Source organism: Bacillus sp. ZY-1-1 (genome assembly GCF_003047165.1).
GTDB lineage: Bacteria > Bacillota > Bacilli > Bacillales > Bacillaceae > Bacillus > Bacillus velezensis.
This window is the reverse complement of the sequence record NZ_CP027061.1, coordinates 3,368,580-3,425,805: the sequence shown is the minus strand read 5'-3', so window position 1 is coordinate 3,425,805 and position 57,226 is coordinate 3,368,580. Positions and strand designations below refer to the sequence as shown.

Below are 57,226 nucleotides of genomic sequence, written 5' to 3'. Positions count from 1 at the left end.
ACACTGCCTGAAGGGGCAGTGTCTTTTCCCGTAACAGACAACATTTTCAGAAAGCGAGGTGCCACCTTTGATAAAGCGAACTGTAAAACGAATCGCCGACATGGTCAAAGGCACACTGACAAACCCTGTATTTGAACAAACAATGATTGAGGGCGCCGCAACCGATACGCGGACTTTGGAAAAAAATCAGCTGTTCATTCCTTTAAAAGGCGAGCATTTTAACGGCCATACCTTTGTGCCGCAAGCATTCGAAAAAGGCGTTTCCGCGGTATTGTGGGACCGCTCTGAACCGAATCCGCCGGAAGAGCGTGCCGTCATCCTTGTCGATGACACGCTGGAGGCGCTGCAGACATTGGCGAAAGCTTATTTGAAAGAACTCGGCACACGGGTCATCGGGGTGACCGGGAGCAACGGAAAAACGACAACGAAAGACATGCTTCACGCCGTTCTCAGCACTCAGTACCGTGTTCACAAAACCGCCGGCAATTTCAACAACCATATCGGCCTGCCGCTGACCGTGCTTGCCATGCCTGAAGATACAGAAATCGCCGTTTTAGAAATGGGAATGAGCGCGAGAGGCGAAATTGATTTTCTGAGCCGTCTTGCTGAACCGGAAGCTGCCGTCATTACCAATATCGGCGAATCCCACATGCAGGATTTAGGCTCAAGAGAAGGAATTGCGGAGGCGAAACTTGAAATTATAAACGGACTTCGGGAAGACGGCGTTCTGTTTTATTTCGGGGATGAGCCGCTGCTCCGCGAAAAGGCGTACACTTGCCGGACAACGACATACGGCGCAGGCGCTGACAATGATCTCCGCCTGAAAGAAATAAAACAGGCGGAAGAAGGCACGTACTTCAATATCGACGGGATCGAACGTTCTTTCTTTATTCCGGTTCTCGGCAGACATAATGTGATGAATGCCATGGCCGCATACGCCGCCGGCATCTATTTCGGCATTACGCCGGAAAATGCCGCTCTGGGACTGAGCCGCCTGAAGGTGACGGGGATGAGATTGGAACTGGTTAAAACGGAAAACGGCATCTCGATCGTAAACGACGCGTATAATGCGAGCCCGACGTCAATGAAAGCGGCGGTCGAATTAATCGAAACGATGAAAGGCTATCGGAAGAAAATGCTCGTGCTCGGTGATATGCTTGAACTCGGTGATGAAGAAAAAGCATTCCACAAAGAATGCGGAGCTGCGATCAATCCGGCGGAAATTGACCATGTATTTACTTACGGCACACTCGGCGCATTCATCGCAGACGGAGCGCGCCGGCATTTTGAAGAAGGGCGCGTCAGCCATTATCTCGACAAAAAAGAACTGCTTCACGCCATACAGGATATGGCCGCTTCCGGCGATCTCCTTCTGTTTAAAGCATCGAGAGGTATGAAGCTCGAAGAAATCGTTAAAGATTTATTAGAGAAGAACTGAAAAAATACTGATCAGCATTATAAAAATATACAAAAATGAAGAAACTAATTCAGGGTGAAATAATTCTGTCCGTATGAAAAAGAAAGGCCGCCGGCTGGGAAATCCCGTCCGGCGCGGGGTCCGGCCTCGTTTGCGGGAAGAATCCGGTCAGGCCGCTTCCGGCCGCCTGACCATCTCGCCTTATTGAAAAACACATAGTGTAATGGTAAGATTAAACGTAAAGTAATTCGGGCTTTGTATACGTATGATCCTGTCCTTTGGATGAAAGGGCAGTTTTTAGTGGTAAATCACGACATTACTGAAACAGCAATCAGAAGGAGTTTGAATAATTTGACTATAACGTTTCAAGATTTCCAATTAAGTTCTGATCTCATGAAATCAATCAATCGTATGGGATTTGAAGAAGCAACACCGATTCAGGCACAAACGATTCCGCTCGGACTTTTAAATAAAGATGTCATCGGACAAGCGCAAACAGGTACAGGTAAAACAGCTGCGTTCGGTATACCCCTTGTTGAAAAAATGAACCCCGAGTCTCCTAATATTCAAGCAATCGTAATCGCGCCAACCCGTGAATTAGCCATTCAAGTATCTGAAGAGTTATATAAAATCGGACAAGATAAGCGTGCGAAAGTGCTGCCTATTTACGGCGGTCAGGATATCGGACGTCAGATCCGCGCATTGAAGAAAAACCCGCATATCATTGTAGGTACGCCGGGGCGTCTTCTTGACCATATCAACCGCCGCACGATCCGTTTAAACAACGTGAACACGGTTGTCATGGACGAGGCTGATGAAATGCTGAACATGGGATTCATTGATGATATTGAATCCATTCTCTCAAACGTGCCGAGCGACCACCAAACGCTCTTATTCTCAGCAACAATGCCTGCGCCGATCAAACGGATCGCAGAGCGTTTCATGACTGAGCCGGAACACGTAAAAGTAAAAGCGAAAGAAATGACTGTGTCCAACATTCAGCAGTTCTACTTGGAAGTGCAGGAGCGCAAAAAATTCGATACGCTGACTCGTCTTCTTGACATTCAGTCTCCGGAACTTGCGATTGTATTCGGCCGTACAAAACGCCGTGTTGACGAATTGACGGAAGCGCTGAACCTTCGCGGATATGCGGCTGAAGGAATTCACGGCGACTTAACGCAGGCGAAGCGTATGGTAGCGCTCCGTAAGTTTAAAGAAGGTGCGATCGAAGTGCTTGTAGCGACTGACGTTGCTGCCCGCGGACTTGATATCTCAGGTGTTACCCACGTTTACAACTTTGACGTGCCTCAAGATCCTGAAAGTTACGTTCACCGTATCGGAAGAACGGGACGCGCAGGAAAAACGGGTATGGCGATGACGTTTATCACACCGCGTGAGAAAAACATGCTTCGCGCGATCGAACAAACGACAAAACGCAAAATGGACCGCATGAAAGAGCCGACGCTTGACGAAGCATTAGAAGGTCAGCAGCAGGTGACGGTTGACCGTCTGCGCACGGCGATCAGCGAAAACAACCTGAACTTCTACATGACGGCAGCTGCGGAATTGTTAGAAGATCATGATGCAGTGACAGTTGTGGCTGCAGCCATTAAAATGGCGACAAAAGAGCCGGACAGCACGCCTGTACGCCTCACTGATGAAGCGCCGATGGTCAGCAAACGCTATAAAAACCAGCGTACTTCTAAGCGCAGAGACGGCCAAGGCGGCGGCTACCGCGGCGGCAAAGGGAAAAACAACAACCGTTCTTCCTACGATAAAAAACGCTCAAGCGACCGCCGTTCTTCAGGTGACAGACGCCAGAAAAAATCATACTAAAACACAGGAAGCGGACCCTTTTTCGGGGTCCGCTTTTTTTCGATATGCCGGAAAGTGAATCTTTTTTGCAAATCAGCCGTATTTGTATGTATGATAAAAAATGGGAGGTAGGTATGTTGAGAGCACAGCCAAAAAATCGAATCAGTCCAAGCGGCTTAAAAGTCTGGCGTCTTCAGGAAATCATCCTGTCCGCCTTCTGTCTTCTGGCCGTTATAGCAGCAGCTGTTTTAAGCCATTTCTTCCATTGGCCGTATTGGATCACCGGAGTCCTCGGCATCATTTGGGTCATCGGTTCAGTGATATCCGTCTATGCCATACCGAAAATCAGGCACAGGATCTGGCGCTATGAGGTCCATGAAAATGAAATTGATATTCAATCCGGCATTTTTATAGTCAAACGGGTCATTGTGCCGATGGTGAGGGTGCAGCACGTAGATACTTCACAAGGCCCGCTCCTCAGAAGGTACCGCCTGGCCTCAGTCAAAATCTCTACGGCGGCAACCGTTCATTCCATTCCGGCGCTTGATATGGAGGAAGCTGACCGGCTGAGGGATTCCATTTCCCGTCTGGCAAGGGTGACGGAAGATGATGTCTGAACCGAAACGTCTGCACCCGGCGGCCGTGATTTTGAACTTATTCCATATTATTATCGAAACCATTAAAAACATTATTCTGCCATTTTTTCTCGTCTATATTGTTAATTCCAACCACTTCATCCGCTTTTACGGAGGCATTGCGCTCGCTGTCCTGCTTATCTGGCTGATTACGGCAAGTGTGATCGAGTGGAGAAAATTTACATACCGGATTGAGGACGGAGAATTCAGAATTGAAGAAGGCTTGTTTTTTACGAAAAAGAGATACATCTCCATTGACCGGATTCAATCAATGAATACGAGTGCCGGCATCGTTCAGCAGCTTTTTAAGCTTGTTAAGCTTCAAATCGAAACGGCCGGCGACGGGAAAAACGCCGAGGCCGTCTTATCCGCCATTACTGTGGAAGAGGCGGAACGGATCAGAGCGGCTGTTTTTCAGCAAAAAGCGGAGCAAGAAGAACGAGGGGAGACCGCAGCGGAGCAGGAGCCGATCCGCGGGGAAGATGTGCAATCCGTTTACCGCCTGTCTGTGGGTGAGCTGCTTATGGCCGCCTCAACATCCGGGGGGATCGGTGTCATCATCTCAGCGGTATTCGCCCTCTTTTCTCAGCTTGATGAAGTACTTCCGATGGACTGGCTCTACGACAGGTTTTCTTTTCTCAAGCATGCGAGCATCGGCATATACGCCGTGATCATTTTTATAGGATTGTTCATCGCCTGGCTGTTAAGCATCGCCGGTATGATGATCAAGCATGCCAACTTTAAGATAGAAAAAAAGGAACACGAATTGGTCATTACGAGAGGAATTATTGAAAAACATCAAGTGACCATCCCGCTCCGTAAAATCCAAGCCATTAAAATTAAAGAAAATGTGATCAGGCAGTTATTCGGATACGCGACGGTTGCGATTGTCAGCGCCGGCAGTGCGGGGAATGAGAAAGAAGGAGCTCAGACGATTCTGTTTCCGATCATCCGCAAATCAAAGCTCGGTGTGATGCTGAACGGTTTCACACCGGATTACGTACTGGAAGAAAACCGGAATCATTTGCCGAAAAGAGCGCTGCGCCGGTATTTATTCCGCTCCGTTATCTTCTCGGTTTTCGTGATCATTCCGCTTTGTATTCTGTTTAAACCGTGGGGGTATGCATCGCTCCTTGTGCTTCCCGTCGAACTGGTGCTGGGCTACGCCTCATTTAAGAGCGCGTCATGGTGCTTAAACGGAGGCCGGCTGCAGCTCACCACACGGCTGATCGGGAAGACGACCACGATTATGCTGAGAAGAAGAATGCAGATGTTTGAAGTCAGCCGCTCCTTTCTGCAAAAAAGAAGGCGGCTCGCATCTGTGGCTACCGCAGTGAAATCAGCTCACCACATGGAGCATGTCATGCTGAAGGATGTCAGCGAGGAAGATGCCGAACGCATCGGGCGCTGGTATTCATATGAAAAAGCGGACGGTTAATACCGCCGCTTTTTTTGCTGCACGCATAAAAAGGAAAGCAAAAATCCGCCTGCCAGCCCGAACAAATGCGCCATAATGTTAATATTAGAATTGATAAACGTCGACAGTACCGCGATGATAAGCAGGGTCATAATCATTTTCGACTGGTCCCGGCCGATCAGCTCCTTGCGGAAAACAGTCAGAAACACATACACGCCGAAAAGTCCGAAAATCGCGCCGGATGCGCCGACATGCACATAATCAAGCGGTTCGGCAAGATATGTGCCGATATTGCCGATAATGCCCGATGCGATGTACACAATCAGAAAACGGACTTTTCCGAGCATCTGCTCCAGCGGGGGCGCGAATAAAAAGAGAGACATGGAGTTAAACAAAAGGTGAGTGAAATTCGCATGTAAAAACATCGGTGTCACCAGCCGCCACCATTCTCCCGAGGAAACGCCGTAATTATAGCCGGTCACTGCATCTGACCACATCATGACGGAATGAAGCGGCATACTGAAAAACAGCCACAAGAACGCCTGCAGCGCCAAGATACAGCTGACGGCCGGATAACGTCTGATAAAAGTCTGGAAATTTTCCGTACGTATAAACATCGCAAGCCCCTTTGCATCTGATTTGTTACATATATAGTAACACGTTTATGACATAAACCGTTTTTTAGTACGGACTTTTAGGAGGAATTCACATGATTTTCGGAATCGGAATCGACATCGTTGAACTGCACAGAATTGAAAACATGCTCAGCCGGCAGGCGAGGTTTCCGCAAAGAATATTGACGGAGGCTGAATACGCCCGTTTTACATTGCTGTCGGACAAAAGGAAAATTGAATTTCTCGCGGGAAGATTTGCGGCAAAAGAAGCCTTTTCGAAAGCATACGGAACGGGTATCGGCAAAGAGCTCAGCTTTCAGGATATCGAAACCGGAAACGACACGGCGGGCAAGCCGGTGCTGACCTGCGCCAAGCTGGACGGCGCGGCGGTTCACGTCTCCATTACCCATACAAAAGAATACGCCGCGGCACAGGTCGTGATTGAAAGGTTGTCACGCTAGTCTGCATATTAGCCGAAACCCCTTCATATATTTGATAGTGCATTAAGGGAGACAAGTTGTTTGAGGCTTTTATGGTACGCGTCCGTCCGTTCAGGGCGTACCGTTAAAGTCAAACAAGCGATTTCTTCCCTTTACATCAATTGAGAGAAGGGGTTGAAAAAAGGTGAGAAAAAGCTTTGTTTTGCTTTTAACGGGACTGCTTGCCGTCCTTATTCTTTCGGCCTGCGGCCAAAAATCACAGGAAGATATCGTGAACGGTTTAGATAAGAAGGCGAAAGAATACACCTCGTACAAAGCGAAAGCCAAAATGACCATTCAGACGGGGAGTGATCCGCAAGTATACAATGTGGAAATCTGGCATAAAAAACCTTCCCTGTACCGGGTCTATCTGGAAAATCCGAAAAAAGACCAAAACCAAGTCATTTTACGGAACGCCAACGGAGTCTTTGTCCTTACGCCGTCTTTAAATAAGAGCTTCAGGTTCCAAAGCGACTGGCCGAATAACAGCAGCCAAGTATATTTGTTTGAGTCACTTGTAAAGGACGTGCAGCATGACAAAGACGCCGTCTATTCCGCCAAAGATAAAAAGTACACGTTTGAAACAAAAACAAACTATCAGCACAACAAAATGCTGCCGACTCAGGAAATCACTTTCAACAAAAAGGACATGAGCCCTTCGCTCGTCAAAGTCATGGATACAGACCGGAAAGTGATGGTGAAAGTCGAATTCAAAAGCTTTGAATTCAACAAGCCGTTTGATAAAGACTCTTTTGACGAGAAGAAAAATATGACGCTTTCCCAGATGGACGTCGCCACAAGCGCCAAGCCGTCTGATTCATTTGCGGTCAAAACACCGCTTCAAGTGCCGGCCGGCGTCAAAAAGCTTGAAGAGAAAGATATTTCAACGGCGGACGGCAAACGGATCGTCATGACTTACGGCGGAGAAAAATCCTTCACCCTTATTCAAGAAAAAGCCCATATCGCAAAAGCCGCCTCTGCCGTCACGCTGAAAGGCGAACCGGTTAATCTCGGCTTCACGGTGGCCGCATTATCTGATACGTCTTTAACGTGGACATATGACGGAGTGGATTATCTTCTGTCATCACAGGATCTGACAAAGGATGAAATGGTGGCCGCCGCCAAAAGCATGCAGGGACAGTCGTCAAAATAATGTCAAAAAAGAGGCCGCCGCTGTCGGTCTCTTTTTTGATTCCATTTCACTTTGCAGAATAATTTTAGTATGATAATAACAATATGAATTGAAAATAATGCTAGGAAGTGTATCGAATGAACACAGCATCCTTTTACAGAGAAACGTGGGCGGAAATCAACCTGTCCGCGATTAAAGAAAATGTCACGCATATGAAAAAACACATCGGGCAAAACGTCCATCTCATGGCGGTTGTAAAGGCGAACGCTTACGGCCACGGAGATTTGGAAGTTGGGAAAGCCGCGCTTGAAGCGGGTGCCTCTTGTCTTGCTGTAGCCATACTGGATGAAGCGATTTCATTGAGAAAACGGGGCATTACAGCGCCGATTCTCGTGCTTGGCGCCGTGCCGCCCGAATATGTACAAGCAGCTGCCGAGTATGACGTAACACTCACGGGATATTCTGTTGAATGGCTTCAGGAAGCTGCGCGCCACCTCGGAGGTTCCACATTGCCGTTTCATCTGAAAGTCGATACCGGCATGAACAGACTCGGAGTCAAAACGGAGGAAGAAATCCAAAGCGTGTTAAAAATCCTCAGCCAAAATCCCGGTTTAGTCTGTAAAGGCGTTTTCACCCACTTTGCTACCGCGGATGAGAAAAACAGAGATTATTTCCTCTTCCAGTTTGACCGCTTTAAAACATTGATCGCTCCGCTCCCTTTAAAAGAATTGATGGTGCACTGCGCGAACAGCGCCGCCGGACTTCGCCTTAAAAAAGGCTTCTTTAACGCGGTTCGTTTCGGCATCAGTATGTACGGGCTTCGTCCTTCTGCTGACATCCAAAGCGAAATTCCGTTTCAATTAAAGCCGGCTTTTGCGCTGCACTCTGTGTTATCCCATGTGAAAAAGATCCGCAAAGGGGAAAGCGTCAGCTACGGCGCAACATATACGGCAGAGAAGGATCAATGGATCGGAACGGTTCCCATCGGCTATGCAGACGGGTGGCTCCGCAAGCTGAGCGGCACGTCTGTGCTGATCGGCGGCAAACGGATGAACATCGCGGGAAGAATCTGCATGGATCAATTGATGGTCGAATTAGATCAATCTTATCCGCCGGGCACCAAAGTCACCCTGATCGGCAGCCAGAAGGAAGAAACGATCACGATGGATGAAATCGCAGGGCGGCTTGAGACGATTAATTACGAGGTCCCTTGTACCATTAGTTCCCGCGTTCCCCGTATGTTTTTGGAAAATGAGAGTATAATGGAAGTAAGAAATCCTTTACTGCAAGATAATACAAACAAGTAGCCGTCATCCGGAAAAAGAGAATTTATAAAACAGCTTTGCTTGACGTTTGAATAATGGTATCATTATGTCTGGATGGATGAATTGGTCGTATCCGTAAGTTTGGTGGAGGTGTATGTTTTTTGTCTGAATCCAGCGCAAGAACCGAAATGAAAATCAGCTTGCCCGAAAACTTAGTAGCTGAATTGGATGGTGTAGCGATGCGGGAGAAACGAAGCAGAAACGAACTGATATCACAAGCAGTGAGAGCGTATGTCAGCGAACGGACAACTCGCCATAACCGTGATTTGATGAGACGCGGGTATATGGAAATGGCGAAAATCAACTTGAATATCTCTTCTGAGGCTCACTATGCTGAGTGCGAAGCAGAAACGACCGTTGAGCGCTTAGTCAGCGGAGGATAATCATTTTGATTGTAAAGCGCGGCGATGTTTATTTTGCTGATTTATCTCCTGTTGTTGGCTCAGAGCAAGGCGGCGTACGCCCGGTTTTAGTGATCCAGAATGATATCGGAAATCGCTTTAGCCCGACTGCTATTGTTGCAGCCATAACAGCCCAAATACAGAAAGCGAAATTACCAACCCACGTCGAAATTGATGCAAAACGCTACGGTTTTGAAAGAGATTCCGTTATTTTGCTGGAGCAAATTCGGACGATTGACAAGCAAAGATTAACGGATAAAATAACTCATCTGGATGATGAAATGATGGATAAGGTTGATGAAGCCCTGCAAATCAGTTTGGCACTCATTGATTTTTAGTCATATTTTGGTTGCTCATATAGAGCAACTTTTTTTGTTTTCGAAAAACATAAGCGCTATAATAAAGAAATAATCAAACAAAATTTGTTGTTTTGTGTCGGGAGGTCAGTGAAACCCATGTCGAATCAGAAAGTGTATCAGTTCATTATTGATCAGCATGATGAACTGCTTGATACTTGGACAGCCAAACTAAAAGAAGTAGGCAATCAGGAAGACTATCAGCTTACGAATCACATATGTGAAAATATTTGTAAAGATTATATAGACATTCTTTTATTATCGACAAAAAATGACGAGGCTGCCGAAGAGCAGATCAGTGAACTCGCACTGCGCGCCGTTCAGCTCGGCCTGTCGCTGAAACTTCTTTCAGCCACCCTGTCAGAGTTTTGGAAACTGCTTTACGAAACGATGGTCGACCTTAATATGGCCGATCAGGACAGAGCAGATTTGATTTTGGAAATAGACAGCTTTTTCAATCCGATCAACACGGAAATCTTAAATCAGTATTCTATCTCCTGGGAAAAAACGGTTACTTTGCAAAAAATCGCGCTTCAGGAATTGTCGGCTCCGCTGATCCCGGTATTTGAGCATGTAACGGTCATGCCGCTTGTCGGGACGATTGATACGGAGCGTGCAAAGCATATTATGGAAAATCTGTTAAACGGCGTCGTAAAGCACCGTTCACAGGTTGTATTAATTGATATCACGGGCGTGCCGGTCGTTGATACGATGGTGGCGCACCATATTATTCAGGCATCAGAAGCGGTGCGGCTTGTCGGCGCGAAATGTCTGCTCGTCGGAATCCGTCCGGAAATCGCGCAGACGATCGTTAATCTGGGAATTGATTTGTCGCAGGTTATTACGAAGAATACCCTTCAAAAAGGAATTCAAACAGCGCTTGAAATGACAAATCGAAAAATCGTTTCATTGGGGGAATAACATTGTGAGACATCCAAAAATCCCGATCCTGAAACTGTATAACTGCTTATTGGTATCCATCCAATGGGAGCTTGACGACCAGACAGCTTTGCATTTTCAAGAAGATCTGCTGAACAAAATCTATGAAACCGGCGCAAACGGGGTCGTCATTGACCTGACATCCGTTGACATGATTGATTCATTTATCGCGAAAGTGCTCGGCGATGTCATCACCATGTCTAAATTGATGGGCGCAAAGGTCGTATTGACGGGAATTCAGCCGGCTGTGGCGGTCACATTGATTGAACTCGGAATCTCACTTGAGGAAATTGAAACGGCGCTCGATTTAGAGCAAGGGCTTGAGACATTGAAGCGGGAATTGGGGGAATAGCGATGAACGACCAATCCTGTGTGAAAATCATGACAGAATGGGATATCGTAGCCGCCAGACAGCTTGGCCGCAACGTTGCGAAGGAATTAGGCTTCGGCACGGTGGACCAGGCCAGAATCACGACGGCTATCTCAGAATTAGCCAGAAACATTTACTTATATGCAGGCAAGGGCCAGGTCAGCATAGAACAAGTAAACGACAGAGGGAAAAAAGGCCTTAAAATTATAGCAGAAGACAAAGGACCCGGAATCCCCGACATCCGTAAAGTGATGGAAGACGGCTTTTCAACGTCAGGCGGACTGGGAGCGGGACTTCCGGGCGTCAAAAGGCTGATGGACGAATTCAGCCTGCAATCTGTTGCAGAGGAAGGAACAGAGATTCAAGCCGTAAAATGGCTTCGGTAGGAGGTTAGAACGTGGATTTCAGGGAGGTTATAGAGCAGCGGTATCATCAGCTGCTTAGCCGATATATAGCCGAATTAACAGAAACATCTTTATATCAAGCCCAAAAATTCAGCCGAAAAACGATTGAACATCAGGTTCCTCCGGAGGAGATCATCAGCATCCACCGAAAAGTGGTAAAGGAACTGTATCCGGATCTGCCGGAAGATGTTTTTCATTCGCTGGATTTTTTAATAGAAGTCATGATTGGCTACGGGATGGCTTATCAGGAACACCAAAGTCTGAGAGATATCCAGCAGGAGCTTCGTTCAGAAATTGAAATTGCCGCAAATGTTCAGCAGACGCTGCTGGGCACAAAAATTCCTGAAGAAGAAGAACTGGATATCGGGGCGATCAGCGTCCCCGCCAAGCAAATGAGCGGGGACTATTATCACTTTGTCAAAGACAAGGAATCGATTAACATCGCGATAGCCGATGTCATCGGAAAAGGAATACCCGCCGCATTGTGCATGTCGATGATCAAGTATGCCATGGACTCTCTTCCGGAGATCGGCATTCACCCCTCCCAAGTGCTGAAAAATCTTAACCGCGTTGTAGAACAGAACGTGGACTCAAGCATGTTTATCACCATGTTTTACGCAAACTACAATACGAAAAATCACCAATTTACATATGCTTCTGCGGGGCATGAACCGGGCTTCTACTACTCTGAAAAAGAAAAAAAGTTTTATGATCTGGAGGCAAAAGGATTGGTGCTGGGAATTTCCCAGGATTTTGATTACAGCCAATATGAACAGCACATGAACGAAGGAGACATGATCGTTCTTTTTTCTGACGGCGTCACCGAATGCCGTACCGAAAACGGTTTCTTAGAACGCAGCGACATTCAGCGCATGCTGGAAGAACATATGGACTGCTCCGCGCAGGATATGGTCAAAAATATTTACGACAGCCTGCTGAGACTTCAGGACTTTCAGCTTCATGACGATTTTACGTTAATTGTTTTGAAAAGAAAGGTTTAAAAAAACGGCAGCACGGGTAAAAAGCCATTAGCACGAGTAAGGATAACTTTCAGAGGTGATACGATGAATTTAACGGTAGATATGAAGGAGAATCTTTCAGATATACAAATCAATATCGCTGGAGAAATCGATGTATACTCAGCTCCGGTGGTTCGTGAAAAGCTGATGCCCCTGGCAAACGAGGGGAAGGACATGAGAATCTGCTTAAAAGATGTAAACTATATGGACAGTACGGGTTTAGGCGTTTTTGTAGGCGTGTTTAAAACGGTGAGCAAGGAAGGCGGCTCTCTGAAGCTTGAGAATCTTTCCGACCGGCTCGTCCGTCTGTTTGAAATTACGGGGCTTAAGGACATCATCGACATTTCGGCAAAGTCAGAAGGTGGCGTGCAATGAGTACATCAGTTGATTATATAGAGATGAAAATTCCGGCCGAACCGGAATATGTAGGAATCGTCAGGCTTACATTATCAGGAGTCGCCAGCAGAATGGGCTATACCTATGATGACATTGAAGATTTAAAAATCGCTGTCAGCGAAGCTTGTACAAACGCTGTCCAGCATGCATACAAAGATGAAAATAAGGGAGAAGTATCCGTGCGGTTCGGTGTGTTTGAGGATCGGCTGGAGGTCATTGTCGCCGATCAGGGAGACAGCTTTGATTTTGATCAGAAGCAGCAGGATCTCGGGCCGTACACACCTTCGCACACAGTCGATCAATTGTCAGAAGGAGGGCTCGGTCTGTATTTAATGGAAACGCTCATGGATGAAGTCAAAGTTCAAAGCAACTCTGGCGTAACCGTGGCGATGACAAAGTATTTAAATGGGGAGCGAGTTGATCATGGCACAACCATCAAAAACTACGAAACTAACTAAAGATGAAGTTGATCGGCTCATACGCGACTTTCAAACACATGATAATAAAGAAGCCCAGGAAACACTCGTCGAGGTGTATACCAATCTCGTCGAAATGCTGGCAAAGAAATATTCAAAAGGAAAAAGCTTTCACGAAGATCTCCGCCAAGTCGGGATGATCGGACTTCTCGGAGCCATTAAACGGTATGATCCCGAGGTCGGCAAATCCTTTGAAGCATTTGCGATTCCGACCATCATCGGCGAGATCAAACGCTTCCTCAGAGATAAAACATGGAGCGTACACGTCCCGAGACGGATTAAAGAACTCGGGCCGCGCATTAAAATGGCGGTGGATCAGCTGACGACAGAGACGCAGCGGTCGCCGAAAGTCGAAGAAATCGCAGCCTTTCTCGATGTGTCAGAAGAGGAAGTGCTTGAAACGATGGAGATGGGAAAAAGCTATCAGGCGCTTTCTGTCGATCACAGCATCGAAGCGGATGCGGACGGAAGCACCGTCACGATTTTAGATATCGTCGGGTCGCAGGAGGAAGGATACGAACGCGTCAACCAGCAGATGATGATCAAAAGCGTGCTTCATGTGCTGTCCGACCGCGAAAAACAGATTATCGATCTAACATTTGTGCAAAATAAAAGCCAAAAAGAAACAGGGGACATTCTCGGAATATCTCAAATGCACGTCTCGCGCCTGCAGCGGAAAGCGGTGAAAAAACTGAGAGAGGCCTTGATTGGAGATCCCTCCATGGAGCTAATGTAATGATTCAGGTTGAAGAAAATGAACATGTTCAAACTCTTGTATACCAATTAAATAAAGAAGGCAAGTCCATATGCGGCGACAGCTTTTTTATGAAGGCGAATGAAGAAGAATTAGTTTGCGCGGTAGCGGACGGTCTCGGCAGCGGATCTCTTGCCAACGAATCCTCGTCAGCCATTAAAGACATCGTGGAAACGTATGCGGATGAGGATGTGGAAAGCATCATTGAGCGCTGCAATCAAGCGATGAAAAACAAAAGAGGGGCGACTGCCTCCATCTTAAAAATCAATTTCATCAAAAGGGAATTGACATACTGCTCGATCGGCAACGTCCGTTTCTTCCTGCACTCCCCATCAGGCGAAGTTTTTCATCCGCTGCCGATTTCGGGTTACCTCTCAGGCAAACCGCAAAGATACAAAACGTATACGTCATCATACGAAAAAGGGGCGACATTCATCATCTACACGGATGGGCTTGAGGTTCCGCATATCCGCACCTGCTTAAAGCAGGGACACTCAATAGAAGAAATATCAAAATCACTTCATCCGTACACAACATCCAGACGTGATGATTTGACCTATATTCTCGGGCAGCTTTTATCGTAAGGCTGCTTTTTTTATGTTCCGCCGTTTTTTGATACACTAGAGAAAGAAAGAAGAGATGGAGGCTTTTGTGATATGGAAACGTTAGCCCTTTTGAAAAAACAAATTGCTGAAGAAACAGCGTTATCCCAAAAACATGTCGAAAGTGTCATCCGCCTGCTGGAAGACGGCAATACCGTCCCGTTTATTGCGCGGTACCGAAAAGAGCAGACCGGCTCAATGGACGAGGTGCAGATTCAGGCAATCTCCGAGCGGTGGCAATACATACAAAACCTGACGCAGCGGAAAGAAGAAGTCATCAGATTGATCTCCGAGCAGGACAAGCTGACGGAAGGGCTGAAGCAAAAAATCGAGCAAGCGGTGAAGCTTCAGGAAGTCGAGGATTTATACCGCCCCTTCAAACAAAAACGGAAAACAAAAGCCACCGTCGCCAAAAGCAAAGGTCTTGAACCGCTTGCGGACTATATTCTTTCTCTCCCGAAAGAAAACCGCCTTCACGACGTCGCTGATCAATATATCAGTGCAGAAAAAGAAGTCGCTTCAAGAGAGGAAGCCATTGAAGGCGCGAAGCACATCATAGCCGAACAAATCTCGGATGATCCTCATTTCAGAAAGTGGATCCGCCAGGAAACGTATAAAAAAGGAATTCTCACTTCCGCGGCAGGCAAGTCAGCCGCAGATGACGAGAAAAACGTCTATGAAATGTACTACGAGTACGAAGAGCCGATCCAAAAGGTCGTTCCTCACAGAGTGCTTGCAATGAACCGCGGTGAAAAAGAAGGCATTTTAAAGGTTGCGATCGAACCGCCCGCCGATCAGATAAAAGCTTATTTAGAAAAGCAAATCATCAAACACCGTGAAACACCTGTGAAAGAAACGCTGAAAGAAGCCATTGAGGACAGTTATAAACGCCTGATCCAGCCGGCTATTGAACGCGATATCCGCAAAGAGCTGTCAGAAAAAGCAGACGCGCAGGCGATCCATATTTTCGCTGAAAACCTGCGTAAGCTCCTGCTGCAGCCGCCGATGAAGGGAAAAGTCGTGCTCGGCGTCGATCCGGCCTTCCGTACGGGGTGCAAACTTGCAGTCGTTGATGAGACGGGAAAAGTGCTGAAAATCGATGTCATTTACCCGCACGCTCCCGTCAAAAAGACAGCGGAAGCCCGAAAAAAAATCAAAGAATTGCTGGACCGGTACGAAGTCGAGGTTGTGGCGATCGGAAACGGCACGGCATCACGGGAGACAGAGCAATTCGTCGTTGATGTGCTGAAAGAAACAGAGCGGGACATTTATTATGTCATCGTCAATGAGGCCGGAGCAAGCGTGTATTCCGCGTCAGAAATCGCCCGTGAGGAATTTCCGGATTTTCAGGTCGAAGAGCGCAGCGCCGTCTCCATCGCGCGGAGATTGCAGGATCCGCTGGCCGAGCTTGTGAAAATTGATCCTAAATCCGTCGGTGTCGGGCAATACCAGCATGATGTCAGCCAAAAGCATTTAAACGAATCTCTCCGTTTTGTCGTAGAGACCGTCGTCAACCAAGTCGGGGTGAATGTCAATACAGCATCAGCCGCGCTGCTTCAATATGTAGCCGGGTTATCCAAAACCGTTGCCGGCAATATCGTCAAAAAAAGGGAAGAGCTCGGAAAATTTACAAACCGCAAAGAGCTGAAAGATATCCCGCGTCTCGGCGCAAAAACATATGAACAGTGCATCGGCTTTTTGAGAGTGCCCGGAGGACGGGAGCCGCTCGACCGCACCGGGATACACCCGGAAAGCTATAAAGAGACAAAGGCGCTGCTCAAAAAACTGCAGCTCACTGCGGATCAGATCGGAAGCGCGGACGTAAAAGAGAAAATCAGCGCACTGCCGCTGTCTGAAACGGCTGAAGAGCTCGGTATAGGGGAGATTACGCTTGCGGATATTTGCGGGCAGCTGACAAGGCCGGAGCGGGATCCCCGTGACGAAGTGCCGAAGCCCTTGCTGAAAAAAGACGTTCTGCAGCTTGAGGATTTAAAGGAAGGAATGGAATTGCAGGGCACCGTCCGGAACGTTGTGGACTTCGGCGCTTTCGTCGATATCGGCGTCAAGCAGGACGGGCTTGTGCACATCTCAAAACTGAGCAATCAATTCGTCAAACACCCTCTCGACGTCGTATCGGTCGGAGACATCGTCACCGTATGGGTTGAAGGGGTGGACGTGCAAAAAGGCAGAGTGTCGCTGTCTATGGTAAAATAAAAGCACTGCTTACGAGCAGTGTTTTTTTCTGTAGAAATACCAGCACTGGTTCAGCAGTTTGATTTGGTAATTGTCCTTTTCTAAAAACGCTTTTTGCATTTGTTTCATCAGCCAATTCGGCATGGCTCATTCCTCCTCAGCTTTTAGTTAGAGGTCGGTTTTAACACATTGTATGCGAACGGTGAATTGTCCCGTTCAATGTTTTTAAAGCGGGGTGCACATATGGATAACGAACAACTTCAAAAGCTGACGGAAGACATCTCTGCACAAGATTTCGGAAAGCCGTTCCGTCACCGGGCCTTTTTCAATGATCGGCTGAAAACGACAGGCGGCCGCTACATGCTGTCTTCCCATAACATCGAATTAAACCGCAAATATCTTCTCGAACACGGGCAGAGCGAGCTGATAGGCATCATCAAACACGAGCTGTGCCATTATCATCTTCATCTTGAGGGAAAAGGGTACAAGCACAGAGACAAAGACTTCAGAGACCTGCTTCAGAAAGTCGGAGCGCCAAGATTCTGCACGCCGCTGCAAACCAAAAAGACACAAAAGAAAACATATATGTATAGATGCGAGGCTTGCGGCCAACAGTATATAAAGAAGCGGGCAATGAATCCGGAAAGATATGCCTGCGGAAAGTGCAGAGGAAAAATCAAAAGAATTTTTTAAAAAGGCTTGACTCATTTCAATGATCTGTGTTAAATTATAAAAGTCGTTGAGAGACAACGATGCTTTCTCAAAAAAATAAATGTTGCTTATTGACACAATATGTCGCATCATTTATAATAAAGAAAGTCTGATCATTCCACAGTAGCTCAGTGGTAGAGCTATCGGCTGTTAACCGATCGGTCGCAGGTTCGAATCCTGCCTGTGGAGCCATTATGGAGAAGTACTCAAGTGGCTGAAGAGGCGCCCCTGCTAAGGGTGTAGGTCGCGTAAGCGGCGCGAGGGTTCAAATCCCTCCTTCTCCGCCAGATAAGTTCTCAACCAGACGGCCCGTTGGTCAAGCGGTTAAGACACCGCCCTTTCACGGCGGTAACACGGGTTCGAATCCCGTACGGGTCACCATTTACCTTCGTTGGGCTATAGCCAAGCGGTAAGGCAACGGACTTTGACTCCGTCATGCGTTGGTTCGAATCCAGCTAGCCCAGCCATTTCATTTGAAATTTTTGAATCACTTTTAGAGCGAGCCATTAGCTCAGTTGGTAGAGCATCTGACTTTTAATCAGAGGGTCGAAGGTTCGAGTCCTTCATGGCTCACCACTTGTCACGCGGGTGTGGCGGAATTGGCAGACGCGCTAGACTTAGGATCTAGTGTCTTACGACGTGGGGGTTCGAGTCCCTTCACCCGCACTTTCTTTTCAAAGTGCTGATCATCATCACTAGCTTATATGCTTAGTGGAAAGACAGCTTCATAGCACGCGGTCGTGGCGGAATGGCAGACGCGCTAGGTTGAGGGCCTAGTGGGTGAATAACCCGTGGAGGTTCAAGTCCTCTCGGCCGCATACCAATAATACCAAGGGTTTAACCGCCTTTGGTATTTTTTGTGCTTATTTTTAAATGATCTACTATCCACAAACTGCCCACTTACCTGGAGTAAGTCATCTACAGTTGACGTCGCACAAATATTTTCATCATTATAGGTAGTTACTAATGCCTCAAACTCCAATTTGCAAAAGGCAGAGAAAGTATTGCTAAGCATGGAGGAAAACAAAGAGGCCTTGTTATATTATCAGCTATTAGAATTTAGACACGAGATAATAGGGTAGGGGCATAAAGGTACTGAAAAGGCTTAATCTTTTTTAAAAGGTTAAGTCTTTTTTTGGCTATAAATGTAATCTGTGCCCAATTATTTGCCCTGAATTCACGAAAAAGGATAAAATAGGTGTAAATAAAGTTGCTATTTTAAAATTAATTCAATTCATTATCGTAAAAGCAATAATAACTAATCGGCGAAGAAAGGATAATCAGTCAAATGAAAACATTAGTTATCGTTATACACCCTAATTTGGAAACGTCTGTTGTCAACAAAACCTGGATGAATCGTTTAAAGCAAGAGAATGACATTACGGTTCATGACCTGTACGGTGAATATCCTAATTTTATCATTGATGTAGAAAAAGAGCAGCAGCTCCTGTTAGATCATGAGCGCATCGTTTTTCAGTTCCCAATGTATTGGTACAGCAGTCCCGCGTTACTCAAACAATGGGAAGATGATGTGTTAACACATGGCTGGGCTTATGGAACTGGAGGTACTAAATTGCATGGCAAAGAACTACTCTTAGCTATCTCCTTAGGCGCACAGGAATCTGATTATCAAGCAGGCGGAGAATATAATATCACGATCAGCGAGCTTATCAGACCGTTTCAAATCACTGCTAACTATATAGGAATGCGTTTTCTTCCTGCCTTTGCACAATATGGGACATTTCACCTTTCAAAAGAAGATGTTAAGAACAGTGCGGAGAAATTGGTTGACTATCTTAAAGCTGAGCATTGATCCGGTATTCGCGAGGGAAGCTGAAATAAACTAATTACAGCAGGGCGATGAGTAGATATTTCTTGTTGAAATGTAGATTTCCTTGGTCTCTAATAGGTGCCCAGTTTGTGCTCGGAATTCATGAAAAATGATGAAAATAAGTATAAATAAAATAAAAATGATGAAAATAAGTATAAATAAAATAAACAGATGCTTTGAATAAAAGCTTTTGAAACTTTTGATAGGTTTTTACTAGGTTGAGGGCCCAGCGGGTGAATAACCCGTGAAGGTTCAAGTCCTCTCGCCGCATCCCAATGATACCAAGGGTAATAGAGAGATCCTTGGTATTTTTTTGCGCTTATTTTTAAATGATCTACTGCCCACAAACTGCCCACTTACCTAAAGTTCAAAGTGATCAAAATACTCAAAGTATCTGGACAATACTTTGCTTGGTTCTTATTTGTCAGTAGTCGCAGTAACGAAAGCACTAAACAACACATTAAACAGATACTTTTGATATGACGGACACATATGACAGTTCCGATTGTCAAAATTCAATGTATAACCCTTGTTCAACTTACCAAGTTCAGTTAAAAGTTTGTTAAAATTGTGATAAATGTATGAAAGGACTAAATGTTCATGTCGAAACATTAGGATTACAGGGAAGGGGAAACAAATACATGTCGATTTACCATAAAGTAATTGGAGATGGATATCCGATCGTTATGTTGCATGGTTGGACACTTGACCATCAGGTGATGTTAAATGCAATGGAACCGTTATTCGAGAAACGAAGCTGTTGGAAGAGAATATACATAGACTTACCAGGTATGGGACATTCTAAGCCACAACCATCTATTCAGAACTCTGATGATGTTTTAGAAGCGATATTGCGTCTTTTGGACGAGATTATTCCTGATCAACAGTTTATTGTTTGCGGTAATTCATATGGAGGGTACATTGCCAGAGGTATCGTTCGTTCACGTAAGGAAACAGTTCGTGGATTACTGCTGATGGCACCATTAACTATACCCGAATTCGATGAAAGGGTAGTACCGCAGAAGACTGTTCTAAAAAGAGACAGCGACTTGATATCACATTTGTCTTCAGAGGAGGCGGATGAATTTTGCTCTATGGGGATTGTGCAAGGTAAAACTGAATGGGAGAGGTTTCGGGATGAAATTTTACTTCCATCTAAACAAACAAATTATGAATTCGTAAACAACATTCGTCAAAATGGATATGGGTTTACCTTCGATATTTCATCTAAACTTGAGTATCCCACGCTAATTATCACAGGGCGTCAGGACAATGTAGTCGGATACCATGATGCGTGGCGGCTACTCGAAGATTACCCAAGGGCAACTTTTGCAGTACTTGATATGGCTGGTCACAACCTGCAAATCGAACAAACCGATGTATTTAATTCATTGGTTCACAACTGGTTAAACAGACTTGAGTCGGAAAATTTTCGGTTGGTATAACTTTCCATAATTATAAGTTTACTGTTGCAATTACCAATTAGTTAAACAATAATTAAGATAAGCAATATTGGGGTTTCCTGAAATTTTAGTAATTATTAGTCTTTATTGTCATTGGGGATCATTTAATCATTGAACAAAAATAAATCCATTATTTCATACCCTGTGCTACTTATTTCTGTTGTAGTCTAAGGTAAAGAAAGTTGAAAAGGTATACGAAATTCGTCATACAAATTAAAGTTTTGAATGAAAGAGCAGGATTACTCCTGCTCTTTTTCTTTCTAATTGGGCTAGATTAAACGCAGACGGTTATTCCTTGGGAAAAACAAAAAAATTTCTTCTATCCATTGACTAGCTTGGCTTTAGCCTGGTTTCTATCACCCCGTTGGGCTTGTCAGGTTTTAAAAAGGTATGCTACGTTTATAGTGTTTTGTTTCACCTGATTGTGGGGTAATAAAGATAGAATCAGTAAATAATTCTTAGGAACGACCTCAATCTTATAATAAACATATTGGAAGACGTAATGGAAGATCTAAAATAAAGGTTTAGGCTACTTTGAAGAAATAAAAGTTTTTTTTCGATTGTGATCATATTCACAATAGAGCTGTATGAAGGGGAATCATTTCTCCAAATAGTCTGCAGAAAATACCGACCACAGCCCAAGGATATCTCACTAACCGCTTTGGCTGGTATTATCTGTTGGCTGTTTCTCTTTTTGTTGCTTCTTGTATTATTTTTAGCCCAATCGGCAAAAATAAGTTAAGGAAACCAGCGAAAACACTTAATTTCATCCTTCTTTCCTGGTTTACAATGTTATTTGGCGCTGATATGGATATTAGTCTAGTCTTTTAAGGTACAGTTGAACCAATCAGCCACTATGCCGTTAGCTCTCCATCAGGTGAAACAGAAACCCCCGGACTTTTAGAGAAGCATTACGCTATACATTCTGGGACTGCATGCTCGGACCGTTTACGCGCTTGTATAATGTGGATTTGATAATTAAGGAGTCGATATTATTAAATGAAGTTTAACAAGAAAAAAATTAACGTTGTAGACATTCAAAAAGCGAAGAAAAGCGTGTTTGCTACAGGGATAGGAAACGCGATGGAATGGTTTGATTTTGCTTTATATTCTTATTTGGCAGTTATTATTAGTAAAAACTTTTTCAGTCCAGTTCAAAACGATGAATTAAAGTTAATATTTACTTTTGCTACATTTGCAATTGCCTTCTTACTTAGACCGGTAGGCGGAATTATTTTTGGTAAAATGGGTGATAAATTTGGTCGGAAAATAGTATTAACAATTACTATTTTAATGATGGCTTTATCTACTTTAATAATTGGTGTGCTTCCTACCTATGATCAGATTGGGGTATGGGCCCCTATATTATTACTCTTTGCCCGTATTCTGCAAGGCTTTTCTGTGGGTGGAGAGTACGCTGGGGCAATGGTATATATCGCAGAATCTTCTCCAGATAATAAACGTATAAGGTTAGGCAGCGGTTTAGAAATCGGCACATTATCTGGTTATATAGTAGCTTCTGTTTTAGTTACAGTACTTTTCTGGACTTTATCTGATGTTCAAATGAATAGTTGGGGATGGAGAATTCCTTTCTTCTTAAGTATTCCAATAGGATTATTTGGTTTATATTTGAGAAGTCATCTAGATGAATCACCAATCTTTGAAAGTGACATCTCTGAAAACCAAGAACAACAACCAGGTTTATTAGAAGTCATTAAAACATATAAAAAAGATATCTTTTTATGTATCGTATTTGTGGCATTTTTCAATATAACCAATTACCTATTATTAGGGTATATGCCTTCTTATTTAGATGAGAACCTTGGTATAAGTGATAATATAAGTACACCGGTTACAGCAATTGTATTGATTATTATGGTACCGTTCGCTTTAACTTTTGGTAAACTGGGAGATAAATTAGGAAATAAAAAAGTTATAACAATTGGATTAGTATTAGGAATTGTATTTTCGATTATCTCTTTTCAATTTCTTAATATGGGGAATATAACATTCTTATTTATAGGACTTTTAATGTTAGGTATTGTATTATCTGTATACGAAGGTACTATGCCAGGATCTTTACCTACGTTGTTCCATACGGACATTAGATATCGTACATTATCCTGGACATTCAACTTATCAGTTTCTATTTTTGGCGGAACAACACCTTTAGTTGCTTCTTGGTTAACCCATGTGACAAGAAACAATTTGGCGCCGGGTTTCTATTTATTGGCAGTCAGTTTAATTGGCTTAATAGTTGTGTTAACCTTATTTAAAGATACTTCAGGTAAATCTTTAAAAGGTTCTTACCCAACAGTTGCTTCTAAAGCTGAGTTTCAAGAAGCTGTTGAAAATCCAAAAGATTCACTGTGGTGGAAAATGGAACAAACAGAAAAAGAATGAAAAAAACATCCATTTAATTGACCGACTACTCGAAATACAGACTCAGAATAAGCTGGGATTATCCGAGCAGCAATGACTGCAGCTCTTTTATATTCTGGAGGGCTTACTGCTTTGCAAATGCAGCGTTGCTATTCTCGATCGTCATTATTTTATTGGTTGTGTCCTAATAATAAAACATTGACGCAAGAACGAAGAGAAATTAAAAGGTCCGGGCAATACAGCAAAATAAGAAGCAAGAAGCTTTGTTATGCCAGTTCTTCTCACGAAGGAGAGCTGGCTTTTTATTTTCTGTATGGGGTCCAAAGCAGAAAACGAGAACTTGTACGCTAACTAATCAACAAAGGTTTTTTGGATATGAAGAGGGTGAACTGGTGAAAAAACGGAGTTTGTTGTGGAGTTAGCTTTGCAATTAGGGACATCTCAACAACAAAATAATAACCAGCCCGATTAAAAAGCTTATCAAAAGTTCCATTATTCCAATATACGATCCACTCAATTATTTGAGTGGATCTGTTTGTTTTTTATTTATTTGCAGCAGTCTCTATGTGACGAAACAATAAATGGATTAAAACCCTTTACGCAGCCAGGTTGCGGCGAGATCAATTGCTCCGCGCGCAGCTTCAGTTTTAGCTAAGGCGTTGAGCATCACGAAATCGTGAATGATACCTTGGAAACGTACGGCAGTGACCGGAACACCAGCTTCACGAAGTTTATTGGCATATGCTTCTCCCTCGTCTCGAAGTACATCAGCTTCAGCTGTGATAATCAATGCAGGTGGAAGCCCTTGAAGCTGCTCAGCAGTTGCACGCAGAGGTGATGCTGTAATTTCAGCACGCTCGTTCGAATTGGTTGTGTACTGATCCCAAAACCACATCATCGCGTCCTTGCGTAAAAAGTATCCTGCAGCAAACTGGTGATAGGATTCCGTATCGAAAGAAGCGTCTGTTACCGGATAGAAAAGTAATTGTTGCCGGATATTCAAGTCACCTCGTGCTTTGGCCATTAGCGTGACAGCAGCAGCCATATTGCCTCCAACACTATCACCTGCAATTGTTAGACTCTCGGGAATCATGCCGTTCTCACGGCCATTTTCAGATGCCCACTTCACTACTGCATAGATTTCTTCAATGGCTGTCGGATATTTTGCTTCTGGAGATAAGGTGTAATTTGGAAAGACAATAGCAGCTTGTGCTCCGACTGCTAGCTCACGGATGAGCCGATCATGTGTATGCTCATTACCAAATACCCAGCCGGCCCCATGAATGTACACGATGACAGGAAGGTGCGCAGGCGCATTCTGCGGGCGCATTATTCTTACTGATACCTGTCCGCTCGGTCCTCCTGAAATCATAACATCTTCAATATCAACTGGCAGTTTATCAATTGGGGCAGATTGAACCTCATCTACAGCTTCTCGTCCTTTCTCAGATCCAAGGTCGAATAGGTAGGGTGGGTTCGCGGTTGCTTCTGCAAATTCTTGAGCTGCTTTTTCTAATTGTACTTTCTTTAACATCAATCTCACTCCTTATTTGAAGGCTGGTCACCTATATGTTTTAATCAAATTTTTTGCCTATTGATCTTGGCATCTTTCGTCTTACATTGCTGTTGTAATGATTTGTACATCAATATTTCCGCGAGTAGCTTTAGAATATGGACATACTTGATGAGCTGCATGTGTTAATTCTTCCGCTTGCTCTTGAGATACCCCTTGAATTTCCACCTCCAGAACAACTCCGATTTTATAACCATTATCACTTTCATCTTTTAATAAACTTACTTTACCGGTAACAGCTGATTCGATTTTTAATCGTTGTCTCTGGGCTGCTAAATGAAGAGCACTGTCATAACAAGCTGAATAGCCTGCCGCAAATAATTGTTCTGGATTTGTAGCCGTGGATACTTGATTTGGTTTTGGCATAGCTAAATCCAAATCAATAATAAGATCATTAGATGTTACATGACCTTCTCTTCCGCCTTTTGTTGTAGCTTCTGCTGTAAAATATACTGTCATCATCAAACACTCCTATAAATTAAATTTAACACAATTGAATTTTAATCAATCTAATCAGCGTTGTCAATTAAATTTTTTGAAATTAAATTGCTCTCAATTTAAATTCGCAATTAAAATTCTCTAAATGAATGATTAGACTAAAATAAAGAACAGTTTTCGGCAGTTTAAAGTTAGTGTACAGAATAACCATATTGAGAAGGTGGCTCAATAAATCTATGAGTCGGTCAAAACAATATAGTGGAAGTATCTATATCGGTCATAATAAGAATGCACCTCAAACACATTTTGGTTATAAATAAAGTTCCCATGTATATAAGTTATGATTAATTAAATTGTCAGTCATTCAATTTCACTTAATGTAATTCTTATGCTATTATGTGTAGTAATGAATATAAATATTGTGAGGGATTTAACATGAAGAATGATAAATTACTGTTAAGTAATCATCTATGTTTTGCGATTTATGCAGCTTCCCGTGAAATGATAAAGTTATACCATCCTCTCTTAAAAGAATTAGGAATTACGTATCCACAGTATTTGGTTCTTCTTGTTTTATGGGAGAAGGAAAAAATATCTGTTAAAGGTTTAGGCGAAGAATTATATCTGGACTCCGGAACATTAACTCCAGTTTTAAAACGACTTGAGGAGCGAGGTCTTATTATAAGAGAGCGTTCAAAAGAGGATGAACGAAGTGTAATTATTACGTTAACAACTGAAGGGAATGAGTTTAAAGAAAAAGTCACAATGATACCTAATGCAGTATTTGATAAAACCGGTTGTAATGAAGAAGAAATTAAAAGTTATAACAAGGAAATTCGTAATTTACTTCACATGCTGACAACTGAGCAATAGTTTTATGAATATAGATGGCGGGCCAAGCGGGTGAATAACCTGCGGAGGTTCAAGTCCTCTCGGCCGATCCCTATGATACCAAGGGTTTTGACACCTTTTGTATTTTTTGTTTATAGACTTACTATAGTAGGTCGTATGATTTGTCAGTCACCTTCATCCTTCTGCTGACTGCGGGTGGCGGTAGTAAATAGGATAATGCAATTAATGAAGTGATGAAGCAGGAGAAGAAAGTCAGAAAAGAAATGCGAGCAGATTCAGATGAGCACAAAAGAGATAACGCCATAATTCGTGTATATGATGACGGGAAATATATTCAACTTGCGTTTTATCAGCCAGAAGAAAGTTCTCGTAGGCTGACTGCTTATTCTTATTATGAGAAGCTTGGAGATTCTTATGAGGAAATGGCACATATGCCGGGTGATGGTGATGGCGACCGCCTTGGTCTTTATAAGAAAACACCTGATTATAAAGAGGTTAAAGGCAAGGAAACAAAAACAATGTGCTTGTTCATTCCTGATAGGGGAACAATTGTTTTACCGTTAAGTTGTTGTGTGAGAGCCAGTATGTTAAAATGCTACGTAGATTTAATAATAAAGTTTAGATTCAAGGAGATTTATTTATGAAGTTGGATGAATTTACCATCGGGCAGGTTTTTCAAACTAAATCTTTTGAATTAACAAAAGAGAATATAATGAATTTTGCAGAAGTGTATGATCCACAGTACATGCATTTAAATGAAGAAAAAGCAAAAATGGGCAGGTTTAATGGAATTATTGCTTCTGGAATACAAACGTTATCTATTACTTTTAAGCTTTGGATTGAAGAAGGGTGTCATGAAGACGATATTATTGCTGGGACAGGAATGAATAATATAAAATTCCTAGCACCCGTTTACCCTAATGATAAACTGAACACTATTGTTAAGGTTATTGATAAAAAACCAAATAAAAGCCAGACGGGGATACTTACTGTATTGTTATCTACCTATAATCAGAAAGAGGAAAAAGTGTTTGAAGGTGAGTTATCAGTATTAATTAAACGCTAAATGACCTTTGCGGCATATCATCGTCACCTTTCATTTTTTATAGGTGTCTGGATGAAATGAGCAATCATCTTAATTAATTGAGTGGACTTTGAGTCTGCTCTTTTTTTATTTGTTCAACCTATGTCGAGAAACAAAGGACTCACAATAACGAAAAAATCATCTCGTAAATACGAATTTAAAAATTGCTACCTTGAGGTTTTTTGCATATTCCTCTGTATCATTGCACCGGATGAATATCTATAATGAGCGTTCTATCCTTCGATGTTATGTTTCCTTTTTACTTTTTGGTTTTGTCAGTTCAAAGCTGTACTTTACCATGTCATGGATTTGATGCTCTGGGAGTCCCTCATCTAAGGTAAGCGTATTCCAATGCTCCTTGTTCATATGGTATCCGGGCTTGATTTCTTCAAAAAGACCACGCAGAAAATCAGCCCTTTCAGGTTCGCATTTAAGGTTGACACATAAGTGTTCGTCGCGAGTGAAGATAAGTGCAAATATTTTCTTATTCCCTTTGTGCCGAATTGCAGTCCAACCATCTCCAAAAGGGTGGTCTTCATAAGAGTTTGGAAAGGTTAGGCAGTAATCTTTTATTTCATCATAATTCATTATCAATTCACTCCATACCTCATTATTTTTATATACAGAACATATTCGTTCAAACTAAGATTTGCGGTTTCTTTTATACCAATCCGAGATTTCCTCAAGTCTTTGTTTGAACTTAGCTTCTGAACCTTGAGTTGTTGGATAGTAATACTCACGCCCTATTAAAGAATCTGGCATCGTGTGCATTGTCGTTAATTTTTTCTCTTTATCATGAGCATTTTTATATCCCTTACCGTAATCTAAATCTAAAATCAATATCAATTCGGGGCTGGATTCAATATGATCCAGTCCCTTTTTGTTTTATTGATTTTTCTTATCCCCAGTCTGATAAAAGATTTTCTGTGAATCATTTAACAATTATCGGCCGTTTTTTCTTTTTCGATAATATCCTTTACCACATCCTCAATTGTTATATGTCCAAGAGCTTTTTCCAAGGCAGATTGGGCGATTTCAAATATTGGACCAATTGTACTTTGTATGTTCCGGCCTACAGGACATTGAGGATTGGGATTTTCATGTATACTAAACAATTCTTTATCTTGAACAACATTAACTGCTCTATAAACATCAAGTAAGGTGATTTCAGTTAAATCCTTCGCTAATTCAGCTCCTGCAATACCTGGCCGTACATTTACTAAACCTGCTTTTTTCAGCATCCCCATAATTTTTCTTATTAAGGCGGGATTTGTATTTACACTTCCAGCTAAAAATTCAGAAGTGCTGATTCCGTCTTCATTTATTTCAATAAGAGCCAATATATGAATTCCTACAGCAAAACGGCTGCTAATAGACATGATTTCTTCACCATCCTAATTACTTTACACTCTTTATAGTACACTTGTAACTGAATGTATTACAAGTTTATTTCACTCTAATATGCTCAATTAACAAGATGATAAAAGTATTGACAAATAAATAAGGTGTAACTAAAATTATTACATGTAATCAATTTGGTTACATTTAAAATTTTGAATGATTAGGAGGACTTTAAATTGAAAATTGGAATCATTGGTGCAACCGGAAAAGCTGGAAGTCTTATCTTGAAAGAAGCGGTAAGCAGGGGACATGAAGTAACTGCAATTGTAAGAGATGCTGCAAAACTTAAAGAGGAAAAGATTTCAATCATTGAAAAAAATATAATTGATCTGACATCGGATGATCTAAAAAAATTAGATGTAGTAATTAATGCCTTCGGAGCTCCATTAGGAGAAGAACAGGCACATGTAGATGCTGGCCGGGCATTAATTAGGGCATTAAAAGGAATGGGTACAAGAGCAGTAATTGTAGGCGGAGCAGGGAGTCTTTATGTAGACGAAAATAAAACTGTCAGTGTAATGGATACACCTGATTTCCCGGAGATTTTTATTCCAACAGCTAAAGGGCAAGGTCGTAACTTGCAAGAGCTAAAGGAAACTTCTGATATGAACTGGACATTTATCAGTCCTTCAGCGGTATTTGACCCAGACGGGAAAAGAACTGGGTTTTATCAGTCAGGAAAAGATCATCTTCTTGTGAACTCGAAAGGCGAAAGTTATATCAGCTATGCAGACTATGCAATTGCAGTATTGGATGAAATAGAAAATCCAAAACATATAAATGAACGCTTTACAGTTGTGGGAGAAGCTGAATAAGTTACTGAGTAGAAACAAAGGGCGCCATTAGCGTCATCGCTAATGGTATCTTCCTCCTAAGAATGTACGGAGACATTGAAAACTTTGCAATCAGAGTAGCTGATTATTTTTATGAAAAAGGGGATTTATCACGTTCCAATGAATATTATCGAGCTGATGACAGAGTAGGCGCTTAGTGAGTTGGATCAAAAAATAAATAGCTCTGACTAAAACCTTTGCGGGTTAGTTAGAGCTTTTGTAAACCCACTCGTTTTCGTGAGTGGGCTTTTTGAAAATACACCTATCAACATGATATTTATTATTAAGTACGGTAAGGGGTCCGTCAAAACTTCTAAATTCCAAATGAAGGTTCTCACTAAAAAACCTGCCGCACGTTTAACAAATAAAACCCTGAATGAAACATGATATTAATTTGCAGTTATTTCCGTTTCGTGCTATGATAAAGGAGAATTATTTTTGTTCGTGTAAAGGATAGTATGAATATCGACTTTTCGTCTTGATGATACTTTGGGCAAGGATAGTAATACAATGTGTAATACACTAGGAGGCAACAAAAATGGAACAAGGTACAGTTAAATGGTTTAATGCAGAAAAAGGTTTTGGATTTATCGAACGTGAAAATGGAGACGATGTATTCGTACACTTTTCTGCAATCCAAAGTGACGGATTCAAATCTTTAGACGAAGGTCAAAAAGTAACGTTTGACGTTGAGCAAGGTGCTCGTGGAGCTCAAGCTGCTAACGTTCAAAAAACTGCTTAATCTTCAATCGTTTATACAAACAGGCTCTTTATATAGGGCCTGTTTTTTTATGTTCTCTGTATCATACTGAATAAAAAACCCTACTCAACGTTCGAGTAGGGACAGATGCTACAAGGTAAGAAAAAGGTTTAAAACCTCAAAGGATTGTTTACAGTATAACATACCGGATTGACGATATGTGGAATATATATAGATGATTTGTTTTTATGTTCTCAAGGTAACGGTATGTTATTCTTTGTTACAATTCGCATATCTTTTTTATGAAATAAGATAAACAACTGCTATTCACTGTCGCAAGAGATGTAAGAAATTCTGAAAGATAAAGGGGAGAGTGGTTGTTTTTTCTTCCGGAAATAATCACTTAGACCTAAAACAATGAAAGCCCTGCCTCTCTTCCATCGTTACGGCTCCTTGTCCGTGCCAGGGTGAATCAGGATTACAAAAATCAAGTGACTATTTCATCGAGAATTCAAGTGTTCGTTGAAGAAAAAAATAAAACAAATTAGATTGAGGAGTAATAAAAGCGGTTAATGTTTAAAAAGTAAGTTGAAGAAGTTGAACGTCTGATCGTAATATTCTGAAAAACTTATCTGTCATTAATCTTAACAGAAACTTTTTATTTGTTTTTCAGTGATTCCTTTAATGACTTCCAGTTCACTAATCAAAAATTCATATGCATTATCCAACATTTTTTTTTTCGCTTGAATTAAGTGCTTTCTCTTTCTTCATACGCATTAAATCACGTACAACTTCAGCGTCTTCTTGTGATTAAACAGGGGATACTAATATTAACTCTTTAAAATCATTCTCATGCCGTCTTGAAAATTGACAGTATACCTGTAAGGGTATAATATTGATTCACAAACATTATCTGGTTAATAATGTAGTGTGATAAAGCGCAGTATGAAATGATAGTGGATAACATGCAAATATATAAATTTCAAAGAAGGAGTTCAACGCATGGAATATGATCAAAAGATTAAAAATCGCTTACGCCGGATAGAAGGACAGATAAAAGGTGTATTGACCATGATGGAACAAGGAAAAGATTGCAGAGAGGTTGTGACCCAATTAGCTGCTTCACGTAATGCGATCGATCGAGCAATGGGTTTGATTGTGAGCACAAACCTTGAACATTGTGTTCGTGAAAGTTTAGAAAAGGGAGAAGACACACAACACTTAGTAAAAGAAGCGGTCGACTTATTGGTAAAGAGCCGATAAAAAAATTCATCAACCTATCATCTTTAAGGTTGACGAATTTTTATATTTATTATAATATACCCCTACCGGTATTTTATATATTGAATTGAATAATAGGAGATCTTTCGAAAAAATTTTTAATTTCAATATACCCCCAGGGGTAATAGTGATTGGTCAGGAGAATAAACATGACAAAACAAACAAAACGCACAACAATTGTTTTATTTAGCGGGGAATATGATAAAGCAATGGCAGCCTATATTATTGCAAATGGTGCTGCTGCCTACGATCATGAAGTGACGATCTTCCATACTTTTTGGGGATTAAACGCTTTACGTAAAGAAGAGCTGATTCCAGTGAAAAAAGGATTTCTTGAAAAAATGTTTGGAAAGATGATGCCTCGCGGTGCCGATAAGATGGGTTTATCTAAAATGAACTTTGCAGGTATGGGCCCTAAAATGATTAAAAATGTGATGAAAAAGCATAATGCACTTACGTTGCCTCAGTTGATTGAGATGGCTCAAGAACAGGGGGTAAAGCTCGTAGCTTGTACGATGACAATGGATCTTCTTGGTTTACAGGAAAAAGAACTATTAGATGATATCGACTATGCTGGTGTAGCTGCTTATTTGGCAGATGCTGAGGAAGGCAATGTCAACTTATTTATTTAATGTTATCCATTGCAAATTGAATAAGTGAAGGGGGGATATAACACTATGAATAGCGGAGTAATGTTCAATACTTTACTCATTTTATTTTTACTTTGGATCGTATTTCGACGTTTTTTCCCATTGCATGGTGTTAAACAAATAACAACTGCTGATTTAAAATCGGAGGCGGAAAACAAAGACAAACAGTTTATAGATGTGTGAACTTCTTATGAGTTCTGTACAAGGCATATTAAAGGATTCAAAAAAATTCCTTTGTCTATCTTGCCTCGTCAAACTCATCAACTTTCGAAAGACAAAGACGTCTTTGTGATCTGCCAAAGCGGAATCAGAAGTGTAAAGGCAAGTAAAATATTGAAGAAACACGGGTTTAAAAATATCACAAATATAAAAGGCGGTATGAATACATGGTATTAACATCCAGGAAATAACTTTTTGCATATTTATATACCCCCGCCCCTATATAAGAAAAGGAGGAAAAAAATCGTGAAAGCAAATATTGTATTAGACGCTAAAGGTTTGTCATGCCCAATGCCTATCGTAAAAACAAAGAAGAAAATAAAAGAATTAAAAGCTGGTGACCTATTAGAAATTCAAGCAACAGATAAAGGATCGGCGGCAGATCTGCAAGCATGGGCAAAAAGCTCAGGCCATGAATATTTAGGTACTGAAACAGAGGGAGAAGTCCTTCGTCACTTTCTTCGAAAAGGAGGAGAGCATTCATCAGAAAATGCATCTTCAATTCCTGAGATTTCATTAGAAGCTTTCACACAGAAAGTGGATCGTGATGAGTCTCTTCACATTTTAGATGTACGAGAGATAGAGGAGTATGAAGAAGCCCATATCCCCGGAGCGGTGCATATCCCTCTTGGCGAAGTGGAAAAGCGCTTTAACGAATTAAACAAAAATGATGAAATTTATATTATTTGCCATTCAGGAAGAAGAAGTGAAATGGCAGCTCACACCATGAAAAAACAAGGTTTTAAAAAGGTTATTAATGTTATTCCCGGTATGCGGGACTGGACAGGTAAAACAGAAAAAGGAGGTATGTAAACATGACCGTGCAAGCACTTACCGCAAAAGAAGTCACACAAAAAATCTTTCACAAAGAACCTTTATTTATTTTGGATGTACGTAATGAAAATGACTTTAGCGATTGGAAGATTGAAGGACATGATTTTGACCATTTAAATGTACCGTATTTCGATCTTTTAGATGGCGTAGAAGATATCTTGGAGAAAATTCCTTCTGATAAAGATGTGCTGGTCGTTTGTGCAAAAGAAGGTTCATCTGTCATGGTATCCGAAATGCTTTCTGAAGCAGGTCATTCTGTATCCTATCTTAAGGGCGGAATGAAAGCATGGAGCGAACATTTAGAGCCGGTAAAAGTCGGGGATTTAAAAGATGGCGGTGAGATGTATCAGTTTGTTCGAATCGGTAAAGGCTGCCTATCATACATGGTCATTTCCAATGGTGAAGCGGCGATTATTGATGCGACACGTATGGTAGATTTCTTTATGGATTTTGCGAAGGAGAAGAGTGCGACGATTACTCACGTATTTGATACACACCTTCACGCGGACCATATTTCAGGCGGCAGAGTCATTGCTGAAAAAACAAAAGCAGCCTACTGGTTACCGCCTAAAGATGCTGAAGAAGCGGTATTCGATTATCAGCCGTTGGAAGAAGGGAACGACATGACCATCGGAAATACAAAGATTAAAATTCAACCGATTTATTCTCCGGGGCACACGATTGGTTCCACTTCTTTCATTGTCGATGATCAGTATCTTCTTTCAGGTGATATCTTGTTTATTGATTCAATTGGCAGACCAGACTTAGCCGGTATGGCAGAAGATTGGGCAGGAGATTTAAGAACAACGCTTTATAGCCGTTACAACGCGTTGTCACAGGATTTAATTGTATTACCGGCACACTTTATGATCATTGACGAGCTAAATAAGGATGGAAGTGTTGGTAAAAAACTAAGTACATTATTTAGCGAGAACCATGGTTTGAACATTGCGGATGAAACAGAATTCAGACACTTAGTAACAGATCATTTGCCTCCGCAGCCAAATGCATACCAAGAGATTCGAGAAACAAACATGGGGAAAATCAGCCCAGATGAAGAAAAACAGCGTGAAATGGAGATTGGTCCAAACCGCTGTGCAATACGGTAACTCAAGTTTCTATTAAAAAGAGGAGAGATGAACATGAAATCAGATAAAGTATTAGACGCAAAAGGCCTGGCATGCCCAATGCCAATCGTCAGAACAAAGAAAGCGATGAATGAACTGGAATCAGGTCAAATATTAGAAGTGCATGCAACAGATAAGGGAGCTAAAAATGATCTTGCAGCTTGGTCTAAATCAGGCGGGCATGATCTTTTAGAGCAAACTGATGAAGGCGATGTATTAAAATTCTGGATTAAAAAAGGCTAATGAATGTGAAAGGGTATCGAATACAAAGATGCCCTTTTTCTTTGAAAGGAGGAACCAAAATGGATATTGCTTTTATCACAACTCTTTTCATTATAGGGTTTATTGGTGCCTTTATTTCCGGAATGATGGGTATTGGCGGATCAGTTATTAATTATCCAATGCTATTATACATTCCTTCTTTAGTGGGAGTGATGTCATTAACTGCCCATGAAGTTTCAGGGATAGGGGCTATTCAAGTTTTCTTTGCGACACTTGGGGGTGTTTGGGCTTATCGTAAAAGTGGTTTTTTAAATAAAGCATTAATTATGTACATGGGAAGCAGCATCCTTTTAGGGAGTGTATTGGGGAGTTACTTTTCTCATTATATATCTGAAAAAGGAATTAACTTTATATACGGAATTCTGGCTATACTATCAGTTATTTTAATGTTTATACAAAAAAAAGGACAAGAACATAGCGAAGACGAAGAAGTGATATTTAATAAATGGTTGGCTTCGTCCCTAGCGTTTCTCATTGGCGGCGTATCAGGTATTTTAGGAGCTGGCGGCGCCTTTATCCTGGTCCCCATTATGTTATCGATTTTAAATATCCCTGTTAGAATCACAGTCGCTTCATCTCTTGCGATTACATTTCTTTCATCTATTGGCGCAACAGTTGGAAAAGTAATCACGGGCCAGGTTCTTTTTACACCGGCTCTGGTTCTTATGATTGCCAGTTTGATTGCTTCTCCTATTGGCGCATCAGTTGGGCAAAAAGCAAATACAAAATTCCTGCAATGGATTTTAGCGTTATTAATAAGTGCGACAGCTATTAAAATTTGGTTAAAGCTCCTTTGATATGAGTCAGCGGGTAAAATGAAAGATTAAAAGATTCATCACCCGTTGGTTTCTTATTAATTCTTTTTGATAATGGTGACTTGGGCAAGTCTTGACTATAGTACCGTGAAAAACATTTGACTTAGTTGCGTCCAGTATTTTTTTGCATTTAGGACAGCGTTTTGGAACACTATAAACCTGTACGTTTTAAACCGAAGATGGTGATTTTAACAAACATGGCACCCAAGACATGTCATGTAACTTTCTGGTGATGAAAAAAACGACTCCATTTTTACTCCACAATATGAATAAATCTTTGTAAAATAACATGATCAATATAAACAAACACTAATATATAAAGGTTTTGTAATAGAAAACACAGTTTCACTTTATTGATGGCCCAGCGGGTGAATAACCCATTGAGGTTCAAGTCCTCTCAGCCGCATCACAATGATACCAAGGGTTCTGAGGTTTTTGGTATTTTTTTGTTTGCGGCTGCGCCGTTACTTAAAGCAAGTCGTCTGGTTTGCCAGCTATCTTTTTTAAAGCCCTTTTTCAATTAATGAAATGATAAAATAGGAGAAGAAAGCCAGAAAAGAAATGAGAGCAGATTCAGATGAGAAACACAAGAATAACTCATCGTGATCGTATTCGTACACATTTTTACAGAGGAGGACAATTATGATTGGAATACTGGCAGGAATGGGGCCAAAATCTACTGGGCCATTTGTAGATAAAGTCGTAGACGAGTGCCAAAAAATATATGGAGCAATACATGACACGGATTTTCCACATATGATGATTTATTCCTGTCCGACACCTTTCTACATGAATAAACCTCTCAATCATACGGACATGGAAAATGCAATTATTAAGGGTGCTGTAAAGCTTGAAAAAACGGGTGTTGATTTTATTGCCATCCCATGTAATACCGCACATCTCTATTTTAATCAAATAAAAAAATCGATTTCAGTCCCTTTACTGAACATGATTGATGAAACCATAAAAAAAATACCTAAAGGCTCAAAAAAAGCAGCTCTTTTAGCCACCGTTCCTACGGTTCAATCTGGAATATTTCAAGAAGCGTTAAACAGAGAAGGTTATGATTTTTTACATCAAGATAGTTGGCAAATCTATGTCGATCAAATAATAGAAAAAATTAAACAAGGTCAAATCGATGAGGCTGGTACATTATATGATGAATTACACCATGACTTAGCAGAAAAGGCTGATACGGTTATCATTGCATGTACGGATTTAAATATGGTCACGGACCAAAAAAGAAGCGGACTTACTATTGTTGATTCATCAGCCTGTCTCGCTCAAGCCATTGTAAATAAGTATGTATCATTAACAAAATAAGTCATCTGATTTATCAGCAAATTCAGGGCGCTTTTTTTCCTTTAAAGCGCCCGGCTTCGGCAGATGCATGATCCTCAATTACTTCTTTGAATGTAACTTCCCCGTGTTATTGTTCTTTTAACATTGAATACTTTCGATACGTTTTATAGAAACTGCAGCCAAATAGAACAGCCATAAGGGCGGGAAGCGACCTCAACAGGGCAAATGGAGTTTCAAATAAAAATGCTTTCCAAAACATTGCGCTTTCCATACTCCACAGACCTTCAGTTAAATATAAACCCGAATCCTTGTAAATCAAATAAGAATAAAACAAGCACAGTAAACCAAAACAAGATGAAAACCCCATTAGTCTTTTATAATAATTACTCTTTGATTGGCGATCCGAAAAGATTTCATTTTGATCATCATTTTCTTTTTGCCAATACCGAGTTCCGCTAAGCCATGGGCTGTTTATATAAACCCAGCCGAAGTCTTCATAGATCTCTTTGTACTCTTTAAATTTTTTCTTTGATAAATAATCTTGATAATCCAGTCTCATCACATATTTTTTGTCGGTTTTTTCGAAAGTGTATATTCCTAATCCGCTGATATTTGTACAGCGATAGCCTTTTTGTAGTTGCTCGTTCAGCCATTGCTCCTCTTTTTCAATATCAAAAAACATCTTAAATTTCTTCATTCGATTCACTTCCTTCGTGCAGGGATAAAATATGCAGTAACCTGTTTTGTTCCATCTTCAAAATGGCGCTTCCTTCCGCAGTTATCTTATAGACTTTTCTCCGGCCTGATTCTCCAACAGGCTCAATCCAGCCATGCTTATTCAAATTTTCAATCGCGCCGTATAATGTGCCGGCTGCTAAAATAACAGTTCCGTTACTCATCTTTTCGATCTTCTGCATGGCGGCATAGCCATGAAGCGGCTCACGGAGAGCTAATAAAATATAATGCATGGTTTCAGACAGCGGTAATAATTTATGTTTCATATCCTCATCCTCTATTCAGTTCGACTATATAGTTAAACTTAATACAGTACAACTGAATAGTCAATGGCCTTTTCAAAATTTGTAAAAGGAACTTGAAAATCAAATCTAAAAAGTCGCTTTCTTTACGTAATGGGAAGCGACTTCTGGGGCAGTTCTATTCAATAAATGGCCCGATTGAACGCATTAAAAATACCAAGGGTTTGAGTCCCTTGGTATTTTTTGTTCATTGTATGATGATGTAAACTTCTTGCTTATTTAGCGCTGTCGTTCCAGTTTTTCTCTATAAATGTATTCGCAGGCTGTAAGTTGGTTTTGTTTGCAATTTCAATGACAGCGGGAACCACGGAAGGGTCTGTTTTGGAGAAGTTAGGAATCCGCGGATCTAACCGGAAAAAGCGATCTCCCAGCAGATTCGCGCTGACCATGGATTCATAGTAGCCATTTCCGCCGGAGATCATCTGAAGAAATGGCAGTAAAGGTTCATTAGGCGACCTGTCCAAAAGGACTCCCCAATTTGGAGGAAGGTTCTTCAGATTTTCGGGACGTATGTTATCCGCACTTACCATTCCCCATCCCCTCGTATCTCTTCTTAACCGAGTCGGGGCTTCACCTGTACCGATGGATAGCGCCGCAATTTGATCCAATGACACGTTGGCTTTACCAACCGCAAACGCGATACTGGCCGTACTGGGGTTCGTTGCCACTACATATCCGTCCACGTAGTTTTGATAGGCGCGCTGTGTCGCGGGAGCACCGCTGCTCCGCAGTATGACATCACTCACTTTCTCATTTAAATAGGGAGAGCCGGGAAAGTTGTGAAATAATACGGGCGTCCAACGATCCAGTGCCGGGGAGTATAATTTGAATGAAGGGACAACAATTCGTTTTCTTACATCTTTAAGACGAAGGCCTGGCGGGAAAAAGTTTCGTACCGCTTTAATAAAACCGGAATAGGGTAATTGCTGATTAAAAACAGGTCCGCCCGGCCGGGAAGTGCTGAATGCGGGCAGGATTTCATCCTCAAAATACTGAAGTGTTTCCTTCGGAGATCTTCCGCTTGCTAATGCCAGGGCAGTAAATGAACCGATTGAATTTCCCGCAAATACATGGGTTCGGCTTATTAATGCCGGATTTTCTTCAGCCAGTCTGTTCAATAGTTGTAAACTTAAAGCACCTAAGGTACCGCCCCCGTCAAAGGTCATGATCCGATATTTTGCCAAAGCTGATTTCTCCTTTCTGATGAAAACTATCATTCAGTATATGTTCAGCCAGAGTCTATTGTATGGATGAATGAATATCTCCTTATCTTAAAAATAGTTTGATTATCAATCCGGCGAGTCGGGAAAGGATATGTTTTTTATTTGAAGAGGTTTTTTCCGGGAAGAAGGAGAATTATTATTTAAAAATAAAAGGGGGAAAATACTTGAATACAATTGACCTTATTGTTTTACATTTTGAAGAGGTAAGACGGCGAAGCATCAAGTTATGGACAGCTGTACCTGAGGAAAAAATGGACTGGCGCCCGGACTCCGAAGCCATGTCGTGCAAGGAAATGATAAGACATGTATTAGAAGCGGAATTTCTTTATCATCAAATTTTAATGAAAAATATGAGTGAGTTTTCAGAGGAAACTATTAATCCTTATGAATCAAAAACGTTTACCACAGTAAACGAAGAATTAGAATTTGCAAAACCGTATCGGGCCGCGTTTTTGACATTCATCAAATCGTTAAACGAAACAGATTTAACAAATATAAAGATTGACAGGTCTGATGTTGGATATATTCGCGAACTGGGAGACATGTTATTAAGAATCGCTTACCATGAGTCTGTACATACGGGTCAGCTTTTAGACTACCTCAGAACTGCTGAGGTTGACAGGCCTTTAATTTGGGACTAGTTAAATGATTGAGTTTTACACGGGAAGGGGAAATAACGGAAGCCTTAACTTCACCCAAAGTTAAGGCTTTTTATAAATTGTTAAAACAAACATGTTGCCGTTGTTTTAATGATCTGTTCCCCAAACCGCTTTCCGATAATTTTCCGGATCAGTATCACCTTCTGTATTAATGATTAACACATTAGATGACTGATCTAATTCTAATTTCTTCTTTATCTGTTCCATTGAAGTATTTCTACTTAACTCATGCAGCAAACCTAATGGTACGGAACCTGACTCACCAGAAATAATCTTTGGATCCGAATCAATAGGATTACCCAATATTCTCATCCCCAATGCGCTTATCTTGTCATTACAGGAAAAGAAATAATCACTGCTTGTTCTCAAAATGTTCCAACCGAATGGGTTGGGTTCGCCGCAGGCAAGCCCAGCCATCATTGTAGAAAGATCACCGTATACTCGGACAGGTGATCCAGAGGCGCTTTGGGCTGACTGGTACAGACAATTTGCGCTTTCGGGTTCAACTATGGAGATTATGGGCTTATTCCCGCTTTTTACATTTAATAGGGAAGCTGCCATTGAAGCAGCGAAAGATCCCACTCCAGCCTGAAGGATAACATGACTGATTGTATTGAAGAAATCTTCATTTTGTTTGTATATTTCTGCAATAATTGTTGTATATCCTTGCATGATAGAGAGAGGAATTTGCTGGTATCCTTCCCAAGCCGTATCCTGAACTAAAATCCAATGATGTTTCTCAGATAAATCTGCCGCCATTTGAACAGTGTCATCATAATTTAAATCTGTAATGTACGCATCAGCACCTAAATGTTTAATGGCTTCCAATCTCGCGGGAGAAGAACCTTTCGGCATATATACCTTTGCTTTCTGTCCAAAAAGAGAAGCCGCCCATGCCAGTCCCTTTCCGTGATTACCGTCGGTAGCTGTAGCAAATGTAGCAGAAGGAGCGCTTTTTACAAGTTCAACCAATTCGTTAAAATGAATGGAATTAAGGTCGATTTTAAGTTTTTCACAATAGTAAGAAGCAATCGCATATGAAGCACCCAAGCTTTTAAAAGCATTAAGGCTAAACCGTTTAGATTCATCTTTGACATAAAGACTGTTTATGCCGAGATATTGTGCGAGACCTCTTAACGAGTGAAGCGGTGTTGCTTGATAGCCGGGAATGCCGGAATGAAAATGAAGCGCTTTTTTTGTTTCCTCTGCAGAGAAATAGGAAGATTCCTGAGGTAACGTATCAGATCTGAAATGATTCGAAACCCAATCAATATTCGCAAACAAATTTCTTCACCCTTCCAATATGTGATATATCACATTATACATGGATCGGAATGTAAAGCAACTCTTCTTTTTCGCAAACGATATACTGAAATGTGGTATATTACATGTAAAATGATGTTTTAAAGAGGTGGAAACGTGACAATGAACCAACAGCACCAATTAAAACGAACATTTATGAAAGTTGAAGCTTATCAGTTTCTGAGAGAGTGGATTATAACAGGTAAGCTTGAGCCGGGAGAAAGACTGAGAAATCAAGATCTATCTGAGACACTCGGAATCAGCCGCACGCCGGTCCGGGAGGCGTTGCTTCAGCTTGAAAATGAAGGTCTTGTCATAACGAAAGCCAATCGGTGGACAGTGGTAGCACCTATTGACCTGGAAAATGCGAAAGAGGTTTACTCGGTCGTTTGGTCTCTCGAGTGTCTCGCTTTTGAACAGGCACTTTCAAGATTTACGCAAGATCATATAGACGAGATGGAAAAATTAAATAAGCAAATGAATGCAATCATGGAGATGGATGATAAGGTAAAAGCGCTGGAATTGGATAATGCCTTTCATCAAAAGATCATTGAAGTCTCAAATAATACTGAACTGCAGAAATTACTGCAAGGACAAAAAACGAAAATACAGAGAATTGAAATTCGGTATTTCAGTCAAAATCACGCAATGAATGCATCCTGCAGTGAACACTATCAAATATTAGACGCAATGAGGAATAAAGATCTTAAACAAGGACTGAATGCCATAAGGAGTAATTGGGAAAACAGTCTGACTCGAATCATTTTAAACAGCCAATTAAAAGCCTGACAACTCGTCAGGCTTTTTTGTATGAATTTTTCATTTGACTAATATGAGATATGTGATATATTACTCTTAACTGAAAGCAATTCAGTTTTTTATGAAGAATATTTTGAATCTTATATCAATAAGGAGAAGGTGATTATTATGTTAAAAGCAGTTTTCACAGAAAAAGCACCAAAAGCGATCGGACCTTATTCTCAAGGCATTAAAGTACAAGATTTTTTATTTTTATCAGGACAGCTTCCTGTTAATCCAAACACGGATGAAGTTCCGGCTGATATTAGGGAACAAACGATTCAAGTTTTAAAAAATATTGAATCCATTCTGAAATCAGAGGATTTAAAAATTGAAAATATAGTGAAAACGACTATTTTTCTTAAAAATTTAGGTGATTTTCAAGCTGTTAACGAGGAATATGGTAAATATCTTGGAGACCATCGTCCTGCGAGATCCACAATTGAAGTAAGCCGGTTGCCTAAAGATGTACAGATTGAAATTGAAGTCATCGCGTATTCCGGATAAATATATACGAGTGAAAAGCTGCCCGACTTCATGGTAATTCGTGATATTCCAGAGCATGACATTCTTTTTTCGGGAGGATAAATATGTCTATAGAACAGGATGTGGATGTGCGGTGCCGGAGTTCTTCATCGAATAATGCCTCTTATGAAGATCCGGCTAAATGGTGCAGGCAAAATACAATTTGGGTCTTAGGCCTGTTTGGCACAGCAATAGGCGCGGGCGTGCTTTTTTTGCCAATTAATGCGGGAATAGGGGGCATTCTGCCTCTGATGATCATCACTGTTCTGGCTTTTCCGATTACGTACTTTTCTCACAGAGCTTTGGCCAGATTTGTTTTATCAGCAGGTTCTGCAACAGACGGGATTTTAGCGGTGACAGGAGAATACTTTGGAGCGAAAGCAAGAAGAGTATTCACTGTCATTTATTTTCTTGCGATTTACAGCATCCTGTTAATGTATTCAGTTGCCATTACAAATACAGCTCAAAGCTTTATTGTGAATCAAATGAACATGTCAGAGCCGCCAAGGGGTTTAACTGCCGGATTTCTGATAGCAGGATTACTATTTATCGTGCGTTTTGGTCAGGATGCGGTCATGAAGACTATGAGTTTGTTAGTTTATCCATTTATAGGTTCGTTATGTTTGATGGGGATCTATCTGATACCTAAATGGAATACAGCCATTTTGGATGTCACACACTTATCATTATCCGGATCAGGACAAGGGATGTTCATGACGGTATGGATGACATTCCCTGTCCTGGTGCTTTCATTTAATCATTATTCAATGATTTCACCATTCGTTGTAGCTCAAAGGCAGTGTTATGGAGACAAATTTGCTGATGATAAATGTGCCCAAATACAAAAATACAGTTATATATTGATGACGCTTACTGTTTTATTTTTTGTATACAGCTGTGTATTCAGTTTGTCGCCGGCAGATCTTGCTATGGCAAAGAAACAAAACATCTCAATTCTCACTTATCTCGCCAACCATTTTCATTCAGTGTTTATTGCTTGTCTTTCCCCGATTATCGCATTTGTCGCAATTACGAAATCCTTTTTAGGACATTATATAGGAGCCTATGAGGCCATGCGGGATATCATTGTTGAGGTTTTTCCATCAAGAAATAATAAGAAAAAAACAGATTTTATCATTCTGTTTTTTATGTTTGTCACTTGCTGGCTAATAGCTTATATCAACCCAAGTATTCTAGGCATCATTGAAAGCATCAGCGGACCGATAGGGGCTGTTATTCTATTGCTGCTCCCTATGTATGCCATTCGTAAGCTGCCAGTATTAAAAATGTATCGAAATAAAATCAGTAATGTTTTTGTTACGATTATTGGTGTCATCACTGTTTCGGCAATTATTTTTGCTTTATTTTAATTATTTTTTGTAAACGCTTTCTATTTAATGATTATATTGGAGTGGTCTTTATGAATGATATCACAATGAAAGATCAATTAATAAAATGGAGACATGACCTCCATATGATACCTGAAACAGCTTTTGAAGAACACATGACCTCAGCGTATATTGCTGAAGAATTAAAAAAAATGGGAGTAAGCGTTTGTTCGGGTCTGGGCGGAACAGGTATAGTCGCCACCTTAAAAGCGGGAGAAGGATCAAAGGTTATAGGAATCAGAGCGGAACTGGACGCATTACACTTCACTGAAGCAGCAGATCATTCGTATGTGTCTAAAAATAAAGGGAAAATGCATGCCTGCGGTCATGACGGACATATGGCAATCCTTCTTGGGACAGCTAAAATATTGAGTGAAAGACAACATTTTAACGGCACCGTGTGTTTTATTTTTCAACCGGCGGAAGAACCGGGCAAGGGTGCGAGGGCTATGATTGAGGATGGACTTTTTGAACAATTTCCGCTCGATGAAATTTACGGATTGCATAATATGCCTGGATTGCCGGCGGGTACTTTTGCAACCCGCCCCGGGGGAATTATGGCCGGTGAAGATAACTTTGTCATCCGGATTAAAGGAAAAGGCGCTCATGCAGCCCGCCCTCATATGAGTATTGATCCATTGGTCATAGCGTCGCAAATTATTCTCGCCTTACAGACTATTGTGTCCAGAAATTTAGATCCAAGCGTTCCTGCCGTTATATCCTGTACGGAAATCGTAACAGACGGGGTGAGGAATGCGATTCCGACTTATGTGGAAATCAAAGGTGATACGCGGAGTTATTCTCCTGACATCCGACGTTTTCTCGAAGAAAAAATGAGGACTATCAGTGCCGGGATTTGTGAGATGCATGGTGCGGAGTGTCAGTTTGAGTATACACATGAATTTGCTCCAACGACGAATTGGGAAGAATATGTCGGGTTTACTGTTGAAGCTGCTGCCAAAACAGCCGGAAAAGAGAATGTCACTTCTAACATAAATCAGATGATGATTTCAGAAGATTTCTCGGCTTTTTTAGAGAAGGTTCCCGGTGTATTTGTTTTTCTTGGCAATGGGGATGAGCATGATCAAAAGGGCCATATTCCATTACACAGCCCGTCATATGATTTTAATGATGACATTCTTTTAACCGGTGCAGCGTATTTTGCGGAATTAGTTAAAATTCGCTTATCCTAAAACACATGAAACAAAGAAAAACAGCAATTACTGAATCAGTCAGTGCTGTCTTTCTTTGTTTTTTTGTTTTTTATAAGCCAGCGGCGTCATCTTCATGGCATGTCTGAACCTGCTGATGAAATAACTTGTGCTGTTAAAACCAACTTGATAAGAAATGTCTGTCACACTCGCATCTCTTTGCTGCAATAAATATAAGCTTTTTTGAATTCTGTAATCTATAACGTAGTGTAACGGAGAACATTTTAAAAAGCGCTTGAAATAGCGGCAGCACTCAGAACGGCTTAGCTGCCCGGCTTTCGCAATATCCTCCAATGTGATTTTTTCAGCATAATGCTGATGGATCCAGCTCAGCATATTCTTCATCCTTTGGTTCTTCAACCATTCTGTTTCGATACATTCAAGGTGGAAGCAATTGGCGATTAAGTGTTTCCAAACAGACGTAAGTTTCATCGTGATATCTATTTCATAAAAGGGTGATTTTTGCTCGATGCATTTGTGGATCTCTAATACAGCATTCAGAATATTTTTTTCTAAAGGGTCGTCTGCGTGGATATATAAGTAAGGGACATTCGTTGCGTGAATCAAAGGTTTTACATAGCTCGTGTAGAGTTCCTGTGATAAAACGAAATGCGGGGAGACATTTAAACAGATATAAAGACAATCTGAACTGCCATGCTCCTTTGTCATATGCAGGCAGCCGCTGTTAATAAACAGCCCGTCGCCTTGACGGACAACCACCCATTCCTCATTTACTTGGAACAGCGCTTCTCCTTTTATTATAAGCACGAATTGAATTTCATCATGCCAATGAAGGGGAATATATCCGTGCAAATGGTTCTTAATGGTTTTTTCATAGCAAGCAACCGGCATAACAATTGTATGGTGTTTCGTCAAATCTTGCAGACTGTCATCCATCAGAAAGTTTTGCGTTTGCATGTTAAACACCTCAATATACTTATATTTTTAAATCCAATATTGGTATTAAGATGATGAATTCTTATATATCATAACATTATTGTTATATCTATGAAGCGATTGACTCAGTACAGGGAGGAATGCAAAATGGCATCTGAACATGTGAACCTTTACATTAATTCTGAACGTTTACTCAGCCGTCTTAAGGAGCTTGGTGAAATCGGACGTGACCGCAATGACAGACTCACAAGGTTAGCTGCTTCCGATGAAGATAAGGCGGGACGGGACTTATTGGTAACATGGATGGAAGAAGCAGGCTTAGAGGTTATGATTGATAAAATCGGAAATATTTTCGGGGTATGGTACGGTTCTGATCAGAATAATGATGCGCCCATTATGATCGGCTCTCATATCGACACGGTCATCAACGCGGGTATTTACGATGGATGTTACGGGGTTATTTCGGGACTTGAAGTCATAAACGCTTTAAAGGAGTCCGGCTTCAAACCGGAGCGTCCGATTGTCATGGCGGCTTTTACCAATGAGGAAGGTGTGCGATATACTCCAGATATGATGGGATCACTCGTATTCGCCGGAGGACTTTCTTTAGAAAAGGCGCTTCAGACCCGCGGTACGGATGGGACGAAACTGGGTGAAGAACTTAAACGTATAGGATATGAGGGAACAGAAAAGCCCGGCTTTTTAACACCGCACGCCTTTATTGAGCTTCATGTTGAGCAGGGGCCGATTTTAGACAAAACAGGCATTCCGGTCGGTGCCGTTGAGAATTTGCAAGGGATTTCCTGGCAGCGTATAACGGTTCAAGGCGTTTCAAATCATGCCGGGACAACTCCGACTGATATGCGTCAGGATGCCGGGCATGCAGCCGCACAAATCATAACGTATTTGCGCAAACGTGCCAATATGTCTAACGGCCAAACTGTCGCCACGGTCGGAACAATCAGTTTTGAGCCAAATGCTATCAATGTCATTCCATCATTGGCAGCACTTACAGTTGATTTGCGAGATCCGGACGAAAAGAGACTTCAAGAAGAAGAATCAGCACTGGACGATTACCTGAAAGATTTGGAAGAGGCTGAAAACGTATCTATCACATCTGAACAATTAGTCCGTTTCAATCCCGTTGTATTTGATAAAAACATTGTTGCATTAATTGAGCGGGCTGCCAATAAACGCGGACTGGAGTCAAAACGGATGACATCCGGTGCCGGGCACGATGCACAAATGATGGCCCGCATCTGTCCGACGGCTATGATTTTCGTTCCCAGTATAGAGGGGATCAGCCATAATCCTGAAGAATACACGAAAGATCATGACTTGGCTGCAGGTGTCAATGTATTATTAGATGTCGTTAGTGATCTTTCTTCTAACTAAGGAAACGGGAACATCAAGGAATACAAATCGAGATAAAGAGTGAAGATAGAGAGTGTCGTACAGAAAAGCCCTTCTCATCATTGATATCTCTGATGAAAGTTCAATTTTTCCCGGCGTATCAATCATGCCAAAGGTTTAACCGCCTTTGGCTTTTTTTATATCAACTTTTGCGTCTGTTAAAATTGTTTTATAAACGGTGTGATCATATAATTGAATGAAAAAGGATGCATATCATGCCGATCAATTCTTTTGAAAACTATCCGATGAGCTGGAAGCCGGCGATTGATAAAACGGAAAAACCCATTTATAAAGCGATTGCAGAGAAATTAGAACAGGATATATTACAAGAAGTTTTATTACCCGGAACCAAACTGCCTCCTCAGAGAGAACTGGCTGATTTTTTGGATTTAAATGTAAGCACCATTTCAAAGGCTTTTAAAGTCTGCGAGTTAAAGGGTCTGCTGAGTGCCTCTGTCGGGAGCGGGACATTTGTTGCTTATGATGCGTTATCGAATGCGTATCTGCTGGAGGATACAAAGCCGAAGCATCTGATTGAAATGGGGGCGACGCTTCCGGATCAGGCTTCTTATGAGCCGCTGCTGCTCCAGCTGAAAAGTATGCTGCAAGAGGAAGATTATGAAAAGTGGTTTGGCTATGGCCGGACGGGTGAAAGTCTTTGGCATAAAGATGCGGCTGTTAAGCTGATTCGAAGAGGCGGATTTGAAACGTCCGTTGATCACATTTTATTTGCAAACGGCGGGCAAAATGCGATTGCCGCGGCATTGGCGAGTCTTTGTAAACCGGGAGACCGCATTGGAGTTGATCACCATACATACCCAGGCTTGAAAACGGCCGCTTCAATGCTGAGTGTGCAAATTGTGCCGATCAAATCAGAGAACAATGAAATGAGCCCTGTCTCATTTGAGTACGCGTGTAAAAATGAAAATATTAAAGGCATCTACCTCATCCCGGATTATCATAATCCGACAGCGTCCTTTATGTCTGTTGAGAATCGAAAAATGATCGCGAAAATCGCAAAAAAATATAACCGATTCATTATTGAAGATGCCTCGTACCATCTTCTTGGCAAGAATCCGCTTCCGGCAATCGCATCATTTGCACCGGAACAGGTCATTCACATTGCCGGTTTATCAAAATCACTGGCACCAGGGTTAAGGATGGCGTATGTCGCCGTCCCGAGTCAATATAAGGAGCCGATTTCAAAGGCGCTTTACAATTTAAATATAACCGTTTCCCCGCTGTTAGCAGAACTCACTGCACGCACAATCGTATCGAATCAATTTGAAATCTTAATTGACAGTCATCGTGAACAGACTATTCGCAGAAACAAAATGGTCGATCAATATTTAAACGGCTATACGTGTGCAGGTGCTGAGACGGGAATCTTTCGATGGTTGCTGTTACCCGGAAATATGACAGGTGCTGCATTTGAAAAATCAGCCGCACAGCATGGAGTGCAAGTATACGCGGCTGAACGTTTTGTCGTCGGGAACAGTTGTCCGGAAAGGGCTGTAAGGGTGTCTGTCTGTGCACCGAAAACGCTTGGGGAGCTTGAGCAGGGACTGCTGATTCTTAAACGCCTGCTGGATGAGCTTATCTAATATTGTCCGCCATACAATTACTATATTGTATGGTTTTTTTGTGCGTGTTATGATAATCCAAATCTGTTGGAGGTTATAGAAAGGCAGGTCGGATTATGCTTCACAAAGACAGTGCAAAAGGGTCAGATACTCAATCGGCATTATTGGAGCAATTCATAGGTTCTTCTGATAAACAAAAAAGATTATATAAGCGTACTTTGTTTGTCGTCAGTCTTTCACAAATTTTCGGCGGCGCAGGGTTGGCGGCCGGAGTGACTGTCGGTGCGCTTATTGCACAGCAAATGCTTGGTACAGATGCGTTTGCCGGTGTGCCCTCTGCTTTATTTACCTTAGGATCAGCAGGCGCCGCGTTATTTGTGGGGAGGCTTTCTCAGCGTTACGGCCGCCGGACAGGTCTTTCAGCCGGATTTATGATTGGCGGACTGGGAGCGATAGGAGTCATCATTGCGGCTATTTTAAATAGTGTGTTTCTGCTGTTTGCTTCTTTGATTATTTATGGTGCGGGAACAGCGACAAATCTGCAGGCCCGTTATGCGGGTACGGACTTGGCAAATCATAAACAGCGGGCGACTGCTGTCAGTATGACTATGGTTTTTACCACATTCGGTGCCGTTGCAGGCCCGAATTTAGTGAATGTAATGGGGAACTTCGCTCGCTCCATTGGTGTTCCGTCACTGGCGGGTCCATTCATTTTAGCGGCGGCAGCATATATGTTGGCAGGTGTTACTCTTTTCATCATGCTACGTCCTGACCCTTTAGTCATAGCAAGAACAATAGAAATTGCCGGCCAAACACCTGATGATAGAGGACAAGTGACCGCCGACGAACACACAGAGAACAAAAAAGGTATTATTGCGGGTGCGGCGGTTATGATTCTTACTCAAATTGTAATGACTGCTATTATGACAATGACACCGGTCCATATGAGACATCACGGCCATGGCTTAGGAGCGGTAGGTCTTGTTATCGGTTTTCATATAGGCGCCATGTATCTCCCTTCTTTGGTGACAGGTGTGCTTGCGGATAAATTAGGCCGTACTGTAATGGCTGTATCTTCCGGAATGACGCTGCTTTTGGCAGGGCTCATATCAGCATTTGCACCGGGAGATTCTATGATTCTTATGGTCATTGCTCTGTCTTTGCTCGGGTTAGGATGGAATTTTGGTTTGATAAGCGGAACGGCACTGATTGTTGATTCAACTGAAACGTCAACACGGGCTAAAACCCAAGGTACTGTGGATGTTTTGATTGCGTTGTCCGGAGCCGCCGGCGGAGCATTGTCCGGAATGGTCGTAGCAGGTGCCGGTTACCTGACATTATCACTTGGCGGAGGGATATTATCGTTATTATTAATCCCGGTGGTGATATGGTCGCTTGGAAGTAAGGAATAGTATCTTATGTTTAAAAGCAGTGCGAGGCTCCCGTGGTTGAAAAACCCATGAAGCGTAAGTCCTCCCGGCTGCATCTCAATGATACCAAGGGTGTAACGGCCTTTGGTATTTTTTATGTTCTCTTTTATTTTTAAAGTTTACTCTTATTTGCTCTGCTCAATAGACTGTCGTTTTTAAAAAAGGTTCTAAAACGATACAAATGATGCGTTTGAACGGTTGTAAGTTTGATGTATTACAAAAAATAGCTGTTATATCCCTTTATATTCTTTATAGTAAATATACGGAAAATAAATTATCGGTTAAAAAATATTTTTAGTAAAGGAGAGTCATGTGGAAGAAGTTAAAGTTGTATACGCATTGATCAGAAATGAGTTCAATCAGATAGTAATGGCAGATAATCATGAGGGGCATTGGTCACTTCCGGGCGGAAAAGTTGAGCTTAATGAAAATCTAATAGAAGCAGCTGTACGTGAGGTATATGAAGAAACAGGGCTGGAAGTTGAAATTGGGAATATACTAGCTGTTAATGAAGCGAAATTTATAAAGAGAAATCATCACGCCATATATTTTTTACATTTGAAGCAAAAGTTACAGGAGGGAAAGAAGGGATTAAAAATGCTCAAGAAATATTGAAAATAGAATGGGTTGATATTGAACAGGCAAGTCAACGATTGCCTTATTACACCGAAGGGATTAAAAAGCTTATGAAAGGAAATGCGCTGTATAACAATCAGGGAACAATATACTGATAATCCCGTACTTTGATTAATGGTTGTGGAGGGTGAAGGGGTAAGGTACTCGTTCTTCAAGGAAAAAACAAAATAGTAATAATGATTTTTACTTGAACGACACTTAAGAATAATTTAAGGTTAAATATTGAAAAAATTTGTTAATATTATAATACATTGTTTGGAAATGTAATCTTTTATAAGGAGTTTTCTAATTGCGTTGGAGTAAATGGTTCAATATTTTTTGCATAGCAGCATTGGGATCAATATATGGCTATAAATTGTTTACTAACCAAGAAGTCAGTACGGCTCGTGTAATCATAGCTGCTGCTATTATCTTGTGGAACATTGTCGGACTTTTTAGCAAAGAACCAGTAAAACAAACACAGCAAGCAAACTAAAAGCCAAAAAATACTTTCCAATCGTTCAATAAAAAGTTGGTACAGAAGGATGCTGCAGCGTGCAGCATCCTTTTTATCATTTTTACAAAAAAACCAAGGGTTTAACCCCTTGGTTTTTTCGTAGTCTCCCTTTTTACGCTGCTTAAGATAATCGTCAAAATCATTCAAGTTTCATGCAGGCATCCAGATTCTGTTGCAATGATAAATGAAAATTGCCCTAAAAAATGTGCCGGTTCATCAAAATACCAGTCCAAGCTGCAGTTCTTTCTTTACATAGTATGTAGAGATTAAAAAACGAGAGAAGGAGTGGCGTAATGTATTATAACGAAGGTGACGATCAACAGTACGTCCAGAAGAAAAAGCCATACAACGAGGCCTGTGACCTTGGCCATGATTTTGATATGGCGGACGACGATGCAAGAGCGGAAGCGGCAAGAGAAGCAGAAGCGAGAGCCAGAGCGGAAGAAGCCATAGCAAGAGCGGAAGAAGCAAGAGCCAGAGCGGCAGAAGCAGCAAAAGCAGCAGCTGAAGCAAAGGTAGAAGCGGCAAAATTAGCAGCCAAAGCAAAAGCGAAATGTAAAAAACGTCATAAGAAAGAGAAAAAACATGATTGCAAACGTAAGCACAAGAAGAAAAAATAAGAGCTTTTCATCATGTAAAAGATAAGATTCAATGTGTATTGATTTTATCCGTACAGGGGTGCAAAAACGATAAAGAAAAAGATTCTTGTCGGGGGATCAAACAGAAAGATTGCTCAGCAGAACCACGCATGGCAGGGCAAACATAATGTTCTATGGACTTCCATAGTTTGGTCGGGATATCACGCCAATAAATGTAAGTGCCTATCATGGCAGGAGAGACAAGAGTTTCGGCAGCTTGCCGCTCTTGTCTTTTTTTTGTTTTTTTCTCATCTTCGCGTATAGGTATCTATTTTTAAGTTTGCAGAACATCTGTCTAAGAATTTGTCCTATTCCTACATATACTGGTATCGGAATCAAATGCTTATTGGGAGTGAAATAGATGGGATCAGCACAGTTAACGGGACGTGTCATCTTCAAAGGGGACCCCGGCTATACAGAGGCGGTTAAGAATTGGAACCCTTATGTTGATGTCTGTCCGCTTGTCTTTGTTTTTGCGCAAAATTCATACGATGTAAGTAATGCTATTAAATGGGCTCGTGAGAAGAATGTGCCTTTGCGTGTCAGAAGCGGCCGCCATGCTCTGGATAAAAATCTTTCCACGGTAAGTGATGGGATTGTTATTGATGTGAGTGACATGAATAACGTTTTCTTAGATGAAAAAAACGCGGTGGCAACCGTTCAAACCGGCATTCACGTCGGCCCGCTTGTAAAAGGTTTAGCTCGGGAAGGTTTTATGGCCCCGTTCGGAGACAGTCCAACCGTCGGAATCGGAGGAATCACGATGGGAGGCGGATTTGGAGTGCTTTCACGATCGATCGGCCTGATAAGTGATAACCTTCTCGCACTGAAAATGGTAGATGCCAAAGGCAGGATCATTCAAGCAAATCATTCCCGCAATGAAGATTTACTGTGGGCTTCCAGAGGCGGCGGAGGAGGCAATTTCGGATATAACACCCAATATACGTTCAAAGTTCACCGTGCCCCTAAAACCGCAACCGTCTTTAATATTATTTGGCCGTGGGAACAGTTGGAAACGGTATTCAAAGCGTGGCAAAAATGGGCGCCGTTTACAGACGAACGATTAGGATGCTACCTTGAGATTTACAGCAAAGTAAATGGTTTGTGCCATGCGGAAGGATTGTTCCTCGGGTCAAAACCGGAGCTGATTCAATTATTAAAACCTTTATTAAATGCCGGAACGCCGGCACAAACAGTAATCAAAACACTATACTATCCGGATTGTATAGATTTCTTAGATCCTGATGAACCGATTCCCGGCAGGTCTGATCAGAGTGTTAAATTCTCCTCGGCGTGGGCGCTCAATCTTTGGCCGGAAGAACCTATTGCAGTAATGAGACAATTTTTAGAAAAAGCGACTGGGACAGAAACCAATTTCTTTTTTATCAATTGGGGCGGTGCGATAAGCAGAGTTCCAAGCAGTGAAACAGCCTTCTATTGGCGCCGTCCGTTATTTTATACGGAATGGACGGCCAGTTGGAAAAATAAATCACAAGAAGCTTCGAATCTTGCATCAGTTGAAAGAGTGCGTCAGCTGATGAAACCATATGTAACAGGTTCATATGTGAATGTTCCGGATCAAAATATTGAAAATTTCGGAAAAGCATATTATGGCTCAAACTTTGCAAGGCTTCAAAGAATAAAGGCGAAATACGATCCCGAAAATGTATTCCGTTTTCCGCAAAGCATCCCGCCATCGTATAAATAGTTTGATCGTTGTGGGAAACAAAATAAAAAACACACCAGAACATTCAGGTGTGTTTTTATTGTTGCTATAAAAGTTGATTATTCACTTATATTCCCAGTGAGGATGCCAAACAATTTCCCACAAGTGCCCGTCAGAATCTTGGAAGTGACCGGCGTATCCGCCCCAAAAAGTATCATGAGCGGGAGCAGTTATCGTAACGTTTGATTCATGTGCGATGTCTTTGCGGTCCCAGAGGGCAAGTTTCAGTCCCGTTTGCAAGTCGTCCAAATCTGTACCGGCTGTTCCTTCTGTATTCTGTAGGCAGACCCAAGCCATCCCGATAGAAGTGCAGCGATTTTTCTAAATTGTAATCCGCGGCTTCATAGCAATGCAACCTCCCAAGCTAAGCTAATGATAAGAAACATTTTCATTGAAAATATTTTGACATTTCAGTAAAGAACCTATATATTCATATATGAGCATATAATCATATATGGTTATTTTTGTGTCCATGTTAGAATGCTTCATAGCAGAAAAGAAATAATAAATACAGTGTATTAGATAAGGAGGAGATTTTTATGGGTCACAATCACAATCACGCTGGCGGATCCAATAAGAAGGTTTTATTGATCTCTTTTATCATGATTACAGGTTATATGATAATAGAAGCGATAGGCGGATTTTTAACCAATAGTTTAGCGCTTTTGTCAGATGCAGGCCATATGCTGAGTGATTCAATCTCATTAATGGTTGCTCTGATTGCTTTTAAATTGGCCGAAAAAAAGTCAAGTCATCATAAGACATTCGGCTACAAACGATTTGAAATTCTTGCAGCTGTGATCAACGGTGTTGCATTAATACTGATTTCCCTTTATATCATTTATGAAGCAATTAAACGTTTCTCTCATCCGCCGGAGGTAGCAACAACCGGCATGCTGACGATAAGTATCATCGGGTTAGCTGTGAATATATTGGTCGCTTGGATTATGCTGAACGGCGGAGATACAAAGAATAACCTGAACATTAGAGGAGCTTACTTACATGTGATAAGTGACATGCTCGGATCTGTAGGTGCCATACTGGCTGCGATCCTTATCATCTTCTTCGGGTGGAGCTGGGCAGATCCAGTGGCCAGTGTCATTGTGGCTATTCTTGTGCTGAGAAGCGGTTACCATGTGACGAAAGACTCCATTCACGTATTAATGGAAGGAACTCCGGAAAATATCGATGTCACTGACATCATTCATACAATTGAAGAGACAGAAGGAATTCAAAGCATTCATGATTTGCACATATGGTCTATCACAAGCGGATTGAATGCTCTTTCCTGCCACGCTGTTGTTAACGATCAGCTGACCATTTCTGAAAGTGAAAGTATTTTACGCAAAATTGAACATGAACTTGGAGATCAAGGCATTACACATGTAACCATTCAAATGGAAACGGCAGCGCATAATCACGACAATACGATTCTTTGTCAGGCCCAAACTGAGAATCCGCGTGACCATCATCATCATTAAAGGAGGAGATAGGGACTCACTTTGTCTGCTGACAATTAAGATAAAACCGGAGGGGGGATTCATATGTACGACACGATAGTAATCGGAGCCGGTCAGGCAGGAATCTCAGTAGGATATTATCTAAGAAAGTCGAAACAAAAGTTTATCATTTTAGATAAAAGTCATGAAGTGGGGGAAAGCTGGAAAAACCGGTATGACTCATTGGTCTTATTTACTTCTCGAATGTACAGTTCTTTGCCGGGAATGCAGCTTGAAGGAGACCAGCATGGACTCCCTTCAAAAAATGAAATTGCTGCTTATCTGAAAAAATATGTTGAAAGATTTGAAATCCCGATCCAATTACGGACAGAAGTAATAAGTGTCCAAAAATTAAACAACTATTTCTTAATTAAAACAAACCGGGAAGAATATCAAACGAAGAATCTGGTGGTGGCCGCAGGTCCTTTTCATACCCCTAACATTCCATCAATATCAAAAGATGTAGCCGGTCATATTCGTCAATTACATTCTTCACAATATAAACATTCAAAACAACTGGCGCCTGGGAATGTACTGGTAGTCGGCGGCGGGAATAGCGGGGCTCAGATAGCTGTTGAGTTATCCAAAGAAAGAGTTACATATTTGGCTTGCAGTAAAAAACCGGTTTATTTCCCTTTATGGATTGGAAAAAGAAGCATCTTTTGGTGGTTTGATAAATTAGGAGTTTTACATGCAAGTCATACATCAATATTAGGCAAGTTCATTCAAAAGAAAGGCGACCCCATATTTGGGTATGAATTAAAACATGCAATAAGACAGAAGAAGATCATCTTAAAACAAAGAGTCATAGCCGGAAAGCAAAATGAAGTCATTTTTAAAGATTCATCTTCATTAGAAGTAAACAATGTTATTTGGGCAACTGGTTTTAAGAATCCGCTTTGGTGGATGAAAATAGAAGGTGTTTTGGATAAGGAAGGCCGAATTATACATCACCGGGGTGTTTCAGCTGCGGAGGGATTGTACTTTATTGGTTTGCCTTGGCAGCATAGGCGAGGTTCAGCGCTGCTTCAAGGTGTAGGAAATGATGCTGAATACATTGTAAAACAAATGAACGGCGGATAGACTGTGGAGAGCAGTAACTTACGTGTTTACTGCTCTTTTTTGTGTTGAATACGTCCATCAGTGCAACTATTTTAGTCCGCGCATATTCAGTTTGAACTAAATGGATTCACATGGAGCGCGTGCTTCACTCCTCGTTCAGACTCTCTAATTTAATTCTTTCAAGTAAAAGTCGAAATAGCTCAAATAACAAGAAGTTAAAAAACTGCAAACCCCGCCGTATACGTATCCGCCCACTATAGAGTTCATTAATTACTTGGGACCATAGAAGAATTGTCAATGTCACTTCCGATAGTTGTAACCAGCCAAAAAAAGAAAATGGGGAGGGTGTGCTTAATTTGCACAATCTTTTATGTAGAAGTGGCCCAAGGAGCCATCCTGCATTTTGCATTCGAATGAACCTGTCGTAAAAAATTGAGAGCAGACTTAAATATCTGCTCAACTCGCTGTTATTTCTTAATGTTGAATCGGTCTTTGATCTTTTCAGGCAGTTTCTCGGCCTTAATAGCTTCAGATTCTCCGGTATAACCCTCATAGCTCCTCGGAACGCGTACAATGTCACCTTCTTGATAAGGCTTTTCAACAAAGAAAGAAACCATCTTTTTCTTACCTTTCTCGTTATACCCTTCTAAATTGTAAACGTAGTTGCTATTATTTTTGTTTTTTTCCGCTTTTCCGTGAATTTGTACGTAATAATCGCTTTCCAGCACGGCGCCTTGATCAGCGCAGCCTCCTAATATGAAAACCGATAGGCAGCCTAATATAATAATGAAAATGCTCATGTTTTTCATTCTTCATCACTCCTTTTATATTTCTTATTCTAATGAACACTGCATATCGAATAAATGCGGATACCTTACACTTACCTTACTTTTTTGTAAGAATTCCTGATATAAAAGATAATGATTCAGTTGCAGAATAACAAATAATGGGTAAATGCAATCTCGTTTGGAAGGAGACTGATATGATCATTAAAATGACTCCATTTTTTAATATGAAAGAATTCAATAAACCAAACAACCATTTGCTGTTTCAAGGAGAATTGCACCTGCATTTGAAAACAATCTGTGGATTATACCGAGGAACGATTTGCTGATTCTTATGTTAAGAAATATGAAGATGATGATGTCAGTTACGTTGAAGAAGAGGGGAAAGCGGTTTTT

Annotated in this window: 59 protein-coding genes, 7 tRNA genes and 9 pseudogenes (1 of these 75 running past the window's edge); 60 read left to right on the top strand and 15 right to left on the bottom strand. The window is 41.5% G+C overall.

Translation table 11 applies throughout. The features are described 5' to 3' along the window. Window positions 1–67 precede the first annotated feature (67 nt). The 4 genes from C5I45_RS17160 (at window position 68) to C5I45_RS17145 (ending at window position 5,305) form a co-directional block, all read left to right on the top strand. The gene (locus tag C5I45_RS17160; protein WP_107994533.1) at window positions 68–1,438 is read left to right on the top strand and encodes a UDP-N-acetylmuramoyl-tripeptide--D-alanyl-D-alanine ligase; all 1,371 of its coding nucleotides are present in this window, start codon (window positions 68–70) and stop codon (window positions 1,436–1,438) included. Window positions 1,439–1,768: 330 nt separating this feature from the next. Next, window positions 1,769–3,253, top strand: coding sequence for a degradosome RNA helicase CshA (gene cshA / locus C5I45_RS17155; RefSeq protein ID WP_003156196.1), 1,485 nt, complete (start codon window positions 1,769–1,771; stop codon window positions 3,251–3,253). 116 nt (window positions 3,254–3,369) lie between these two features. Then, window positions 3,370–3,849, top strand: coding sequence for a PH domain-containing protein (locus C5I45_RS17150; RefSeq protein ID WP_003156195.1), 480 nt, complete (start codon window positions 3,370–3,372; stop codon window positions 3,847–3,849). Further along, on the top strand, window positions 3,839–5,305 hold the full coding sequence (locus tag C5I45_RS17145) for a PH domain-containing protein (RefSeq protein ID WP_107994532.1): 1,467 nt from the start codon (window positions 3,839–3,841) through the stop codon (window positions 5,303–5,305). The genes C5I45_RS17150 and C5I45_RS17145 overlap by 11 nt, the downstream gene beginning before the upstream one ends. On the opposite strand, the gene C5I45_RS17140 is transcribed toward C5I45_RS17145, so the two are convergent. Then, window positions 5,302–5,901 (bottom strand): rhomboid family intramembrane serine protease, encoded by a 600-nt coding sequence (locus tag C5I45_RS17140; protein ID WP_003156193.1) that lies wholly within the window; start codon window positions 5,899–5,901, stop codon window positions 5,302–5,304. The genes C5I45_RS17145 and C5I45_RS17140 overlap by 4 nt on opposite strands. Before the next feature lie 92 nt (window positions 5,902–5,993). Between C5I45_RS17140 and acpS the strand changes: the two genes are divergently transcribed. The 14 genes from acpS (at window position 5,994) to C5I45_RS17070 (ending at window position 16,765) form a co-directional block, all read left to right on the top strand. Continuing rightward, window positions 5,994–6,359, top strand: coding sequence for a holo-ACP synthase (acpS, locus tag C5I45_RS17135; RefSeq protein WP_014304402.1), 366 nt, complete (start codon window positions 5,994–5,996; stop codon window positions 6,357–6,359). Between the two features lie 163 nt (window positions 6,360–6,522). Then, entirely contained in the window at window positions 6,523–7,530 is a 1,008-nt protein-coding gene (locus tag C5I45_RS17130; RefSeq protein ID WP_003156191.1) for a LolA family protein, read from the top strand. A 116-nt stretch (window positions 7,531–7,646) separates the two neighbouring features. Then, on the top strand, window positions 7,647–8,816 hold the full coding sequence (alr, locus tag C5I45_RS17125) for an alanine racemase (RefSeq protein ID WP_025853726.1): 1,170 nt from the start codon (window positions 7,647–7,649) through the stop codon (window positions 8,814–8,816). A 119-nt stretch (window positions 8,817–8,935) separates the two neighbouring features. Further along, window positions 8,936–9,217 (top strand): type II toxin-antitoxin system antitoxin EndoAI, encoded by a 282-nt coding sequence (endB, locus tag C5I45_RS17120; RefSeq protein ID WP_003156188.1) that lies wholly within the window; start codon window positions 8,936–8,938, stop codon window positions 9,215–9,217. 5 nt (window positions 9,218–9,222) lie between these two features. Next, on the top strand, window positions 9,223–9,573 hold the full coding sequence (ndoA, locus tag C5I45_RS17115; RefSeq protein WP_003156187.1) for a type II toxin-antitoxin system endoribonuclease NdoA: 351 nt from the start codon (window positions 9,223–9,225) through the stop codon (window positions 9,571–9,573). A 117-nt stretch (window positions 9,574–9,690) separates the two neighbouring features. Further along, the gene (locus C5I45_RS17110) at window positions 9,691–10,512 is read left to right on the top strand and encodes an STAS domain-containing protein (protein WP_014304404.1); all 822 of its coding nucleotides are present in this window, start codon (window positions 9,691–9,693) and stop codon (window positions 10,510–10,512) included. Between the two features lie 4 nt (window positions 10,513–10,516). Continuing rightward, complete coding sequence (gene rsbS, locus C5I45_RS17105; protein WP_003156180.1) at window positions 10,517–10,882, top strand: RsbT antagonist protein RsbS; 366 nt, start codon at window positions 10,517–10,519, stop codon at window positions 10,880–10,882. 2 nt (window positions 10,883–10,884) lie between these two features. Next, window positions 10,885–11,286 carry an anti-sigma regulatory factor gene (locus C5I45_RS17100; RefSeq protein ID WP_003156178.1) on the top strand — a complete coding sequence of 134 codons (402 nt, stop codon included), beginning with the start codon at window positions 10,885–10,887 and terminating at the stop codon, window positions 11,284–11,286. Window positions 11,287–11,297: 11 nt separating this feature from the next. Next, window positions 11,298–12,305: a PP2C family protein-serine/threonine phosphatase gene (locus tag C5I45_RS17095; RefSeq protein ID WP_025853725.1), complete on the top strand. Its 1,008-nt coding sequence runs from the start codon at window positions 11,298–11,300 to the stop codon at window positions 12,303–12,305. A 63-nt stretch (window positions 12,306–12,368) separates the two neighbouring features. Then, complete coding sequence (gene rsbV, locus C5I45_RS17090) at window positions 12,369–12,698, top strand: anti-sigma factor antagonist RsbV (RefSeq protein ID WP_003156176.1); 330 nt, start codon at window positions 12,369–12,371, stop codon at window positions 12,696–12,698. Next, window positions 12,695–13,177, top strand: coding sequence for an anti-sigma B factor RsbW (gene rsbW, locus C5I45_RS17085; protein WP_003156173.1), 483 nt, complete (start codon window positions 12,695–12,697; stop codon window positions 13,175–13,177). Before rsbV ends, rsbW begins: the two co-directional genes overlap by 4 nt. Continuing rightward, the gene (sigB, locus tag C5I45_RS17080) at window positions 13,143–13,931 is read left to right on the top strand and encodes an RNA polymerase sigma factor SigB (protein ID WP_003156171.1); all 789 of its coding nucleotides are present in this window, start codon (window positions 13,143–13,145) and stop codon (window positions 13,929–13,931) included. Before rsbW ends, sigB begins: the two co-directional genes overlap by 35 nt. Further along, window positions 13,931–14,533, top strand: a complete 603-nt coding sequence (locus C5I45_RS17075; protein ID WP_003156170.1) for a phosphoserine phosphatase RsbX — start codon at window positions 13,931–13,933, stop codon at window positions 14,531–14,533. Before sigB ends, C5I45_RS17075 begins: the two co-directional genes overlap by 1 nt. Window positions 14,534–14,605: 72 nt before the next feature. Beyond that, on the top strand, window positions 14,606–16,765 hold the full coding sequence (locus C5I45_RS17070) for a Tex family protein (protein ID WP_107994531.1): 2,160 nt from the start codon (window positions 14,606–14,608) through the stop codon (window positions 16,763–16,765). A 9-nt stretch (window positions 16,766–16,774) separates the two neighbouring features. On the opposite strand, the gene cmpA is transcribed toward C5I45_RS17070, so the two are convergent. After that, window positions 16,775–16,888, bottom strand: a complete 114-nt coding sequence (gene cmpA / locus C5I45_RS17065; protein WP_003156164.1) for a cortex morphogenetic protein CmpA — start codon at window positions 16,886–16,888, stop codon at window positions 16,775–16,777. A 99-nt stretch (window positions 16,889–16,987) separates the two neighbouring features. Between cmpA and C5I45_RS17060 the strand changes: the two genes are divergently transcribed. The 14 genes and pseudogenes from C5I45_RS17060 to C5I45_RS16995 all read left to right on the top strand — a co-directional run bounded on the left by C5I45_RS17060 (window position 16,988) and on the right by C5I45_RS16995 (window position 23,152). After that, window positions 16,988–17,437: a SprT family protein gene (locus tag C5I45_RS17060; RefSeq protein WP_014304406.1), complete on the top strand. Its 450-nt coding sequence runs from the start codon at window positions 16,988–16,990 to the stop codon at window positions 17,435–17,437. A gap of 135 nt (window positions 17,438–17,572) precedes the next feature. Then, window positions 17,573–17,647 (top strand) — tRNA-Asn (locus C5I45_RS17055). Between the two features lie 4 nt (window positions 17,648–17,651). Further along, window positions 17,652–17,742 (top strand) — tRNA-Ser (locus C5I45_RS17050). 19 nt (window positions 17,743–17,761) lie between these two features. Continuing rightward, window positions 17,762–17,836: transfer RNA gene (locus C5I45_RS17045), tRNA-Glu, on the top strand. 11 nt (window positions 17,837–17,847) lie between these two features. After that, window positions 17,848–17,922: transfer RNA gene (locus tag C5I45_RS17040), tRNA-Gln, on the top strand. Window positions 17,923–17,955: 33 nt separating this feature from the next. Next, window positions 17,956–18,031, top strand: a tRNA-Lys gene (locus tag C5I45_RS17035). Between the two features lie 8 nt (window positions 18,032–18,039). Then, window positions 18,040–18,121, top strand: a tRNA-Leu gene (locus tag C5I45_RS17030). A 68-nt stretch (window positions 18,122–18,189) separates the two neighbouring features. Next, window positions 18,190–18,273, top strand: a tRNA-Leu gene (locus C5I45_RS17025). A 171-nt stretch (window positions 18,274–18,444) separates the two neighbouring features. Continuing rightward, window positions 18,445–18,531: pseudogene (locus C5I45_RS19685) on the top strand (response regulator aspartate phosphatase); the annotation flags it as partial. Between the two features lie 212 nt (window positions 18,532–18,743). Further along, window positions 18,744–19,268, top strand: a complete 525-nt coding sequence (locus C5I45_RS17020; RefSeq protein ID WP_107994530.1) for an NAD(P)H-dependent oxidoreductase — start codon at window positions 18,744–18,746, stop codon at window positions 19,266–19,268. A gap of 405 nt (window positions 19,269–19,673) precedes the next feature. Beyond that, window positions 19,674–19,812: pseudogene (locus C5I45_RS17010) on the top strand (IS1595 family transposase); the annotation flags it as partial. Window positions 19,813–19,927: 115 nt separating this feature from the next. Next, on the top strand, window positions 19,928–20,731 hold the full coding sequence (locus C5I45_RS17005) for an alpha/beta fold hydrolase (RefSeq protein ID WP_003156160.1): 804 nt from the start codon (window positions 19,928–19,930) through the stop codon (window positions 20,729–20,731). 612 nt (window positions 20,732–21,343) lie between these two features. Then, window positions 21,344–21,710 (top strand): annotated as a pseudogene (locus C5I45_RS19995) (BCCT family transporter); the annotation flags it as partial. 38 nt (window positions 21,711–21,748) lie between these two features. After that, window positions 21,749–23,152 carry an MFS transporter gene (locus tag C5I45_RS16995; RefSeq protein WP_003156158.1) on the top strand — a complete coding sequence of 468 codons (1,404 nt, stop codon included), beginning with the start codon at window positions 21,749–21,751 and terminating at the stop codon, window positions 23,150–23,152. Between the two features lie 565 nt (window positions 23,153–23,717). Here the strand turns inward: C5I45_RS16995 and C5I45_RS16990 are convergent. After that, window positions 23,718–24,665: an alpha/beta hydrolase gene (locus C5I45_RS16990; RefSeq protein ID WP_003156157.1), complete on the bottom strand. Its 948-nt coding sequence runs from the start codon at window positions 24,663–24,665 to the stop codon at window positions 23,718–23,720. Between the two features lie 81 nt (window positions 24,666–24,746). Beyond that, entirely contained in the window at window positions 24,747–25,166 is a 420-nt protein-coding gene (locus tag C5I45_RS16985) for an organic hydroperoxide resistance protein (protein WP_024084916.1), read from the bottom strand. 411 nt (window positions 25,167–25,577) lie between these two features. Here C5I45_RS16985 and C5I45_RS16980 point away from each other — a divergent pair, with 411 nt between their 5' ends. The 3 genes and pseudogenes from C5I45_RS16980 to C5I45_RS16970 all read left to right on the top strand — a co-directional run bounded on the left by C5I45_RS16980 (window position 25,578) and on the right by C5I45_RS16970 (window position 27,060). Next, window positions 25,578–26,015 carry a MarR family winged helix-turn-helix transcriptional regulator gene (locus tag C5I45_RS16980; RefSeq protein WP_003156155.1) on the top strand — a complete coding sequence of 146 codons (438 nt, stop codon included), beginning with the start codon at window positions 25,578–25,580 and terminating at the stop codon, window positions 26,013–26,015. 140 nt (window positions 26,016–26,155) lie between these two features. Next, a pseudogene (locus C5I45_RS16975) lies at window positions 26,156–26,509 on the top strand (cystatin-like fold lipoprotein); the annotation flags it as partial. A gap of 125 nt (window positions 26,510–26,634) precedes the next feature. Next, window positions 26,635–27,060, top strand: a complete 426-nt coding sequence (locus tag C5I45_RS16970) for a MaoC family dehydratase (protein WP_003156152.1) — start codon at window positions 26,635–26,637, stop codon at window positions 27,058–27,060. A gap of 264 nt (window positions 27,061–27,324) precedes the next feature. Here C5I45_RS16970 and C5I45_RS16965 read toward each other — a convergent pair whose 3' ends face one another. The 3 genes from C5I45_RS16965 to C5I45_RS16955 all read right to left on the bottom strand — a co-directional run bounded on the left by C5I45_RS16965 (window position 27,325) and on the right by C5I45_RS16955 (window position 28,457). After that, window positions 27,325–27,666, bottom strand: a complete 342-nt coding sequence (locus C5I45_RS16965) for an MmcQ/YjbR family DNA-binding protein (RefSeq protein ID WP_015239219.1) — start codon at window positions 27,664–27,666, stop codon at window positions 27,325–27,327. A 54-nt stretch (window positions 27,667–27,720) separates the two neighbouring features. After that, complete coding sequence (locus tag C5I45_RS16960) at window positions 27,721–27,918, bottom strand: AAA family ATPase (RefSeq protein ID WP_225630095.1); 198 nt, start codon at window positions 27,916–27,918, stop codon at window positions 27,721–27,723. A 95-nt stretch (window positions 27,919–28,013) separates the two neighbouring features. Next, entirely contained in the window at window positions 28,014–28,457 is a 444-nt protein-coding gene (locus tag C5I45_RS16955) for an Rrf2 family transcriptional regulator (RefSeq protein ID WP_014304411.1), read from the bottom strand. Between the two features lie 198 nt (window positions 28,458–28,655). Here C5I45_RS16955 and C5I45_RS16950 point away from each other — a divergent pair, with 198 nt between their 5' ends. Both C5I45_RS16950 and cspC read left to right on the top strand, forming a co-directional pair. After that, window positions 28,656–29,294 (top strand): NAD(P)-dependent oxidoreductase, encoded by a 639-nt coding sequence (locus tag C5I45_RS16950; RefSeq protein ID WP_014304412.1) that lies wholly within the window; start codon window positions 28,656–28,658, stop codon window positions 29,292–29,294. A 556-nt stretch (window positions 29,295–29,850) separates the two neighbouring features. After that, complete coding sequence (gene cspC, locus C5I45_RS16945; RefSeq protein WP_003156143.1) at window positions 29,851–30,054, top strand: cold shock protein CspC; 204 nt, start codon at window positions 29,851–29,853, stop codon at window positions 30,052–30,054. A gap of 602 nt (window positions 30,055–30,656) precedes the next feature. Here cspC and C5I45_RS16940 read toward each other — a convergent pair. Continuing rightward, window positions 30,657–30,819 (bottom strand): annotated as a pseudogene (locus C5I45_RS16940) (CarD family transcriptional regulator); the annotation flags it as partial. Between the two features lie 195 nt (window positions 30,820–31,014). Between C5I45_RS16940 and C5I45_RS16935 the strand changes: the two are divergent. From C5I45_RS16935 to C5I45_RS16900, 8 genes and pseudogenes are all read left to right on the top strand, one after another. Further along, on the top strand, window positions 31,015–31,275 hold the full coding sequence (locus C5I45_RS16935) for a metal-sensitive transcriptional regulator (protein ID WP_003156141.1): 261 nt from the start codon (window positions 31,015–31,017) through the stop codon (window positions 31,273–31,275). A 167-nt stretch (window positions 31,276–31,442) separates the two neighbouring features. Next, the gene (locus tag C5I45_RS16930) at window positions 31,443–31,925 is read left to right on the top strand and encodes a DsrE/DsrF/DrsH-like family protein (RefSeq protein ID WP_003156140.1); all 483 of its coding nucleotides are present in this window, start codon (window positions 31,443–31,445) and stop codon (window positions 31,923–31,925) included. Between the two features lie 45 nt (window positions 31,926–31,970). Then, window positions 31,971–32,339: pseudogene (locus C5I45_RS16925) on the top strand (rhodanese-like domain-containing protein). Window positions 32,340–32,405: 66 nt separating this feature from the next. Beyond that, window positions 32,406–32,975: a sulfurtransferase TusA family protein gene (locus tag C5I45_RS16920; protein WP_025853721.1), complete on the top strand. Its 570-nt coding sequence runs from the start codon at window positions 32,406–32,408 to the stop codon at window positions 32,973–32,975. A 22-nt stretch (window positions 32,976–32,997) separates the two neighbouring features. Continuing rightward, window positions 32,998–34,105, top strand: a pseudogene (locus tag C5I45_RS16915) (MBL fold metallo-hydrolase); the annotation flags it as partial. 33 nt (window positions 34,106–34,138) lie between these two features. Further along, the gene (locus tag C5I45_RS16910; RefSeq protein WP_003156135.1) at window positions 34,139–34,366 is read left to right on the top strand and encodes a sulfurtransferase TusA family protein; all 228 of its coding nucleotides are present in this window, start codon (window positions 34,139–34,141) and stop codon (window positions 34,364–34,366) included. 59 nt (window positions 34,367–34,425) lie between these two features. After that, a complete protein-coding gene (locus tag C5I45_RS16905; protein WP_025853720.1) occupies window positions 34,426–35,202 on the top strand; it encodes a sulfite exporter TauE/SafE family protein in 777 nt (258 codons plus the stop codon). A 660-nt stretch (window positions 35,203–35,862) separates the two neighbouring features. Further along, entirely contained in the window at window positions 35,863–36,543 is a 681-nt protein-coding gene (locus tag C5I45_RS16900; RefSeq protein ID WP_003156132.1) for an aspartate/glutamate racemase family protein, read from the top strand. Between the two features lie 106 nt (window positions 36,544–36,649). On the opposite strand, the gene C5I45_RS16895 is transcribed toward C5I45_RS16900, so the two are convergent. From C5I45_RS16895 to cotR, 3 genes are all read right to left on the bottom strand, one after another. Then, window positions 36,650–37,219, bottom strand: a complete 570-nt coding sequence (locus C5I45_RS16895) for a DUF2812 domain-containing protein (RefSeq protein WP_024084925.1) — start codon at window positions 37,217–37,219, stop codon at window positions 36,650–36,652. Next, on the bottom strand, window positions 37,206–37,523 hold the full coding sequence (locus C5I45_RS16890; protein WP_014304415.1) for a PadR family transcriptional regulator: 318 nt from the start codon (window positions 37,521–37,523) through the stop codon (window positions 37,206–37,208). Before C5I45_RS16890 ends, C5I45_RS16895 begins: the two co-directional genes overlap by 14 nt. Window positions 37,524–37,774: 251 nt before the next feature. Further along, window positions 37,775–38,743: a sporulation hydrolase CotR gene (cotR, locus tag C5I45_RS16885; protein ID WP_015388659.1), complete on the bottom strand. Its 969-nt coding sequence runs from the start codon at window positions 38,741–38,743 to the stop codon at window positions 37,775–37,777. A gap of 203 nt (window positions 38,744–38,946) precedes the next feature. Between cotR and C5I45_RS16880 the strand changes: the two genes are divergently transcribed. Further along, complete coding sequence (locus C5I45_RS16880) at window positions 38,947–39,423, top strand: DinB family protein (protein ID WP_003156125.1); 477 nt, start codon at window positions 38,947–38,949, stop codon at window positions 39,421–39,423. A 105-nt stretch (window positions 39,424–39,528) separates the two neighbouring features. Here the strand turns inward: C5I45_RS16880 and C5I45_RS16875 are convergent, their stop codons facing one another. Then, window positions 39,529–40,725: a diaminopropionate ammonia-lyase gene (locus C5I45_RS16875; protein ID WP_014304418.1), complete on the bottom strand. Its 1,197-nt coding sequence runs from the start codon at window positions 40,723–40,725 to the stop codon at window positions 39,529–39,531. A gap of 141 nt (window positions 40,726–40,866) precedes the next feature. Between C5I45_RS16875 and C5I45_RS16870 the strand changes: the two genes are divergently transcribed. From C5I45_RS16870 to C5I45_RS16855, 4 genes are all read left to right on the top strand, one after another. Next, entirely contained in the window at window positions 40,867–41,532 is a 666-nt protein-coding gene (locus C5I45_RS16870) for a GntR family transcriptional regulator (protein WP_003156122.1), read from the top strand. A 138-nt stretch (window positions 41,533–41,670) separates the two neighbouring features. Then, window positions 41,671–42,048, top strand: coding sequence for a RidA family protein (locus C5I45_RS16865; RefSeq protein WP_003156121.1), 378 nt, complete (start codon window positions 41,671–41,673; stop codon window positions 42,046–42,048). 77 nt (window positions 42,049–42,125) lie between these two features. After that, window positions 42,126–43,436, top strand: a complete 1,311-nt coding sequence (locus C5I45_RS16860; RefSeq protein WP_196479392.1) for an SLC5/6 family protein — start codon at window positions 42,126–42,128, stop codon at window positions 43,434–43,436. Window positions 43,437–43,486: 50 nt separating this feature from the next. Beyond that, window positions 43,487–44,647: a M20 aminoacylase family protein gene (locus C5I45_RS16855; RefSeq protein WP_014304420.1), complete on the top strand. Its 1,161-nt coding sequence runs from the start codon at window positions 43,487–43,489 to the stop codon at window positions 44,645–44,647. 39 nt (window positions 44,648–44,686) lie between these two features. On the opposite strand, the gene C5I45_RS16850 is transcribed toward C5I45_RS16855, so the two are convergent. Further along, entirely contained in the window at window positions 44,687–45,583 is an 897-nt protein-coding gene (locus C5I45_RS16850; protein WP_071543300.1) for an AraC family transcriptional regulator, read from the bottom strand. A gap of 126 nt (window positions 45,584–45,709) precedes the next feature. Here C5I45_RS16850 and C5I45_RS16845 point away from each other — a divergent pair, with 126 nt between their 5' ends. The 7 genes from C5I45_RS16845 to C5I45_RS16815 all read left to right on the top strand — a co-directional run bounded on the left by C5I45_RS16845 (window position 45,710) and on the right by C5I45_RS16815 (window position 53,466). Next, window positions 45,710–46,957: a Zn-dependent hydrolase gene (locus tag C5I45_RS16845; RefSeq protein ID WP_003156117.1), complete on the top strand. Its 1,248-nt coding sequence runs from the start codon at window positions 45,710–45,712 to the stop codon at window positions 46,955–46,957. Between the two features lie 233 nt (window positions 46,958–47,190). Next, a complete protein-coding gene (locus tag C5I45_RS16840; RefSeq protein WP_003156116.1) occupies window positions 47,191–48,579 on the top strand; it encodes an aminotransferase-like domain-containing protein in 1,389 nt (462 codons plus the stop codon). A 92-nt stretch (window positions 48,580–48,671) separates the two neighbouring features. After that, complete coding sequence (locus C5I45_RS16835; protein ID WP_088037521.1) at window positions 48,672–49,970, top strand: MFS transporter; 1,299 nt, start codon at window positions 48,672–48,674, stop codon at window positions 49,968–49,970. A gap of 330 nt (window positions 49,971–50,300) precedes the next feature. Then, a complete protein-coding gene (locus C5I45_RS16830; RefSeq protein WP_107994529.1) occupies window positions 50,301–50,603 on the top strand; it encodes an NUDIX hydrolase in 303 nt (100 codons plus the stop codon). Window positions 50,604–50,913: 310 nt separating this feature from the next. Then, the gene (locus C5I45_RS16825) at window positions 50,914–51,099 is read left to right on the top strand and encodes a hypothetical protein (protein WP_015388652.1); all 186 of its coding nucleotides are present in this window, start codon (window positions 50,914–50,916) and stop codon (window positions 51,097–51,099) included. A gap of 314 nt (window positions 51,100–51,413) precedes the next feature. Further along, the gene (locus tag C5I45_RS16820; RefSeq protein WP_014304424.1) at window positions 51,414–51,740 is read left to right on the top strand and encodes a hypothetical protein; all 327 of its coding nucleotides are present in this window, start codon (window positions 51,414–51,416) and stop codon (window positions 51,738–51,740) included. Between the two features lie 379 nt (window positions 51,741–52,119). Next, window positions 52,120–53,466, top strand: coding sequence for an FAD-binding oxidoreductase (locus C5I45_RS16815; protein ID WP_003156110.1), 1,347 nt, complete (start codon window positions 52,120–52,122; stop codon window positions 53,464–53,466). 81 nt (window positions 53,467–53,547) lie between these two features. Here the strand turns inward: C5I45_RS16815 and C5I45_RS19990 are convergent. Beyond that, a pseudogene (locus C5I45_RS19990) lies at window positions 53,548–53,839 on the bottom strand (VOC family protein). 184 nt (window positions 53,840–54,023) lie between these two features. Between C5I45_RS19990 and C5I45_RS16805 the strand changes: the two are divergent. Both C5I45_RS16805 and C5I45_RS16800 read left to right on the top strand, forming a co-directional pair. Beyond that, entirely contained in the window at window positions 54,024–54,965 is a 942-nt protein-coding gene (locus C5I45_RS16805) for a cation diffusion facilitator family transporter (RefSeq protein ID WP_095318506.1), read from the top strand. 63 nt (window positions 54,966–55,028) lie between these two features. Then, a complete protein-coding gene (locus C5I45_RS16800) occupies window positions 55,029–56,066 on the top strand; it encodes a flavin-containing monooxygenase (protein ID WP_015388647.1) in 1,038 nt (345 codons plus the stop codon). A 446-nt stretch (window positions 56,067–56,512) separates the two neighbouring features. Here the strand turns inward: C5I45_RS16800 and C5I45_RS16795 are convergent, their stop codons facing one another. Next, window positions 56,513–56,854, bottom strand: a complete 342-nt coding sequence (locus C5I45_RS16795; protein ID WP_015388646.1) for a YxeA family protein — start codon at window positions 56,852–56,854, stop codon at window positions 56,513–56,515. 173 nt (window positions 56,855–57,027) lie between these two features. Here C5I45_RS16795 and C5I45_RS16790 point away from each other — a divergent pair. After that, window positions 57,028–57,226: pseudogene (locus C5I45_RS16790) on the top strand (GNAT family N-acetyltransferase) (its annotated part continues 59 nt past the right edge of the window); the annotation flags it as partial.

Excerpts from the sequence above, each read along its gene's own strand:
- C5I45_RS17060 (WP_014304406.1), top strand. The coding sequence starts at position 16,988 with ATGGATAACGAACAACTTCAAAAGCTGACGGAAGACATCTCTGCACAA.
- C5I45_RS16820 (WP_014304424.1), top strand. The coding sequence starts at position 51,414 with ATGTATTATAACGAAGGTGACGATCAACAGTACGTCCAGAAGAAAAAG.
- C5I45_RS16800 (WP_015388647.1), top strand. The coding sequence starts at position 55,029 with ATGTACGACACGATAGTAATCGGAGCCGGTCAGGCAGGAATCTCAGTA.
- acpS (WP_014304402.1), top strand. The coding sequence starts at position 5,994 with ATGATTTTCGGAATCGGAATCGACATCGTTGAACTGCACAGAATTGAA.
- C5I45_RS17100 (WP_003156178.1), top strand. The coding sequence starts at position 10,885 with ATGAACGACCAATCCTGTGTGAAAATCATGACAGAATGGGATATCGTA.
- C5I45_RS16930 (WP_003156140.1), top strand. The coding sequence starts at position 31,443 with ATGACAAAACAAACAAAACGCACAACAATTGTTTTATTTAGCGGGGAA.
- C5I45_RS16805 (WP_095318506.1), top strand. The coding sequence starts at position 54,024 with ATGGGTCACAATCACAATCACGCTGGCGGATCCAATAAGAAGGTTTTA.
- C5I45_RS17145 (WP_107994532.1), top strand. The coding sequence starts at position 3,839 with ATGATGTCTGAACCGAAACGTCTGCACCCGGCGGCCGTGATTTTGAAC.
- cspC (WP_003156143.1), top strand. The coding sequence starts at position 29,851 with ATGGAACAAGGTACAGTTAAATGGTTTAATGCAGAAAAAGGTTTTGGA.
- C5I45_RS16955 (WP_014304411.1), bottom strand. The coding sequence starts at position 28,457 with ATGTCTATTAGCAGCCGTTTTGCTGTAGGAATTCATATATTGGCTCTT.
- C5I45_RS17140 (WP_003156193.1), bottom strand. The coding sequence starts at position 5,901 with ATGTTTATACGTACGGAAAATTTCCAGACTTTTATCAGACGTTATCCG.
- C5I45_RS16965 (WP_015239219.1), bottom strand. The coding sequence starts at position 27,666 with ATGAATTATGATGAAATAAAAGATTACTGCCTAACCTTTCCAAACTCT.
- C5I45_RS16895 (WP_024084925.1), bottom strand. The coding sequence starts at position 37,219 with ATGAAGAAATTTAAGATGTTTTTTGATATTGAAAAAGAGGAGCAATGG.
- C5I45_RS16980 (WP_003156155.1), top strand. The coding sequence starts at position 25,578 with ATGAAGAATGATAAATTACTGTTAAGTAATCATCTATGTTTTGCGATT.
- rsbV (WP_003156176.1), top strand. The coding sequence starts at position 12,369 with ATGAATTTAACGGTAGATATGAAGGAGAATCTTTCAGATATACAAATC.
- C5I45_RS17075 (WP_003156170.1), top strand. The coding sequence starts at position 13,931 with ATGATTCAGGTTGAAGAAAATGAACATGTTCAAACTCTTGTATACCAA.
- C5I45_RS17020 (WP_107994530.1), top strand. The coding sequence starts at position 18,744 with ATGAAAACATTAGTTATCGTTATACACCCTAATTTGGAAACGTCTGTT.
- C5I45_RS16970 (WP_003156152.1), top strand. The coding sequence starts at position 26,635 with ATGAAGTTGGATGAATTTACCATCGGGCAGGTTTTTCAAACTAAATCT.
- C5I45_RS16910 (WP_003156135.1), top strand. The coding sequence starts at position 34,139 with ATGAAATCAGATAAAGTATTAGACGCAAAAGGCCTGGCATGCCCAATG.
- rsbW (WP_003156173.1), top strand. The coding sequence starts at position 12,695 with ATGAGTACATCAGTTGATTATATAGAGATGAAAATTCCGGCCGAACCG.
- C5I45_RS16865 (WP_003156121.1), top strand. The coding sequence starts at position 41,671 with ATGTTAAAAGCAGTTTTCACAGAAAAAGCACCAAAAGCGATCGGACCT.
- C5I45_RS16870 (WP_003156122.1), top strand. The coding sequence starts at position 40,867 with ATGAACCAACAGCACCAATTAAAACGAACATTTATGAAAGTTGAAGCT.
- C5I45_RS17005 (WP_003156160.1), top strand. The coding sequence starts at position 19,928 with ATGTCGATTTACCATAAAGTAATTGGAGATGGATATCCGATCGTTATG.
- C5I45_RS16845 (WP_003156117.1), top strand. The coding sequence starts at position 45,710 with ATGGCATCTGAACATGTGAACCTTTACATTAATTCTGAACGTTTACTC.
- alr (WP_025853726.1), top strand. The coding sequence starts at position 7,647 with ATGAACACAGCATCCTTTTACAGAGAAACGTGGGCGGAAATCAACCTG.
- C5I45_RS16900 (WP_003156132.1), top strand. The coding sequence starts at position 35,863 with ATGATTGGAATACTGGCAGGAATGGGGCCAAAATCTACTGGGCCATTT.
- C5I45_RS16840 (WP_003156116.1), top strand. The coding sequence starts at position 47,191 with ATGCCGATCAATTCTTTTGAAAACTATCCGATGAGCTGGAAGCCGGCG.
- C5I45_RS16855 (WP_014304420.1), top strand. The coding sequence starts at position 43,487 with ATGAATGATATCACAATGAAAGATCAATTAATAAAATGGAGACATGAC.
- C5I45_RS16985 (WP_024084916.1), bottom strand. The coding sequence starts at position 25,166 with ATGATGACAGTATATTTTACAGCAGAAGCTACAACAAAAGGCGGAAGA.
- C5I45_RS17110 (WP_014304404.1), top strand. The coding sequence starts at position 9,691 with ATGTCGAATCAGAAAGTGTATCAGTTCATTATTGATCAGCATGATGAA.
- C5I45_RS16795 (WP_015388646.1), bottom strand. The coding sequence starts at position 56,854 with ATGAAAAACATGAGCATTTTCATTATTATATTAGGCTGCCTATCGGTT.
- C5I45_RS16850 (WP_071543300.1), bottom strand. The coding sequence starts at position 45,583 with ATGCAAACGCAAAACTTTCTGATGGATGACAGTCTGCAAGATTTGACG.
- C5I45_RS16890 (WP_014304415.1), bottom strand. The coding sequence starts at position 37,523 with ATGAAACATAAATTATTACCGCTGTCTGAAACCATGCATTATATTTTA.
- C5I45_RS16990 (WP_003156157.1), bottom strand. The coding sequence starts at position 24,665 with ATGTTAAAGAAAGTACAATTAGAAAAAGCAGCTCAAGAATTTGCAGAA.
- C5I45_RS16905 (WP_025853720.1), top strand. The coding sequence starts at position 34,426 with ATGGATATTGCTTTTATCACAACTCTTTTCATTATAGGGTTTATTGGT.
- C5I45_RS16935 (WP_003156141.1), top strand. The coding sequence starts at position 31,015 with ATGGAATATGATCAAAAGATTAAAAATCGCTTACGCCGGATAGAAGGA.
- sigB (WP_003156171.1), top strand. The coding sequence starts at position 13,143 with ATGGCACAACCATCAAAAACTACGAAACTAACTAAAGATGAAGTTGAT.
- C5I45_RS17070 (WP_107994531.1), top strand. The coding sequence starts at position 14,606 with ATGGAAACGTTAGCCCTTTTGAAAAAACAAATTGCTGAAGAAACAGCG.
- cmpA (WP_003156164.1), bottom strand. The coding sequence starts at position 16,888 with ATGCCGAATTGGCTGATGAAACAAATGCAAAAAGCGTTTTTAGAAAAG.
- C5I45_RS16815 (WP_003156110.1), top strand. The coding sequence starts at position 52,120 with ATGGGATCAGCACAGTTAACGGGACGTGTCATCTTCAAAGGGGACCCC.
- C5I45_RS16995 (WP_003156158.1), top strand. The coding sequence starts at position 21,749 with ATGAAGTTTAACAAGAAAAAAATTAACGTTGTAGACATTCAAAAAGCG.